Here is a 57671-nt window from a genome sequence, read left to right as displayed (position 1 = left end):
CGTGCGGTCGAGCCCGGAGTTCGCGCGCCACCGGCATGAGATCTGGAGTCTCCTGCACGACGAAGTGGCCCGCGCCCAGCAACTGGAGAAGGAGCGTGTCCCGGCATGAGCAGCGCCACCGGTGCAACCACCGAGATCACGGCCCCCACCGCCCCCGACCCGGCTCCCCGGCCCGCCGACGGGGCACGCACCCCGGACCCCACGGACACCCCGGACCCCACGGACGCTCCCAACGCTCCGGACCTCACGGATACCCCGGACCCCACGGACGCTCCGGACTCCGCGGAAGCTCCGGCACCGGACGGACGCCCGCGAAGGGCGATCCCCCTCACACCCCGGGCCCGCGCTGCCGGTCGCCGACTGCCCGGCCTGCTGCTGCGCGGCCTCACCAAAGTCGCGGCGATCGCCGCACTCCTCGCCGTCTGGGAGGCCGCGCCCCGCGCCGGCCTGGTGGACCGTACGTTCCTGCCGCCCTTCAGCGAGGTGGCCGGCGCCTGGTGGGAGTTGCTGGCGGACGGGCAGCTGGCCGACAACGGCCGCACCAGTCTTGCGCGTTCGTTCACCGGGTTCGGTCTGGCCGTCGTCGTCGGCGTGCCGCTCGGTCTGCTGATCGGCAGATACCGGGTGGTGGCGGACCTGTTGGGGCCGCTGCTCGAGGTCTTCCGCAACACCGCCGCCCTGGCGCTGCTACCGGTGTTCGTCCTGCTGCTGGGGATCGGCGAGACGTCCAAGATCTCCATGGTGTTCTACGCCTGCACCTGGCCGATCCTCCTCAACACCATCAGCGCGGTGCGCCAGGTGGACCCCACACTGCTCAAGCTGGCGAGGTCCGTGGATCTGTCCGCCCCGCGGCTGTTCCAGAAGATCATCCTGCCCGCCTCCGTACCGACGATCTTCACAGGGATACGGCTGGCCGGAGCCTATTCCATCCTGGTGCTGGTGGCCGCGGAGATGGTCGGCGCCAAGGCGGGGCTCGGTTATCTGATCAATACCTCCCAGTACAACTTCGCGATCCCGCAGATGTACGCCGGGATCCTCACCATCTCCGTCATCGGCGTCGCCTTCAACCAACTGCTCGTGGCCGTGGAACGCCGTCTCAGCTCCTGGCGCGTCCCCGAACAGAGCTGATTCCCCGCCCAGTGCCCCCGCCGCCCCTGCCCAGGCGCCACGGTGACTTCCGTGCCTGCTCCCTGTGCGAGGTGAGCTTCCCGGCCGAAGCCCCGCTCGTACGCCTCACCCTCCGACGAACCCACCCTGCACGACGAGGGTCCCCAGCCCCGCACGGGGCAGGTCGGCGGCCGCCACCGCCCCATCGGCCGGGGGAGCGGCCGGAAGCCCGCGTCCCGCCGCTCCCCGCGCCGGGCGCGGAACCACCCTCACCACCCGACACCCCCCTGAGGACACCACCGAAAGGAACAGCCCCCATGACGACCAGCACCGGATTCGACATCCGCAGGATCGGCGGCCGGATCGGAGCCGAAATTCTCGGCGCCGATCTCTCCGAGACCCTCGACCCCGCGATCGTCTCCGATATCAACACCGCGCTCCTGGAGCACAAGGCGCTCGTCTTCCGCGATCAGCACCTGGACGACGCCGCCCAGCTCCGCTTCGCCTCCCTCTTCGGAGAGCTGACCACCGCGCACCCCACGGTGCCGTCCGTCGAGGAACAGCCCAGCATCCTGCCGGTCGACGCCGAGGAGGGCATCCGCGCCAACCACTGGCACACGGACGTCACCTTCGTCCGAACGCCACCGAAGGTGTCCACCCTGCGCGGCATCGTGGTTCCGCCCTACGGCGGCAACACGCTCATCGCCAACTCGGCCGCCGCCTACCGGGACCTGCCCGAGCCGCTGCGCGAGCTGGCCGACAAGCTGTGGGCCGTCCACACCAACGACTACGACTACGCCGCCCCCAAGAACGCCAAGGCGGCCGAGCACCGCAAGCGTTTCGTCTCCCGCAAGTACCGCACCGCCCACCCCGTCGTCCGCGTCCACCCCGAGACCGGCGAACGCGGCCTGTTCATCGGCGGGTTCGCCCAGAGCCTCATCGGCCTCGGCCCGTCCGAGTCCCGCGATCTGCTGCGGATCCTCCAGTCCTCTGTCATCCGCCCGGAGAACATCCTGCGGGTCGCCTGGTCCCCGGGCGACGTGGTGCTCTTCGACAACCGCATCACCCAGCACTACGCCCCCGACGACTACGGCGACCTGCCGCGTCTGCTGCACCGGGTGACGGTCGCGGGCGATGTCCCGGTCGGTGTGGACGGCGAGCGCAGTTACGTCCTCGAGGGGGACGAGGCCGGCCACTACACCCCGGCCGTCGCCTGACGACCTGTCATCCCCCGCCGCCATGAGGGTGCCCGCCCGGTGTGCACGCGCCGCACACCGGGCGGGCCGCCCACATGTGCCGCCTCGGGAGTCCCGTGCCCGCCGGCCGGTCGTCACGGCAGGGCGAGGACCTCGTCGATCGCGGACCGGATCGTTTCGTCCTGCAGGACCGCCCGGTAGTCCCGGTACGTCGACAGCCAGCGGTCGGACGCCCGCACGCGGCGCAGGACGGTCCGCGCCGACGGGGAGACCGTGCCGATCCGGGCGAGGGCCAGCAGCGCGTCGAGGAAGTGGCCGAAGGTGTCGCCACCTTCGGCGATGGGAGGAAAGTACGCCTCCAGGACGGACACACTCGGTTCCGGCTGGCCCGTGACCGACCACAGCGTGACCGCAGCCCGCAGCCGCACCCAGGCACCACCATGGTCCATGACATGCCGCACGCGGTCCGCGCAGTACGCCGCCGCCGGGCCGAAGTCGCCGAGGAGGTGGACGGGACCGTACAGCGGTCCGTCCTCGGTCAGCACCGCTGCGCCGATGGCCCGCAGCGCCGCATCCCGGTCGCCGCCGAGGCGCCAGGCGGCCCACGCCACGTGGTGGTGGTTGCCGGGGTGGTCGAGGACCGTGCAGCCGCGTACGGCGGGTTCGGCGGACGCCGCGGCCGGTCCCATCGCCACCAGTGCGTCGACTGCGTACAGCGAGTACCGGGCGTCATCCAGCAGCGCCACCACCTCTGGCAGCGCGGGGGCCGCGGCCTGTCCCCACGCTGTGAGGATGCGAAGGAAGGGGCAGGTCAGCACCCCGCCCCTGCCCTCGTCACGGAGCAGCTGCCGCACCGCGGGCAGGAGGACCTCCGCATGCGCCCGCAGCGGGGTCAGGACGTCCTCGACCTCCGGCAGGTGCGGGTCGGCCACGGCGTACCCCCGGGAGTACTGGCCCCGGTACGGCGCGTACAGCCGCTCGACCAGCTCCGGCAGGGCACGTTGGTCACCCATGCGAGTCAGCGCCCAGCGGGCGTGGTCGCCGACGGTGCCCTCGAGGAACTCGTCCTCGCCCGGGTCGTCGAGGAGCGCGGCCAACTCATCCGCGTACGGTGCCGCCCGCGAACCCAGCACCGCGAGCAGATGGGCCGCCCGCAGCCGTACGCCGTCGTCCGGGTCCGCCAGCAGAGCGCTCGCGAGCGGCAGCAGCGAGGACACCGCGGACGGCTGGACGACCAGCAGCCGCCACCCCTGATCCAGCGCGGCCCGGCACAACAGGGCGTCCCCGTTCCGGCGAGCCACGCCGAGGAGCCGGACGACGAAGGAGAGCGCCGTCTGCGGCGCGTCCTCGAACAGAAAGGCGGTCCAGGAGATGACGTCCTCACGGGTGAGGGCACCGTCGACATCCGGCGCGTACCAGATCTCCTCGACGTGCTGACGTACCGTCGGATCCGACAGAACCTCCACCAGCAGGTCCAGCTCACGGACCGGAGCCTCGGGATCGAACGCGGCCCAGGCGTGAACCGCCGCGACCCGCATGACAGGACCGTCGCTTCGCAGCACCTCGGCCACCAGCGCCCGCACCCGGTCCACCGCCGCCGCGTCGGTGGAGCATGCCGCGGCGGTCCCCAGCGCGAGCAGCACGGGCAGCCGTACTGCCGGATCCGTCTCGGCACGCCACCGCTCCAGCAGCACGCCGACGTCCTCCACGAGGTCCAGGGCTTCCCTCCGCACGTCGGGCCGGGGGTCCGCAAGCAGCGCCAGGATCCTGGGGCGTCGGCGCCGCCGCGCTTCGTGCCACCCCGCGTCCACGAGGTCCGGTTCGGCTGCGGCCTCCGTCCGGGACAGGCTCACCAGCAGCTGGACGAGCGTGGCCCGGGCGCCCATGGCCGGATCGCAGGCGAGGGTGACGACCAGGGGCAGCGCGGCGGTGGCGACGGAGAGTCCGGGGCCGGTGGCCGGTGCGAGGAGGTCGAACAAGGGGGAACAGTCCTTCTCGGTCGCCGCCTCACCCTTGACTACGAGGCCCCGCAGGGCCCGCCGCAACTCCTTGGCCGGGTGCTGCCCGAGCGCCGACGTCAGCTGCTCCCACGGCATATCGTCCAGCGCCTCGAGCGCAGAATCTGCCACCCATGCCCCCATGTCCTCGGCCGATCGGCTCCCCGTCGGCCATCCTGCCATCGCCCAGCAGCCGTCTTCGCCGCCGCCCGCTGCCGCACCGGAGAGTCCGGAGGTAGCCCGCGACATGCCCCCAAGAGATCATTTGTTGCCTTCGTCGAACGAATGATCTCTATGCTGACGCCATGTTCGACATACCTCTTTCGGCACTGGAAGTCGCGATGGTCCAGACGGGCACCCGCGCCCTGGACACCCTGCGCGACACCGCGCCCTTCGCTCAGGAGCTGGAACGGCTCGGCTATCACCGGATCTGGTACGCCGAGCACCACCACTCGCCCGCGATCGGTGCGTTTCCTCCCGTGGTGCTGGCCGCGCATGCTGCCGCCACGACCTCGGTGATCCGCGTCGGCTCAGGCGGCGTGCTGGCCCCCAATCACGCCCCCATCACACTGGCCGAGCAGTTCGGAACGCTGGCGGCCCTGCACCAGGACCGTATCGACCTGGGGATCGGCCGCGGCCCCGGCACCTTCGACGAGGCCACCGCACGGGCACTTCGCCGCGGAGCGGGACCGGCGACGGACGCGGAGTACCGGGACGACGTGACCGCGATCCTGTCGTTCCTGGTCGACGAGGTCGCGCTCGGCCCGCTCCCCGAGCCGTGGCTGCTGGCTTCCAGCACCGCGGGCGCCGCTCTCGCCGCGGAGTTCGGCCTCCCGGTCGCCGTCGCACATCACATCCGGCCGGAGAACACCCGTGCGGTCCTGGACCGTTACCGGTCGGCGTTCACCCCGTCCCGCTGGTGCGCGCAACCGCGGGTGCTGGTGTGCGTGGAAGTGGTGTGTGCCGAGACGGAGGAAGAGGCCGCGTGGCGCGTCGGACCCATGGACGTCGTCAAAGCCGGGCTCCTCAAAGGACTGAGCGAGACCCCCTTCCCCACGCCCGAGGCCGCGGCCGCCCACCCGTTCACGGAGGGGGAGCGACAGGCGCTGGCAGGCTTTCGTGCGCAGCAGGCCGTCGGGACACCCGAGACCGTCGTCCACCGGCTCTCCCGGCTGGCCGCCGAGACCGGGGCGGACGAGCTGATGCTCACCACCCCCGTCCACGACCTCCGCGACCGCATCCGCTCCTACGAACTCATCAAGGAGTACACCGGGACGACGACAGCACCGTAGGAACAATGGCGAAAGACCACGGTGCGCCCAGGGCCCGGCCGTGGCACTGTCCTTCCATGGTGACCTCGACATGCGGGCGGCGCGGACGGACCGCCGCTGTAGCCGTTGTTCTGAGCACTGCCTCCTTGTTCCTGACAGCCTGTGGCGAACAGAGCGGCACAGAGGCCGTGGCCGGGGCCCCGAGTCCGTCCGCGAGTGCCGGCACCCCGGGCGCTTCCCCCTATGTGGAGCCCGGAGTCGTCGACGGTGCCCCGCACAACGGCGACAACAACGCCTACCGCCGCCCGGGGGCCCTGTCCCCCGCCGGCGCGAAGGCCGCACAGAAGGAAGCCGACCGCATCGAACCCGTACTCGAGCGGCTCTGGAAACGGAGGACATGGGACCCCGGCAGCGTGCGAGCCGCGCTGCTCGGGCTCGGATACGAGGAGGAACGGACGGGTTCGAAGGGGGAGCGGCGCGACGGGACACTCACCGTGCAGGAGATGTACACCCGCTCCGAGGACGGCCACACCGTCACACCCGAAGGCGCCCTGGTCGGCCTGCGCGTCCACGGCGACGCCTGCGTGACGGCGTTCGTGCAGAAGACCAACTATCAGGTCGAGGTCAACGGCCCGTTCATGGAAACCGGCTGCCTCGAACCGCCCTCCGGCCACTGACGCACCCGGCCACGTCCGCCGCATGGGCAGCGGCCGTCGCGAGCCGGCCGGAGTCAGGTGTCGGTGCCGCGGACCGGATTGGCGTCACTGCCCTCGGTGCTCAACAGCACCACCGTGGAGGCCGGGCCGAGGCCCAGAGCGCCGCGTCGCGCATCGGCGCCCTCGCCGCTGAGCGCGGCACGGACGCCGGCCAGCGGAGCGGCGCCGCACGGGCCGGGGGAGAGGCCGAGAGCGGTCAGGTCAGCGGCGGCGCGGTCGCTGTCGGCGTCGGTGACGGCGACCGCGGCATCCAGCCCGTCGCGCAGGTGGGGCCAGGCGAGGCTGGAGGGAGTGCCGCAGTTCAGCCCGGCCATGGTGGTCTCGCCGGTGGTGACACTGACCGGTTCGCCGCGCACCAGGCTGTCGAGGACGCACGAGGCGGCCTTCGGCTCGACCGACATCAGCGCCGGGGCAGGCCCAGCGGGGCGGCTGCGGTAGTGAGTGACGACGGCCTGGGCCAGGGATCCGACCCCCACCGGCACGGCGACCAGACCGGGCAGGCCTGCACCGGCTGCCGCGAGCTGCTCGTCGATCTCGGCGCAGAGCGTGGAGTAGCCCTCGACGATCCAGCCCGGGATCCGCTCGTAGCCCGGCCAGGCAGTGTCCTGCACCAGCACCGCCCCCGGCGCGGCGGCAGCTTCGGCCGCCCGACGCACGGCCATGTCGTAGGACCCGGCGACCAGCGTGACCTCGGCCTGCTCGGCGGCGATCGCCGCCGAGGCCTGAGGATGCACCCCCTCCGCGACGAAGACGTGAGCGCGCAGACCGAGCCGGCGTGCCGTCCGGGCCACGGCCCGCCCGTGGTTGCCGTCGGTCGCGGTCACCAGCGTCACTGGGCCGGGCGCGGCGCCGTCGCCGGCCTTCGACCGCTCGGCGAGAACGCGGTGCACCGCCCACGACGCCCCCAGCGCCTTGAACGCGGGCAGCCCCAGCCGGGAGGACTCGTCCTTGACGAAGGCCCGTTCGACCTGCAACTCGTCAGCGAGTGCGGGCAGTTCGATGAGTGGGGTGGGAGTGTAGTCGGGCAACGAAGCGTGGAAGTCCCGCACCGCGGCAGGGGCGGGCAGACAACTCCAGGTCCGGGCGGCGGGGCGTGCGAACCACGGCACGGTGCGGATGTCGGAAGTCTCTGACGTCATACGGACAGCGTGCGCCCCACCCGTCCCTTCGGGCGAGCACATGTGCCCAAGGACATTGCACATGTGTCGCTCAGCACTTCCCGTCGTGTCGAGCGGGGAGGGGAGGGCAAATCACCGGAAGGCCCGTACGAGCAGGCGGATCAGCGAATCACCGAGCCCTGCTCGTTGTCGCGGAACAGCCGTGAGTCTCCAGATCTCCGGCGAATCCGAGCCGACAGGCCGACCGGGGGAGATCCACTTCCGGTACAGCGTCAGAAACCCCATGAGCGACCATGGACGCCCCGTCGGACAGTCGGAGAAGAGGCGAATGCATGGCAGACGTGACGGAACATATGGGCGATGGCATCGTTCCGGGTGACCCGTGGGCGGGGGTGGATCCGGGGCGGCTCGCGGAAGCAGCGATGCAGCAGGGCGAGCGCCCGGTGCCGGGCGTGCAGGACATGGCCACCTACCTGGCCGCCCAGGTCTCCGACACCGCTCACCGGGAGGTGATGGGCCCCCTCCTGGACGGCGGGGGAGCCTCCGGGCTCATCGTGCGCCGTGGCACGGTGCTGGCCTCCTGGGGAGATCCGGAACGTGCGGAGATGGCCTACAGCGCCACCAAGAGCGTCCTGTCGCTGGTGGCAGGTCTGGCTTTCGACGACGGGCTGCTGCGCATCGACGAGCCGGTCTGCCGGGCGGTGTCCCTGCCCCAGTTCGCCGACGCGCACGGGCAGAAGATCACCTGGCGCCACTTGCTGGACCAGACCAGCCAGTGGGAGGGAGAACTGTGGTCCAAGCCCATTTGGGTCGACGCCCAGAGCACCCGCGAGGGCACGGAGTCGGCCGGCGGCCCGCCCGGAGAGGGATGGGCCTACAACGACGTGCGGGTGAACCTGACCGCCCTTGCTCTCACCGTGCTGCTGCGCCGGCCGCTGCCCGAGGTGCTCGGTGAGCGGATCATGGAACCGATCGGGGCCTCGTCCACCTGGTCCTGGCACGGCTATGCCGACTCCGTCGTCGAACTGGACGGCCGGAAGGTCCCCGTCGTCTCCGGCGGCGCACATTGGGGCGGCGGCCTGTGGATCAGCGCCGGCGACCTGGCCCGGATCGGACAGCTCTGTCTCCAGGGCGGGCAGTGGGGGAAGCACCGGCTGCTCTCCGCCCGCTGGACCGATGCGATGTGGCAGCCCTGCCCGGTCAAGCCCAACTACGGCCTGTCGTGGTGGCTCAACGACCACCGCACCGTCTGGCCCCAGGCCCCCGCGACCGGCCGCTGCGCCCGCGGGAACGGCGGCAACCACCTCTTGTGGGTCGACCCCGCCCGGGACTTGGTCGTGAGCTCACGCTGGGGAGCGGACGTCGAATCACTCCTCACCGAGGTCTCCCACGCCATCGAGCCGACACCGGCGGCCTGAGACCGCCCTGCTCCGGCCTCTGCGGGGGTACCGAGCGGCGCGGGCCGTCGGCCAGGGGCCGGACTCGGCGTCCTCACCGCCGAGCAGGTGGGGCGCTGGACTCCCTCTGCGCGACCGGCCGCAGTGGTCGTCGGGTTCGGGACGTGGTTGGTCGCCTGTTCGCTATGCGTCGTCGGCGGCGATGCCTGGAACGGAGTCGAGGGGCTGGAGCGACCCGAGGGTGATGGTCATCCACGGTGCTGCTTCCTCGCGGAAGGAGTGCCCGACAGGAGCGGTGCCGCTTCGGTCGTCGAGGCTGAAGCCGGTCACCATGATCATGTTCGAGCCATCCGCCATGGAGACCAGATGAGTTCCGCAGCGGGGACAGAAGCCGCGGCGGAGGGTCGGGCCTGTTAACCGAACTAACTGAGCTGTCTTCGCAGGTCAGACCGGGTATCTGCTAGCTTCCCGATGTGCTTGATGAGCAGCGGTCCGGAAGGGACCTGAGGAACTTTGTCCTGCCTGAGTTAGGCCAGTTGCTGAAGACGGGAGATCCCTGGGAGCCGTACAGGGTGCTGGATGGTCTCGGGAGGCCGGTCGAGCCCGCTGCGCTCTACCTCAAGGAGCTGATGGCGAGGGACAGCTCGCCGTTGACGCCACGTTCGTACGGCATGGATCTGCTGCGCTGGTTCCGATTCCTCTGGGCGCTCGGGATCGAGTGGGACCGTGCGACCCGGGAAGACGCCCGGGACTTCATGTTGTGGATGAAGGTGGCGGACAAGCCGAAGCGCATCCATTGGCGCCATCGCGGCAAGGCTCTCTCCGAGGTCTCGCCGCCTCGCAGTGGCAGGCCGGCCCCGGGGACACCGAATCCGGTGACTGGTAAGCCCACGGTCGGGACCAAGTACTCGCCGGCAACCCGGGCTCATTGCGAGACGGTGCTGCGGGAGTTCTACAACTTCCATCTGGATGAAAGCACCGGTTCGTTACTGGTGAACCCCTTCCCGTTGGTCCGTGGGCGGCGCTTGTCCCAGCTCGGGCCACAGCGTGATGGTGGGAAGAAGCACCGCAACCGACGCACGGGCCTCTACCGGCCGACCGTTCCGCAGCGGGTCCCGCGGCGGATTCCCGACGAGATGTACACCAAGGTCTTCGCCGGGCTCCGGTCTCATCGTGACCGCGCCTTGCTGGCCTTCTGGGTCGCCACTGGCGCCCGAGCCGAGGAGCTGCTCACGGTCAAGCAGGACGGTGCGGTTGTCGGCGAGCAGACCATCAGTGTGATCCGCAAGGGCACCCGCGACTACCAGGCCCTGGCCGCCACCCCGGATGCGTTCGTCTGGCTGCGGCTCTACCAAGAGTCCGCCTGGAAGAAAGGCGTCCCCCGGGGCCGCCACCATGCGCTGTGGTGGACGCTACGGCGCCCATGGCGGCCACTGGAATACGACGCGGCGCGCATGATGTTCAACCGCGCCAACGATCTCCTGGGCGCCAACTGGACCCTTCACGATCTGCGGCACACGGCGACGTTCCTCATGCTCGATGACCCGAACATGCCGCCGGTCTACGTGCAAAAGATCCTCGGCCACAAGTACCTGTCGACCCTGGACATCTACAACCGTCCGACCAGGGACGACGTCATCAGAGCCGGCCTTGCCCACCACGCCCGTCAGGAGAAGCGACGCGAGGAGACTCTCGCGCCTGTTGACGAGCCGTCCTACAACCCCGACTCCCTGTCCATCCTCTTCGGCCGGGACGCCTCATGACGAGCACTGCGACGTACGTCGGCTCGAGCTTCGTTCCGCGGGTCACCAGCATGGTGGGCGCCGAAGAGCTCAAGCTGATGAACCGATTCCCGCATCGGGAAAGACCAAGCACGTGGGAAGCGACCGCGGTCACCCGTGAAGAGGTCCTTGAGCGGCTGGCTCGCCCACCGCTACGAGCTGTGGAGCCCAGCGCCCAGGCGAATCGGATGTTCGGGGCGCGTCTCCTGCTCGACTGGCTGATGACCTTTCCGGGAGAAACCTGGCAGCAGCGCTGGCAGAGAAGTCCTGCCCACGGGCAGCACATTGCGTCGCAGGGGTGGCGGGATGCCTTCGCAGCCTGGGCCCGCCCGGAAGGGCGAGTATCTCGCCGTGAAACGCTCCTCGTCGGGGTGCTGGCGCTGCTCTGCGCGGATGCCGTCAGACCCGACCCGGAGTTCCTCATCGGGTCAAGATCGCGGCATCTTCGGCCAGCTCTGGAGACCACACGCGACCCCGAGGGGTTCGCCCGCTTGAGGGCTTCACTGCCGACCAACATCTCGGCTGCGAATATCTCGTCCGGGCTGAAGACCATTGCGGAGATCATGGCCTGTCGAGGCGGCGTCATCGAGGACATCGTCGTCGGCGACCTGCTGCTCTGGCAAAGCAAGAATCCGCGCAACAGCAATGGACGGATCCAGCTCGCCTACACCTGGCTACGCGACTTGGGTCTCTTTCCAGCAGACGCACCGCACACGCTGTTCCGGATCTCGAATCGCACGGGGCAACTCACCCCGGCGGACCTTGTCGACCGCTACGAACTGCAGTGCCGTCCGATCCGCGATCTCTTGGTCGCCTACCTCTCTCATCGGTCCGTAGGACTCGACTTCACGACGCTGCAGGCGCTCACGATCTCGCTGGCGCTTCGGTTCTGGGGCGACCTGGAGCGGCATCATCCGGGCATCGACTCTCTTCGGCTGCCTGCCGAGGTGATGACTGCCTGGAAGGTTCGCCTGGCCACGAAGACCGTCCGTAAGCGTCTGCCCGACGGTTCCTTTCGTGAGTTCACAGAGCCACGCCGAGGTGCAATCGGGATCAAAACCCAGGTCAGAGCCTTCTACCTGGACCTGGCGGAGTGGGCAGTGGAGGACCCCGGCCAGTGGGCCGCCTGGGTGGCACCCTGCCCGATCAGCGAAGCCGAGTGCTCGGGAAGAAAGGCTGAGAAGCAGCTCAAAGCGCGCATGGACCAACGTACTCGCGAGCGCCTGCCGGCGCTGCCCACGCTGGTGAAGACGGCGCACCGCCTGCTGAAAGAGGCCACAATGCGCCTCGATGCACTCAACGCTGCCCCGCTCGGTTCGGACTTCAGCGTGCTTGGTGAGACCTTCAGGGTCCCGCGCTTCAGTAAATGCGCTGACGGGCGTCCGATCCATGCCTGGGATGCGAAGGGCACCCGACGCTCATTCGCGGGTGAGGAGCGCAGCGCATTCTGGGGGTGGGCTGCCATCGAGATCTTGCGGCACACCGGCATCCGCATCGAGGAACTCCTCGAGCTGGGGCATCACAGCATCGTCAGCTACAAGCTCCCCACCACCGGGCAGACCGTTCCGCTCTTGCAGATCGCCCCGTCGAAGACGGACCAAGAGCGACTTGTCCTGGTCACGCCGGAGCTGGCGGACGTGTTGAGCACGGTCGTCTCTCGAGTCCGAGGCTCGGACGGGCGAGTCCCCGTTCTCCGTAGCTATGACCACTACGAACGGGTCTGGAACCCGCCGATGCCGCTCCTGTTCCAGGATCGCTCTGGTGGCTACCTGCGTCCACTGTCACGAGCGACGATCCGTCGAGGACTCGACGTCACCTTGTTGGCCTCAGGTCTGACGGACAGCGCGGGTGACCCCCTCATCTTTCAGCCCCACGACTTCCGCCGGATCTTCATCACGGACTCCATCCTCAACGGCCTGCCCCCTCACATCGCCCAGGTCATCGCTGGCCACGACCACATCGGAACGACGATGGGATATGCCGCGATCTACCCCACTGACGCCATCGAGGCACATCGAGCGTTCATCGCCCGGCGCCGGGCTCTGCGGCCTGCCGATGAATACCGCACCGTCACTCCTGAGGAATGGGGAGAGTTTCTCGGGCACTTTGAGCGCCGCAAGCTCGCCCTGGGCGACTGCGGCCGCGCATACGGGACTGACTGTGCTCACGAACACGCTTGTGTCCGATGCCCCGTCCTGATCGTCCACGCGACAGAGCGTCCCCGGCTTGTCGAAATCCGCGACAACCTCCTCACGCGCATCTTGGAAGCCGAAAGGGAGGGCTGGCTCGGCGAGATCGAGGGGCTGCAGAGCAGCCTGACCCACGCCGAGGAGAAGCTTGCCCAACTCGACGCCCAGATCTCCCGGAAGCAGGAGTCTGTCGACCTGGGAATTCCTACCTTCCGGGAGATCGTTGCTCGCACCACCGCGGCGGCCACCCCGCCGGGGCCTGCGTGACTGAACGGCTGTCACTCCGGCGTGCTCAGCGGACACCGCCACAGAACGCGGCGCTTGGACGAGCTTCATCCACGCGGATGATCTACACCACCCCGGCCACGCGCCACGTTCTACGGGCGGCGGGCCAGCAGGTGAGTGTCGAGGAAGCCCCGCTCGGACGCTGGATCATGGAGCAACCGAGCCACCGGGACGAGTCCGGCCCCGGCCAGCAACTCGGCAAACTGGTCCGCCGGCCAGCTGTAAGCAGGCGCAACCTTGTGGTCGAAGCGGACAGGCTCCGAGCCCTCGGTTCCGAAGAAGGACACCAGGAGCAGGCCCCCCGGCGCCAGGACACGCACCTGCTCCGCGATCAGCGCGGGCAATTCCTCTGGTGGGGTATGGATCATCGAGTAGTGGGCCAGCACTCCGCCGAGCGCGCCGTCCTCGACCGGCAGGGCCTCCATGCGCGCTTCGTCGAACCGCAGCGCCTGATGAGCCCGCCGGGCGTGGGCGACCATAGCCGGGGAGAGGTCGAGCCCGAAGGCGTCCAACCCCAAGTCGTGCAGCATGGCCGTCAAATGACCAGGCCCGCACCCGACGTCGGCTGCCCGTAGGTTCCCCGTGCCACGCACGAGCTCGGCGAAGGTGCCGATCATGTTCCGCGCGAACGGCTGCGTCTCCAACCGATTAGCGAACATCGATGCATACAGTTCGACGACCCCGTCATAGGCCGCCCTGGTCTCGTCCTGGTGTTTCAACACGGGAAGGAAGCTAACACCCGTGCCGTTCACAGCAGTTCTCCGGACCCATACCGGCCCCTTCCTCGCAGGACTGATCGTCCTCTCACCTGGCCACGGGACGCCCCGCTAGTTCGGAGAAGCCAGGTCGCGTACCAGGTGGGTTCGCCCCCGGGTCCGGTCCAGGCAAGCGTGCTCTTCGGGAAGCCGACCCACAGCACCGCGGGTGCCCCGGAGATGCGCGTCTCGTGGCGGCACGAGCACAGTTCCCTGTCAAGTCCACGTGTTCAGCTCTTGCGCTCCTCTGTGTGGTGGCGTGCGGTGGTAGCCGTCGAAGGTGTGGGACGGTCACCCAAGGTTCGGGCGAGCAGCTCGTGTCAGGTCGGCTGCGCCTCGTTCACCGGCCCTATGTAGGCCACTTTGATGCAATTGATGAGCCTGTGTGAGTTCTCGTCGCCGAGCATGTTCCGATGCAGATGAGCTTTGGGCGGCGGCTCATTCTTCGCTGCCGATCCGGCAAGAATTTAACAATGACGGGTGCGTAACCCTTCACGCCTCAAAGCGTTCTACCAAGCAAACGTCATTGATGTGGTGTCGTGAAGGCTGGCCAGCGACTGTCACCCCAACCTCAGGAACTTCGACGAGCACCGCTTGGTGGGGGTGACGGAGGGGCCTGAAGATAGGGGGAGGGCGGCGTGCGCGTCATCGGCACTAAGCTGGTCACCAACCGTCGGCTCCAAGATCAGGGACAGTGCGCACGGCCGCCCCGTCTTTCAGGCGCCCTCTCGGTCGTCGGCGCTCTCCTGTTGCTCTCCTGTTCGGGGCAGAGCCCGGATGCAGGCTCGGGCCCTCCGCCGACGTCATCTTTGAAGAAGGTCGGCGCGGCGGTCGAGCAGGCCAAGGTCCTGCACTGGTCAGGGTCGTGGCAATACGATGACTGGTTCCCGGAAGGGTCAGCTGCCCTCACGTCAACGCACGTCACTGCCGACCTGCGTGCTATGGGCAATGGTGATGTGTTCGGCACCGTGACCGCCGATGATCACAAGGCGCAGGTTGTGTCGGTCGCGGGCGCGGCAATGTTCGTCAAGGCCGATCGCGTGATGCTGCAGATGATGGGCGTCGAGGAGCCCAAAGCGCACGTCGGCCGTTGGACCGAGATCCGCCGCTCGGCTGGTACTCGCCAGGTGCTCGGGCTGAATTTGGACTGGTTGGCCCCTTCTCCGCTCGCCTCGTCCCTGGCGTCCGCAGCTAAGGCCACCGGTGGAGCCAAGGGGGGCACCTCGTCGGTCCCCTCCTCCGCTGCGGAGCGATTCCCGCGGCCGGACAGGGTGCCCGCCAGCGCGGCCCCTGTCGCCGTAGTCGGCAATGAGAGCACCAAGTCAGGCATGTACTGGGTCACGGCGTCTGAACCACACCAGCTGCTTGGCTACTCGGGGCTCGACGCCCTGCACGACAGCGACGGTCAACCTGACGAATCCGGATTCGACCCTGTGGCGAAGCTGTCAGTACGCACGGAGAACGCAGCCACCGCCCGCGGCACGTATGAGGCGATGCATACGGCCATCCGCTCCCTGCCGTCCGTCGTGCCGATCAGCGCCGAACCCGCCCCGAAAGAGGTCTCGGAGACGGTCGACGAAGAGTGCGGGGTGCTGTGCCAGACCGTCACCGTGACCGTCAGCCTGACGAACCGTATGCCGTACGAGTCCGTCGCCGCCCGGTACGCACTCGCACTCGAGGCCCTCCTGCACAAGGACGAGGACGGTTACCGCTTGGGCAATCCCCGCTCAGTGGACATCGGTTCCTGCACCGTGCGGCTGCCCACCGCCAAGCCCGGCACCACCGTACGGGCCGCCTGCACGATGGGCGGTCCCGCACTGCGGAAGGCGGTCCAGGTAGCCAGTGACCAGCACGGATTCGTGCAGATGACCCTACAGACCGACGCGACCCGTGAGGTCACCGGCATCACCGGGCCCAGCAACTCAACCGACCTGTTGCAGAAGCTCGACTCTCACGCTGACCACGTCCTGGGCACGAGCTGATCCGGCTGACTCGACTGCACGAAGCCGTACGCCTCAAGCCGAGAGCTGCGTACCGGCTCCAGCTCCTGATGCGGCCGGGGAAACCGCCCGCATGCCGCGCCATCCGAGGGAGGAACCGTGGCATCCGCTGCGCACGAAGATGACCCGGCCGGACCGGGCGACAAGGGCCGGACAACGGCGAAGGTTCACGTGAACCTGTTAGAGGACGAGAGCAAGCACAAGGAAGGGGACGTGGTGGAGTCGCGTGTCGGTGAGCCGCGTCCGCAGACATGGTTCCTGGTGGTTGGCGCGGTGATCGGTGTGATCGCCCTGGGGACGTCCCTGGCCGTGCAGTTCTCGGGGTCCATCGACCCTGAGATGCCGAAGATCCCGGGGCTTCCCTCCCTCTCCCCGGGGCCCGAGGGCATTCCGACGGGGCTTCCCACCACGCCGGGCGATCCGACCTCGCTGCCCACCGAGTTGCCCTCCTTCTCCTGGCCCGCCGATCCGCCCACGGGCGGAGTGCCCACGGATTTCGAGTTGCCCACGGACCTTGAGCTGCCCACGGATCTCCCCGGCCTGCCGGGTGATGTCTCGTGACGGAGCGACCCACCATCGGCACCCCCACACCCCCCTCCGACCTCCCCCCTCCCTCCCCTCCAGCGCCCACGTCCACGCCCGCGTTCACCGTCGCGGCCGGCCGACGATTCCTGCGGGACGACGAGGTCACTCGGGGACGCGCCCTGCTCGTGGTCCGGCTGGTCATCGGGGTGTACCTGCTAGAGCTGTTGCTCAATCTGACCCGGCCGCATGTGCTGCCCGACGAGCCCTCCCTCACCATCTTCTGGCGGTTTCCGGGGATGCCGGAGGAGGGTGCGCTGGACTCGTTCGGCTCCCTCTTCGCGATCCCCCGGACCGCCTTCTGGGGTGTGCTCGCGGGCATCGTGGTGGGTATCGCGCTCCAGGCGGTCATCGTCCGGATGCCGTCCAAGGACCGCCGGGCCACCGTCCTGACCTGGGCGGCGCTAGCGGTTCTCCTGGGCTCCTTCGCGCTGTTCTCCCTGTTCGTCCTCGCGAAGTCCCCCCTGCTCGTCCTCGCCTGCGTCCCCACCAGCGCGTTCGCCCTATGGCTCATCCACCGGGCGCAGCGGTTCGGCTGGCTGCCACTGCCGATGCTGCTCACGGCGTTCGGCTGGGGCGCGCTGATCCAGTGGGGTGTAGGCCGCGCATTCACCAACCTGGCGTACGGCACCATCAACGGCTACATGTACGAGGGCACGGACCTCACCGGGTCCACGACCGATGGACCCGGCAACCAGGTCGACTTCACCTTCACCTTCGACCTCGGCTACCGGACGATCGACGTCACGCTGCTTCACCTGAGCACGGTCAACCAACTGGCCGCAGCCGCCGGCGTCGTCCTGCTGATCCTGATGTTCCGGCACCGTGTCACCGATGTCGTGACGGGCCTCGTGCTCGGCGCGGCCGCCGGGCTCGGATACAACTTCACGGAAAGCGTCATCGTCATCGAGCTGTGGTCGATCCTGAGCAGCCTCAACGGCGCGACCGGCGGCTTCGAGTACTGGATCCGCCAGTCGGTGTCCCTGTTCGGCAGCCAGGTCGTCTTCGGCGCACTCGTCGGTGCCGGGATCGGGCTCGCGGCCCAGACGCGGCGACGCGCACAGCGTGTCGGCCTGGTCACCGCGGGGCTGGTGGCGGCGATCGGCGGGGCCGTGGCCAACGAGGTCCTGTCGGCGTGGCTGTCCGGGCTGGTCCGCGACCATGTCGGCATCGGCGGGACGCTCGACACCCTGGTGATCTCCCCGGCCATCTGGCTGGCGCCGCAGGTGCCGTTCCTCACGGTGTGCCTCCTGCTGCTGCGCTCCGGGAGCCGGGCCCGCGTCGCCGCCGCGCGTGTGGCGGCGACGGCCGAGGCCGCCGAGGCGGGCGTCGGTGGCGCCATCACCGGACGCGAGGTGCCGTTCCTCATGGACCCAGCCCTGCGGTTCTGGGCCCTGGTGAGCACGTGGCGACGGCACGGACCGGCCGCGGCACGGGCGTTGCGACGCTTCCAGCGCGCCCAGTTGGAGGTGGCCGGCTGGCGCTGGCAACAGGAACGCGCCGCGGAGGCGAAGGCCCTCGGTGCACGGGAACAGCCGCAGGCACAGGAAGAACGAGAAACGCAGGACGCTCAAGAAACACAAGAAACTCAGGAAGTACAGCAAGCTCAGGAAGCGCCGGAAGCGCCGGAAGCGCCGGAAGCGCGGGAAGCCCGGGAAGAGGGAGAGGCGTTGCAGGCAAGGGCGATGCGGTTGCGTACGGACGTCGGTCGGCTGGTGGGGTCATGACGTCACGCACCGCTGTCACGGCGACCCGACGCACGGCCAGTGCGCTGTGCCTGCTGCTCGCGGCGCTGCTTGCGCCTCTTTCGGCCGCGCCCACCGCGTCCGCCTGTGACGTCAGCTACCGGTATGCGCCCTCGATCAAGTTCGACGGGTCCGGTTTCGGCGTCACACCGTGCTCCAACGCCACCTCCCTGGCGGGCACTTCACTCCTCGCCCTCGTCACGGCAGCGGCCCTGATCGCCATCGGTGCCGCCCTCTTCCGCAAGGGCGAGGCCACCGCGAGGACCCTCGGAGACGAAACCGGACCGGCGCGGGTCCTGGAGGACTACCTGCGTGCCCCCCACGCCACCGGGGACGCGCCCACGGCCGGGAGAGGCCACGCTCCCCAGGCCCAGGAAGGCCGCGTTCCGCACCCCCAGGATGGCCACGACCCGCGGGCCGAGGGAGACCGTGATGCGGATCCCCTCGCCTAGGCGGGCGGCGCACCGACGCCTGTGGCCGCGCCTCGTCACCCTGGTCGTCGCATCGGTCGCGAGTGTGTCGCTGGTGGCACCGGGCGCCCTGGCAAAGCCCTCGGCGCCCGGCTCCGATTCCGACGACGTCGGTCTGATCGTCCCTCAGGGCAAGAGCCTGAACTCCCACCAGGAGAAGCAGGAAGCCGCCGAGAGGCTGCTCGCGACCCCGATGGGACGCGACTTGGCGCGGGCGCGGAAGAAGTTCGGAAAGAGATCCATCCCCGGGAACGTGTCGGTGGAGTACTTCGACCTGGCCTGGTTGAAGGATGATCCCCAGTTCTCCTGGCTCAACGTCGAGCAGTTCTACAACCGTCTGACGAGAGGACTCAATTCCCACTGGTCCCACTTCCGCATCGAGGGAAAGTACGAGATCGACGCGTTTGCGGTCCCGTATCGGGAGGAGAACGAGGACCTTTACGAGGAACTCGGGCTCGGCAGCCAGAGTCGCCTGATCAGAGCCAGGTCCTACAACGTGTACCAAGGGGCCCACTCCGAAGAGATCCCCATCCTGCGCTTCCAGTCCATTGCCGAGGCGGCGATCCGTCTGGAGCGCAAGAACCTCAGCGCCCAGCACGCGAAGGATCTGGCCCTCAAGATGGTGCACGGTTCCGGGGCGGGACTCATCAGCGAGAACAGTCCCTGCATGAAGAGCTGCGACAAGAAGACCGATTTCTTCCCGGTCAGGAAGGCGATCTCCTACTACGGTTACGGGAAACCCACGTCGGATCTGTCCGTGGCCACCGCACGGGAGGTCATGAGCAAGGCCACGCCCGCGATCCAGAAGAGGGACGAGGCCCGCGGGAAGCAGGCGGAGCCGCAGATGCAGCAGACGATGAACCTCTCGCAGGGTGACTGCTCCACCGTCAGCGCCCCCCTCACGCCCGGCCGGGCCGACGGCGAGGGGCACCGGGACGGCCTCGTCCTGGCTGCGGCACAACTGGCCGCGCCCTGTGATCCGGAGGCGTCGTCCAGTGGTCTCGGCAAGGCGCTCACGTCCGCCGACTACGGCGGTGTCGACTTCTCCACGATGGAACTGCGCTACCTCTCCGACCGCCCCGACACCGAAGGAGTGCGGTACGCGTTCTCGGCACAGTCGAATTCCGCAGGACAGCAAAGCCACCGGGCCCCCGAATCCGGTTACAGCGCACTGACCACCACGGCGGAGGATCTGCGGACCTGGCTGGTCCTCGATCCGCAGGATTTCTGGGTCAACCTCAATCCCACGGAACCGGACCGCATCATCGATCCGACCCTGGGGCGCACCAACGCGGGCCGCGCCATGCTGGAGGCCGATCTGCAGATGAAGCGCACGGAGGCGCAGATCCTGCACCCCGACTCGAAAACGGGGGCACGATTCTGGCGGGAGTTCCGGTCCGCGGCGGACGGCTCGTCCTGCTTCTCCGGCCGTATGTGGATCGTCCCCGGAAAGGTCGAGGTCCGAGAGGACGGCGACGAGTTGTACGTCCTCGACGCACAACTCGACGTGAAGAGCGAGTCGGAGAACATCGACGACCCCCACACACCGCCCTGCACAGCCGACGCGGCGACGGACGCCCACAACGAGGACCTGGAGCGGACACTCGTCCTGCCCGAAATCGTCAAGGCGGTCAACACCGCACCTGAATACGCGCCCCTGCGCCGGGCCTTCCTGGCGCGCGTCGTCGCGCAGTGGGTGCGCGAGAGGCACCAGCAGGGGCACCGCACCTCGTTCGACGATCTCATCGACTCGAAAGACCTCGGCCCGGCCGCGAAGAGCGGCGCCTGGCGGCCCCGACAGGTCTTCGACGACTACGTCGACTCCTACCGGAACAAGGAGTTCGACCTCACCCGCGAGACCCGCGACGGCGACACCACCCGCATCAACCGCTACGTCTACGGCGGCGCCGACTTCACGAACCTGGACCTGACGACCGTGGGGAAGGCGGAGGCGGAGCGACGCTTTCCGCAGCTGGCCCGGTCGGCGCGGACCTCGGTCGGCAGCCCGGTCACCGCGGTCGACGGTTCGCTGTGGCTGGGCGGCGCGGCAGACCTGCCGGACAAGGGCTTCTGGAAAGGCCTCTCGGACAAGGTCACCGGGCTGACCGGGGGGAACGGCATGACACTGGTGCTGATCCTCCTCGCCGGCGGCGCCGTCACCTTCGGCTTCCGCACCCGCGGCCGGCAGCGGCCCGCCGCATGAAAACCCTGCACCCAAGGACATGGCAGGGAGCCACGTGCGTCTTTGCGACAAGCTCACCGTGATCACAGGCGCCGCGCTGGCGTCGGCCAAGGCTCAGGGAGGCGATCAACACCGCTCCCGAGTACGCCGCCCTGCGCCGCGTCTACCTCGCCCGGGTGGCCGCCGAGTGGTACCGCGAACTGAGCATGAGGAAGGGCACCACGTACGGCGAGCTCATGAACTCGGGCGACATCACCTGAATGGCGCCTGACGGACGGCTGGAAGCCGCGGGACACCTTCGACGCGTTCGGCGACTCGTACAGGAAGGGAGAGTACAAGGTCACCGACCGGACAACTAGCGGCGGCACAACCTACGTAAGGAGGTACGTGTACGGCGGAGTGGACTTCACCAGAGTGCCCGTCCGCAAGCCCTCGGAGGAAGGGTTCGGGACGGAGTTCCCCACGCTCCCCGCGAGCGTGGACCGGTCCCTCCGCGTTCCGTCCGTCACCGGCCGCGACGACAGGTGATGGTTCCAGGCCTGCCCGGAACACCCGCACGGAGGCGTGGCACCCACCGGCGTGGCGTGGTCACATCGTCCGGTCCGGTCAACCGCGGCTGGACGTAGGCTGCTTCGGGATGCTCCGCAGCCGCGGTGACCAGGCGGGCCAGGACATCGGGGCGCGGCAGGCAGGCGTCGTTGTCGAGGAAGAGAACGTACTGTGCTGGGTTGCCCGCCTCGCGCAGCGCCTCGACACCTGCGTTGCGCCCGCCGGGGATGCCGATGTTCTCCGGCAGGGCGACAGCGATCGCCCCGGGCGGCACGACCTGCGGGGTGCAGCCGTTACCGACCACACACACCCGCACCTCGACCCCGGTCTGGGCCAGCAGCGTCTTCTGCGCGAGAGCTTCCTCCTCGGGACGCTCATTCATGGTCAAAACGATCGCATCGACGCGTGTCGTCACGTTGCCTCCTTGACGGGTGAGACGCCGGCCTGCGCGGGGCGGATGACCTGGGGAAGCGTCAGCAGCAGTGGCGGCGGACACGGCGTAGTGGCGCCGGCCGAGGCTCTCGGCCGCGGCCTTGTCTGTCCTGTCTGTGCGACAACTCCCAGTGACCAGGTCATCGGCGTCAGACACGTTGCTCGACCGCCGAGTGGAGGCCCTGAGCTGTGGAGGGGGTACGGCCCGGCCACTGGAAGACGAGCCGGGCGGAGGGCTTGTCGAGCACGTCGCCGGGCGGCAACTGGTCATCGGGGGTACCGGCCGGGTGGACGGTCATGGGCGGATAACCGGTCTCACGCACGTGCCGGTCCCAGCTGCGCACGCACTCGCTGAACTGTTCGGCCAGGTCAGCGGCGGCCGGGCCGTAGGCGTGAACGGAGAACTCGTAGCAGCGGTCGGCGGGCGCCGGTCCGTCCTTGATCTGGATGCGGGTCAGATAGGCGAGGGAGCCGTCTGCCACCATCGCGGTCGCGTCCTGCTGAGCCACGAGCTTGGATCCTTCCGGTGCGGCCAGGCGGCAGAACCCGGGCAGCGCGGTCGCGGCGTAGACCTGCAGCGTCTCGAAATTGAACCTGCCGGGGACGACGAGCCCGGTGGCCAGCTCCTGCCGGGGCCCGCGCAATGCCTCCTCCAGCCCGGAGGTGTCACCGGGGACCCCGTCGTCCCACCGCACCGTGACCCCCTCGTCGGCCAGGCGGACAGACGGGGCGGCGCGGGCGGCAGCGCCGCGGTCCCGCACGAAACCGCAGTACGTCCAGTGCTCCGCGTGCAGGAGGTTTCCGCGCCGGACCAGGGTGAGGGAGCGGGTGTAGCCGCCCATTTCCAGCGGTACGACCAGCCGGGCCCCCTCGGCGAGCTGCTGCCGCCAGGCCGGGGCGATGTCCGTCGCGTTATGGGTGATGATCACACCGCCGAACCCCCCAGCCGGCACATGGTCGGGTGCGCCGTGGGCGCCGTCGCCGAGGACTGCCGTGACCCGGCCGCTCCCGGCTTCCGCGCACAGCCGCTTCGTGCGGTGCACCACGCAGGGGTCGAGATCCACGGTGACCACGCGGCCGCGCGACCCCAGGACGTGCGCGAGTAACTCCGCGTTGTACCCGCCCGACCCGACCTCCAGGACCGTCATCCCGGGCTCCAGCCGGAGTTGCTCAGCCATGTCGGCCTGCAACCAGGCCGCCGAGACGGAGCTGAGCGCGGTCTCGGGAGATTCCCGGACCGTCACCACGGCCAGGTCATCGTGGTAGGCCGTCTCCAGCGGGACCTCGGGGACGAACCGGTGCCGGGGAACCTCGCGCAGCGCGGCCTGCACCCGCGAGGAGGGAGCCCAGCCCTTCCCGATCACGATGTCCGCCATCCCCACCCGCAGCCCCGTGGCCTCGGCCGGCTCGCCGGGCACCGGCGGGACACCGACGGCGCTCGGGTAGGAGTGGACGGGTGGAAGCCCGGGAAGCACCCCAGGCCACACCGCGTTCAACGCCTGGGCGGATGGCGCGAAGACTCTCCCCAGCGTGGCCAAGGAGTGCAGGTCGTGCCATTCCCAGCGGGAGAAACGGTGCGGCTCGGGCAGGCCGAGTTCACCGTCCCAACCGGTAACGCGGACGACGGCGGTGACGCGCCGCACATCCAGCCGGTCGTCGTGCAGGATCGTGAGGACGTGGGCGTCCTCCTCGAGCGCCCTCAGCCCGGTCTCCTCCGCCAGCTCCCGCACCGCTGCGGCCGCTGCACACTCTCCTGTCTCGATCCGGCCGCCGGGCAGCTCCCACATGCCGCGGGTGGAGCGGCCCAGCAGGACCCGCCCGGAGGAATCGGTGACGACCACCGCGGCCCCGAACACGGCCTGCGGCTCGGGCCGCCGCTTCTCCTCGGCACTGAACGCCCCGGCCGGGCCGCGCAGGACCAGCAGCGCCAGGCCCTCCGCCTCGAACCGCTCGCTCTTGTTGAACCCGTCGGTGAGCGTCGTGAGTTCGTCCTCGTCCAGAGCGATGTGGCGGCGCTCCTCGGGCGTGTGCTCCGCGACGGGGGTGATGATGACGAGCACCCCGCCCTCGCGCAGCCGCGCGGCCAGACGGCGCAGGACCCGGGCCCGGTCGTGCATGAAGGCGACGGACAGCCGGATGGTCACCAGGTCATAGCCGTCATCGGCGAGGTCGGCCATGTCGTCATGCTCAACGTCCAGGCACAGCCAACGCACCCCCTCCACCTCGGCGTGCTCCGCACGGGCCCGGGTCAGGGCGCCCTCCGCGAAATCGACAGCATCGACGGTGTACCCGGAGGAGGCCAGGAAGGCGGCCAGCTCGCCGGTGCCGCAGCCCACATCGAGGGCCCGGCCGCCCGCGCACGCCGGGGCATGCTCGATGAGCAAACCCCTTTCCCCGTTGCCGAGCCGTCGGAAGCCACGGCCTCCGCCGTAGTGCTCGGACCAGTCGGCCCGGGTGTATCCCATGAGTCGCTCCTTGCTACGTCAACGGAGGGTGGTGCTGCGCTGCTGGGGAAGTTAGACGGGCCCGTACAGGGCGGCACGCTGCTGGGTCTGCATGGCCCAGTACCGGTCGCCGAAGCTCCAGTGCCAGAACTCGCTCGGGTCATTGATCAGCCCAGCCGCGGATAGCGCGTTGCCGAGGGTGGCCCGGTTCGTCCGGGACTGGGCGCTGAGACCGGGGGCGTCGGTGTAGCAGGCGCCCGCGGATTCCTCCGGGTCATCGACGTTCAGGCCGTGCGCGCGGACGTCGGCGAGGTCCTCGCCGCATTCCTGGAGGGGGATTGCGGCCACCCGCCGGTCGGACATCAACACGATGCTGCTGCTCACTTGGTCCCCCAGTCCCAGGCGCACCGCGGCGTCCGGCAAAACGGGCCCGTAGCGGGCGTAGGACGCGGCCGCGAACAGGGCCTCCTGCTCCGGCGGCAGGCCCGGGAACAGCACGTCGGCACTGGTCACAAGGCCGCTCCCTCATCGAACAGGCGGGCGGCGGGGAGCTGCCAGGACAAGCGGCCGCACTCGGAGGCGGCCCGCTGCTCGCCGTCCAGGTCGAAGAAGAGGCGGTAGCGGTCGGGGGACCCTGCCGCCCGCCACCGGTCGGCGAGATCCTGGAGCTCCTTCCAGATGTCGCGCGGCCCGTTGGTCGTGACGCTCCAACGCCGGTGGCCCACCGGCTCCACGCGCATCCACGACCCGCAGCCGGGCGCGCCGATCACCAGGTGCTCGGCGCCGAAGTCTCGTACCAGCCCGCCGCCGAGGAGATGATCGGCCGACAGCCAGAAGCCACGGTCCTCATCCGCGGGCGGGGCCATCTTGCTCCGCTGTGTCCACGTGCCTGGCTCGGTGGCCATGCGCTGCCTGAATTCCTCGCCGAGCCAGATCCGCTGCATGCCGTGCCCGGCGCGGTGGGCGAGCTCCACCGCCCGAAGCTCCGCCTCGACGCATCCGTCGGCGGTGCGGTCGACGACGGCGAGGGCCGGCCACGACGGAGAGGCGGTGGTGATATGCGCAAGAAGCCGGCCTCCGGGGGCGAGCTGCTCGACGAGGGCAGCCGGCACGCGCTCCACCGTGTACGACACGAAGATCCGGTCGAACGGCGCCTGCTCCGGGCAGCCCTCACCCCCCGGCCCGAAGACCACCTCCGGCCGAAAGCCGAGGTCGGCCAGCCGCACCGCGGCCGCCTCGGTGAGGTGCCGGTCCCGGTCGAGGGTGGCCACCCCCTGATCGCCGCAGATCTGGCAGGCCACCGCGGCGGTCACCCCCGCCCCGGTGCCGACGTCCAGCACCCGCTGGCCCGGGCGGAGATCCAGCTCCTCCAGCAGCGAGGCGGTCAGGCTCATCAGCGTGGACGCCGACGTGATCGACGCCGCCGACCGCGACCCGCGCGCCCGGGCGAGGAGCGGCTCCCCGTCGTGCTGGACGAGCACACTGCCCCCTCCGTACAGCACCCCGAGCAGCTCAGGTCGGTCCTGCGCCGCCGTCCAGTCCAACAGGTCCCACCGCAGCGGTCCTTCCTCCTGGGAGTTGCGCCGTACGTAGGCCTGTGGCATCAGCACCTCGCGGGGCAGCATCAGCAAGGCGTCGCGGACAGGGCCCGGGCCCAGCGCCCCTTCCTCTTCCAGCCGGGCGACCATTGCCGCCCGCGCGGCAACCGGTGCCGTCGGCCCCGGCGGCACGGCGCAGTCACCCGGCCTGGCCGCCTGCCCCGTCGCCCGATCGGCCTGGGCAGCGCTTGTGTCCAGGGTGCTCACTGCTCGCACCAGCCCCGCTGCGAGTACAGGTGCCCGGCAAGGATCCCGTCGATCGCCTGGCGGGTGTAGGGCACGACCTTGGATGGCAAATCCTTCGGGTTCCACCACCGCCACTCCACGCAGCGGTCGGGCTCCAGGACGACCGGGGTGCCGGACCACGTGCGGGCCCGGAAGACGAGGCCGATGCGCGGGCGAGCGACTGGTGAGTCCACGAGGTGGACGAGGTGCGCGAGCTCGACGTCGCCGGGCCCGATGATCAGCCCGGCTTCCTCCTTGGCCTCTCTGATCATGCAGCTGATCGCCTCCTCCCTCTCACAGTGCCCGGCGAGGAAGTGCCACGTGTCGCCCGCGTACGCCGAGTCGGGGTGGCGCAGGCCGAGCAGGATCCGGCCGTGCTCGTCCTGGAGGTAGAGGTGGACACCGACGATGTGGAGCTCGGTGCCCTCCGGTGCCTCGTCGCGCAGCAGAGGGCTGTTGTCCGGCGGCGGGCTGTCGGCCGGGGGATGCTCGGCCGCATGCCGACGGATCAGGTCACCGAGACCGGGGCTCAGGCACAGCCGGTCGAGCATGTCGATGGTGAACCACCGCAGTAGGACGCCCTCTTGCAGGTCCACCGTGTCGGGATCTCCCTGCCAGCGGCCCGAGTACACCTTGATAGGCACCGCCAGGCCCTCGACACTCGTCGCCTCCTCCACGGCGTACGGCTCCAGGCCTGCGGGCTCCAGACCGGGGGCCTCTTCAGCGAGTTCCCTGCGCAGGGTCGCCTCCAGGCAGGGATCGTCCATCGTGCGGCCGCCGCCGAGGAGGGCGAACACCCCCGCCGCCCAGATGCCCTCACGCTGATCCCGCAGGTGAAGCAGATAGCGTCCGTGACCGTCGTGGACCAGGACGCTGGCGTTGACGGGCTCCGGCCGCCCGTCGAGGCCCTTCGCCTCGGCGGCCAGGAGCTTGGCCCGCAGCGTCGGGGACCTGACGTCGGCGAACGGGAGCCATTGGGCACCGGAGACCTCTTCGTCCTGGAGCGCGAGGGGCGGCGGCTGTTCGGCCGTGAGGTAGAACGCGAAGCGGAAGTCGAAGTGCTGGTGCGCGGGTTCGCCCTTGGCCGGGTTGGCGTCGATGTCATGGACGTCGATGTCGATCGGCGCACCGAGGAACTGCGGGGTCAGGCACAGGTCCCCGGGGCGGATCCCGGCTTCCTCGCACACTTCCCGCAGGGCCGCCCCCAGGAGGGTCCGATCGTCCTCGACGTGGCCGCCCGGAGCGAGCAGCAGTTTCGTGACGTTGTGGCCGATGTGCAGCACGCGTCGATCACGGTCGATGACGACCGCACTGCAGGTGACGTGGCCGGGCAGCGTCACACGGCTTGTCGGCTCATCAACGCCGTCCAGGACGGACAGCAGCCCGGCCAGGGTCTCCCCCTCCTCCGGGTGCCGGCCCAGGTACGCCTCGCTGGTTGCACGGATGTGGGAGTGGGTGGGTGGCACGTCATCACCTCGGGAGAGCGTGGAGTGGGCAAAGAAGTCCAGGGCAGCGGGCGCACCCACGTCGGCTGGAGCATCCGAGGCGGCGCTGGGGCGGCTCATGTGTGGGTCCCGTGCTTCTCGCCATCCGGCTCGGAGGTGACCTGGTAGGACAGCAACTGCTGGAATAGTCCTGGCTGTTGGGCAAGCTGTGGGTAGGTCCCTTCCTGGACGATCTCGCCTTCGTCGAGGACAACGATCCGGTCGGCCACGGCGACGTTGGTGATCCGGTGGGTCACCAGCAGCACCACCCGGTCCCGGGCCAGGCCCCGCAGGCGCTGGAAAATCCGGTACTCGGCGCGGGGATCGAGGTTCGCGGTCGGCTCGTCAAGGACCAGCAGCCCAGCCTCACGGAAGAACGCTCTGGCGAGGGCGACCCGCTGCCACTGGCCGCCACTGAGCTCCTCCCCGTTGAGCCACTCACGGGCCAGCAGCGTGTCCAGTCCGGCCCCCAGCTTGTCGACCACCTCGTCGGCGCCGGCGGCCTCGCACGCCTTCCGCACAGCCGCGTCGCCGCGCGCCGTGGGCTGCCCCAGGGTCACGTTCTCGCGCACCGTCAGCGGCCAGTGCGCGTAGTCCTGCGGCACCAGGGCGACCTGTTGCCACAGCGCCTGCGGGTCGGCGTCACCGATATCGGTGCCGTCCCACAGCACCTGCCCGTCCGTGGGCAGGTAGAGGCCGCTGACCAGCTTCGACAGGGTCGACTTCCCCGAGCCGTTGAAGCCGACCAGGGCCGTGACCTCACCCCGGCGCAAGGTCAGCGACACGTCGGTCAGCGCGTTCCGGTCCTTGCCCGCGTAGCGGTGGGTGACCGACTTGATCTCGATCGTCTTCGGCGGCTCGGGACGACGCGCCCCCCGACGCATGCGGAACCCGCCCGCCCTGTCCAGGAATCCGCTCCAGTCGTCCATGTAGAGCCCCGTGCGCACGGCCCGCGCTCCGACCGCAACCAGCCCCCGGACCGACTGCCCCACCGTCTGCAGAGCGAAGACAGCCGTCCCCGCGTGACCGACGCTGATGCGACCGCCCGCCAGCAGCCACACGACCGCCGCCCACACCACCGCTGAACCCAGACCTCCGGACAGAGCGCCGACGAAGGACATGCGGGCGCCCTTGTCGGCGGCGGCCCGGTCCTCACGGTTGATCCGGGCGACCGTCTGCCGGTACCGGTCGGAGAGGAAGGCGGCCATGGTGCCGGCACGGATCTGGTCGGCAGCCTCCTTCGTATAAATGTGCCAGCGCAGCACGGACAACATCCGCTGGTCGCCGTTGCTGCGCAGGTTCGCCAGGTAACGCACCCGGGCCGCGCTGACCTGGGCCAGAGCCTGCGGCAGGCTGGCGGCCACCAAGAGAGGCAGGAGCACCCAGTGCACGCCGGCCAGCACGACCGCCCCGGCGAGGAAGCTGGCGCTCGAGGCGATCAGATCCTGACCTTCGTCGATCAGGTCCCCGGTGACCTGGGCACCGCGGTCGGCGGCCTCGCGGTCCCGGTTGAAGTCGGGTTCGTCGTAGGCGCACAGCTCCACCTCAGCGCAGCCGGTGAGCAGCATCTGCTCGGCCTCGCGCGACATCAGCGGGCCCAGCCGGGAGGACAGCCAGCTGACCGTGATGCCCAGGAGCGCGCGCACACCGGCGGCCCCGGCGAGCAGGGCCACGGACGGCCATGCCTCAAGGAGCCGGTCGTAGACGTCCCCACCGGTCAGCAGAGCGGTCAGGGTCCCGCTGATGGCGACCAGGCCCAGGGCCTGCATCACGCCGGCGGCGGCCTGGCACAGCAGGAGGCCGATGGTCGCCCGCCGGTCGACCCGCCAGGCGAGAGTCAGGGACCGGCGCACCAACTGAGGGAGGCGCCGGGCCATGTCGCGCATCCGGATCGAGCGGCCGGCCGCCTCACGGCTGCCGGTCAGGTCCACATACTGCATCTGTGACTCGGTGGCGGGCCTCTCCGAGGCGGCGCCCGGCTCGGCTTCAAGCGGGGCGGTCTCCGGCACATTCCGGGGCGCGGCAGGCGGCGTCACGGATGGGGGCGCCAGGGGGGTGGTGCGCGGCCCCGGGACATTGTCGGGGGATGCATCGGTGGGCTCGCTCATGCTGCCCACCCCGTATCCGGCAGCGCTGAGCGGCGAGCCACAGCGTCAACCTTCTGCGTGTCAAGGGCGGGAAGGGCCGCAGCGGGCCGCAGCTGTTCGAATCCAAGAGGCCGATGCGCGCGAGGGCGTACGGGATTCATGGCGTCCTCCAACTAGGCACGTGAGGGGTACTGGTGCTCTAATAACGCCTCCCGCAAGCGGTCCGTAACGGGCTCTCGAGGGCAGATCGTGGATGGATGTTCCCTTCGCTGATGGGGCCCGCCCCACCTGCGGCCTCATACGGGAGGTCGGCACTCGAACGCGTCATGTCACCCGTTCGTGGTCTTGTCTCGCGCCGTGGCCTGCATGGCTCTGTCGGGTCACGGTGCGGCGCCCACGCCAGGGCTTCGTTCCAGGCGTCGATCCCCTCCAGGGCGAGGAGCCGGGCTACGGCGCTATTGAGGTACTCGTGCTCGATGAGGTACGGGCCAGCGGTACCCGCGTGGCTGGGGAAGAGCTCGTTCAGGCGGCGGGCGACGGCTTCTGTCTGGGGCATGGAACCGCTCCTGGACGGCCCCTCACCCGTGGCCCGTGGATCGGTTGTGAGAGATTCGACGGTAGCGGCAAGGTGAGGATGGCATCGGTGATTCGGCCGGCCGCGCTCGAAGGGGCGTCGCTGGTGTCCACCGCGAGCACCCGGATGCCCATAGCGGTCAGATGATCGGTGGCTTCTCTGCCGCCACCTGCCTGGATTCGTTTGTCCGCTGTGAGTGGTTCGTCGGTGGCGAGGCCGAAGTGCATCTGCTGCGGTGCCCCGACGGGCCACCGCGGCGGCACATGCCCGGAAGCCTGCTGCACGGCAAGGACCGGCGGGCCGTCGACGACCCGGACCGGTGCCGTCGGCTCTACCCTGAGCCCGCCGGCCGCTGACCCCGCACGCGACGCCGGTGACGCCCCCGCTGCGGAGGGGGCTGTCCGGCCCGGCGGGCCGCACGGGCACCGAAGTCCCCGTGCCACCGCGCGGGACGGACGGGCCCACCCGACGGCCACTCGATGACCGGGGGCATCCATGCCCACTTCACCGGCCCCGGCGTCGCGCCGGAGGTCACGCTCGGAAGACGGCACGAACTCCCGATACACGCGGCGCACACCACCGGCCTCACCCGGCTCTTCCGGAACGGCCCTGGCACTATCGGCGCCAGCATGCGACGGGACCGGGCTTGCCCGCCCGCTGTGGGAGCCGGCGGCCGGGCAAGCCTGAGCGGCTGGGGCTCGCGAGGGAGGCACCCGGTGGAGACCTTCGAGGGGGGGGAGAGAGACAGTGGTGCGGCGCGACGTGCACCGCTCCGGGCAGGTGTGGAGCGAGCAGGCGTTACGTGTGATCACCGATACCGGCGATGCGTTGGTGACCGCCTGCCCGCCCGGCTCTCAGGCGCTGTGGCCGGCCCTGTACGCCAAGGCCCGCGTCGACGGCGACCGGTCGGTGCGCACCGAGGCGTTCGACGCGATGGCGACGGGGCAGTGGGAGCTCGCCCCCGGCGTGTGGCCCGTTCGACTCGACGTGCGACGTGGAACCTTAAAGAACAAGCCGAGCTCGTCATTTCACGCCGTCCTCGGCTGAGGCCCGTCTTCTTCTAGAGTGCTGCCCATGGACATGGGAGCGGCACTGATCGCGATAGTTGGGGTTGCAGGAACCCTTGGGGGCGCGTTGCTCACACAGCGCGGTGCCGACCGGACCAAGCAGCGCGAGCTGGAACTGAGCCGCGCTATCCAGGAGGCGCGCGAGGATCGCGAGCTGCGCCGCAGAAGCTATACCGACCTGCACCGAGATGCTCGGCAGTTCGCTTCAGCCCTCAGTCGGCACCTCTACGTCATGCGGGATCGTGCGGTCGCAGTCGACGACGTGCGGACGCTGGAGGAAGCCAAGGACGCTCAGCGAAATGGCTGGTCCGAGGCCATCATGATTGCCCCTGGCACAGTGCTCGCGGCGGCCCAGGAGGTAAATGGGGCATTGACCCGTGTCTATGGGCAGGTGAAGCGTCAGGAGCAGGGGAACCCGCGGCTGGGCGAGACTCTGCAGACGGCCGCGGAAGCTCAGCAGGCACTCTGGCCGCTGATCCACACCATGGGAGACGCCATGCGTCACGACCTCGGGGTGCCCGGCGAGATCAGAGCTACGTTGCGAGTCTCAGAGACACGTCAAGGGGTGTTGCAAGACGACATGCCCAGTGCCGTCGAGACAGGCATCGGCCGAAGGCCTCAGGCGTAGCTGTTCGGGATCGCCCAAGACCGAACACTTGGCCGTGATGCCGCTCGCCTCGGTCTCGCTGGGGATCATCCCGTTCACCGCGCAGCGCACCGTGTGGCCCCTGGAAGCGTTCTACCTCCACGACGACACCCAGGCCGTGGTAGAGACGCTGACAGCGGAGATCAAAGCGACCCAGCCGCGCGAACTGGCTGACTATGCCCGCGCGTTCAACGGTCTGGCATCCATGGCCGTCCACGGCGATGCCGCCCGCGCCCTCATCCATGCCGCGCTCGACGCCCTGGAGTGAAGACCCCGCAATTTTGTTGAAGCCCGAGCCGCTGCCTTCGTAGCGTCAGGGAACCGACGCCGCTTCGATCCAGATACCCGAGCGCGAGAGGACACCCCTCATGGATATCGAAACCGCCCGCACCCGCATAGCCGACATCCGGGCCACAGGTGGCGAGGCCTCCGCCCGTGAGTTGGATCAGCTCTGGGCCGCGCTGGAGACAGTGCGTCCCGAAGAGATCCTCGGCCCGTGGAAGGGCAGCAGCTTCGTCACGGGGCATCCGGTGGAAGGGATGCTGTCGCAGGCGGACTGGTACGGCAAGACCTTCCACTCGCCGGCCCATGCCGAGCCTCTGATCTGCCGCGACGCCGACGGAGCGCTGTTCTCCAACGTCGAACGGGGGAAGGGCGAGGCCAGCCTGTGGATGGTCGAATTCCGCGGGGAGCTGACCGCCACCATGATCTACGACGGCCAGCCCATCCTGGACCACTTCAAGCGCATCGACACCTCCACGCTCCTGGGCGTCATGAACGGCAAGAACGTACTCGACCAGGACGGGCACCACTTCTACTTCCTCCTTGAACGGCCCTGACCGACACCCCAGTTGACCACCGGAGGGGCCAGCCCTGGCCCCTCACCAACCGCCGCGAGCCGCGGCCAAGGAAGCACATGCGCATACAGGCATCAATGGTCGAGCACCCTGGCGGCCCCTTCACCATCCACGAACTCGACCTCGATACACCCCGCCGGGACGAGATTCTGGTGAAGGTCACCGCCGCGGGCGTGTGCCACACCGACCTGAGCATGAGGCAGGTCTGGCCAGAGCCGCGCCTGCCCATGGTCTTCGGGCACGAGGCGGCTGGAGTCGTCGAAGCAGTGGGCGAGTCGGTGACCACGGTGACCCCCGGCGACACGGTCTGCCTCACCTTCCGCAGCTGCGGACACTGCAGCCATTGCACACAGGGCGTCCCGGCCTACTGCGAGGACAGCAGCGTTCTCAACGGCGCGGGCACCCGGCCCGATGGCAGCACACCGCTCCGAAACCGCAGTGGGAAGCCGGTCTACGGCAGCTTCTTCGGACAGTCCTCCTTCGCATCCCACTGCATCGCCTATGAGAGCAACACCGTCAAGATCCCCGCCGACCTGCCGCCTGCCGTAGCCGCCCCCCTCGGGTGCAGCGTGCAGACCGGCGTCGGCACCGTCGTTAACGTCCTACGGCCCGCGAAGGGCGAAACCCTGGTCGTCTTCGGGGCCGGCAGCGTGGGCCTGAGCGCCGTGATGGGCGCCGTCGCCACAGGCTGCACCGTGGTCGCCGTCGACCCCATCGCCTCACGGCGGGCTTTGGCCCTGGAGTTGGGTGCAGCAACCGCCATCGACCCTGCCCGAGGCGACGTGGCGGCGGCCGCGCGCGATGCCACCGGCAGCGCCCCGGGGTACGCCATCGACACCACCGGCCAGTCGTCCGTGATCTCCCAGGCCATCAGCACCCTGCGCCGACGGGGCGAACTGATCCTGGTAGGCATCGGCACCGCCGAGTTCCCCACCACGTCAGTGATGGTCCAGGGGCTCCGCATACGCGGTGTGATCGAGGGGGACGCCGCTCCCCACCAGACCATCCCGTATCTGATCGATCTCTACCGTCAGGGCCGACTCCCGCTGGAGAAGCTGATCACCGAATATGCCTTCACCGAAATCGAGTCCGCCACCCAGGACGCCGCATCGGGACGAGCCATTAAGCCCGTTCTCATCGTCGGATAGGGGCAACGGCGCCGCTGATGGTGCGGCGCAGTCGTTGGTGTGCAGATTGGTACACGAACGACTGTGCCCTGGCCGGACGGCCGGGGCACAGCGCTACGGTGACCGTCATGCCTCAGGTGCGGCGCGGCTATCGGACGCCACGACTCTCACCTCCGAGAGCGGGGGCTGCGTCGCCGGGGCTGAACTGTACGTATGCCTCCACGGGACGGGGCTTTGGCGCCAACTGACCCTTCTTTAAGCCGAAAGAACTCGGCCCGAGCCGAACAGCGGGCCGGGTTCGGCCTTCTGGGTCTCAGCGCGGCCGGGACACGGGCGGCCTGGGCGGGCTGCGGGCGAAGCCGGGGCGCAGTGTTGCGCCCAGGCTGGGGGAGGGGCACCGTGCGGTGGGCAGTTCCCGCGGAGCCGGTGCTGACCGGTTCTGGGCCCTGTCGAACAACAAAATCGATGCCTATTGGCTGCCTAATCTGCCGCCAATATACGCCTAGCGTGGCGTAGGTTGGGGGTATGGGTGATGAGCAAATCGACTCGATAGATGAGGGCCTCCGTACGTCGGCCCGGCCCGTCGGGTCGACGCGCCCGCAGTTTCTGGCCGGTGGCAGTCTTGCCCGCTCTTCCCGACGAGCGAAAAGATCGACGCGATTCGTCGACGTGGTCAGCGAGGTCACCGAGGAACTCGGCGACAAGACCACTTCTGGGCCCGTGGAAGCCGTACGCAAGGAGTTGCCGCCCGTGCTCTCCGAGGTGCCAGAGCAGGCTAGCGACGATTGCGCGTGCCATCCGCCGCACGCTCGGCCATGGCGGAAGCGATGACGGCCACGCAACGTTCGAAGAAGATTCGAACGCTTGCGTGCGAATTCGCACGCCGCGGCGGCCGGTCAGGGTCCGGTGAGGATGTCGTGGGTGCCGATGGCGCGCCAGATGACGTGTGGGGTGCCGGGACAGCGTTCGGGTCCGTTGGCGTTATGGGACAGCCCGTAGCCCGCCCGTTGCTCGGCCTCCCGACGACGGCAGGTCGGGTACCGCCCCGAGAGGCGCGAATTTCAAATCCGGCTAGCCTGGAAGCGAGGCCCAACAGCAGTACGTCCTTCAACTTTTGGACAAGGTCGTTCCCCTTGCGAAGCTGAGCGGAGCGAGCCCGACTGTTGGCGAATGCACAACTGCCCTGGCGGGACCGGTCTTGGGTAGACCGTGAGTCAGGGGGAACCTCCGGGGCGAATCCGTACGTGCATCATGGGCCAGATCGTCAGGAGGGCCGAAACAATGGCAACAGTAATGACAACAATTGACCCGCACGCGTTCGTCGACTGGACGTCCCGTGAAAGCGACAGAATGGCCATCGGGACGCTGCTCGGCCGAACGGTGAAGGTCACGGGGAAGTCCGCAAACAGCGTTGGTGAAGTGAACATCAATGGGGAGCACACCGACTTCCGCTGGCCGGTCTTTACTCCCTCGTTGTCCACATCAGACTCGGTAGGGCTCATTAGCAAGACCGCCGATACCGAGTTCACGATCGAACTCGGTGCCGAGGTGCGGGAAGTCGTCCTTCATCTGGGATCCTTCGCCTCAATCCTGACGTTTTTTGAGCCGGGTACGACTGTCACCGAGGTCAGCGGCGACGAGCACTTCGAGGTTCTCTCGCCCAACGTGGTTCAGGGTCGGGAGAACACCGCGGGCCGGCCCACTGACTCCAACGGCACCGTACGCGTCACCAAGTCCGATTCCTTCAGCGCGCTAAAGTTCAAACTGAGGAAGAACTACGCCGCCGACGGGCCGGACGACGGCATATACCTCCAGATCGGCAGGATAGTAAAGTTCGCCGACTGGACGTCCCGTGAAAGCAACAAAAAGGCCATCGGGACGCTGCTCGGCCGAACGGTGAAGGTCACGGGGAAGTCCGCAAACAGCGTTGGTGAAGTGAACATCAATGGGGAGCACACCGACTTCCGCTGGCCGGTCTTTACTCCCTCGTTGTCCACATCAGACTCGGTAGGGCTCATTAGCAAGACCGCCGATACCGAGTTCACGATCGAACTCGGTGCCGAGGTACGGGAGGTCTTCCTTCATTTGGGATCCTTCGCCTCAATCCTGACGTTTTTTGAGCCGGGTACGACTGTCACTGAGGTCAGCGGCGACGAGCACTTTGAGGTCCGCCAGCTCAACGTGGTTCAGGGTCGGGAGAACACCGAGGGTCGGCCCACTGACTCCAACGGCACCGTACGCGTCACCAAGTCCGATTCCTTCAGCGCGCTAAAGTTCAAACTGAGGAAGAACTACGCCGCCGAGCTTCCGGACGACGGCGTATACCTCCAGATCGGCCGTTAGTACTCCAGCGCACCCCCACCCGGGCCAACCTCGCGCGCCTGGACGCCGCCTACTGGGACCTGCGCCGCAACGTCGTCGCCGATCTCAAGCGCCGGCTGAACAACCGCGGCCGCGGGACCCGCATCGAGATCGACCCGGTCGACCAGTCCCAGGTCGACCGCCGCCACCAACGCGACCTTCAGACCCGCAACATCAACGTCCGCGGCGTGTGGGATCGCGCCGTCGACGCCTGGATCGCCGGCGACCGCGAGGAGCTGGACGCGATCTGGGACGAGATCATCCAGGCCCTCGGCACCGACTGGGACGGCTACACCCACGTCTCCTCCATCGGCTGGGCCGCCTGACACCCCACCCGCACAGGCGCAGGGTCCGGAGCCACTCCAATCGACTCCGGACCCCTCGCCATCACCGGAACGGCCGCGGACCTGTGCTCCGCCGCTGGGAGCCACAGCACCGCACCGTCCCCGGCGACGACGCCGCCCTGGCGCCCACCGGCTGAACCCGAGGGGCCAGCCCTCTCGTCGGCGTCGGCATCCCGCGCAGCGGGCGAGGCTGCCGACCCGGTCCGGGGTGCTGTGGGTCGCTCAGCTCTGCTCGTCCACCGCCCGGGACAGCGGTTCGGGGTCCTCGGGAAGGGCCAGTTCGTGGCGGCAGGCGAAGCGCACGGTCCGGTCCAGCGGGCGCAGGACCGCCTCACCGGAACTGCCGCACCTGGGGCAGGCCATGGTGTTGCCGTGCAGGTAGGCATGGTGGAAGTCGCTCCACTCGGCCTGGGTCAGCGTGTTGCCGTGGCCATCTCTTCCTCCTCTTACGCCGGTACTTCGGCGTGCAGGATGTTGGCGAATTTCACCATGCCGACTGATTTGGAGGCTTTCACCAGGACGCGAGCCGAACCACCGACCCCGGTACCCCGCAGACCTGGCCTACCTCATCGGCCGGAGCCACACCAAGAAAGCCGAGCAATCAATCATCGGCTTCCTGCCGGGGCGCCCTCTACCCACTTGCGCTCGATTCTGACAAGCTTGGGAGTCATGGGGAACAGCGACGGAGAATCAACAACTCGGCGCCATAATCTAGATGATCTATGTGCGCGAATCACGATCATCCCTGGCACGCGTGACACCCGGACTGGCGACGTTGAGACGATTATACCGCCCTGCCATTAACCCCACCCTGATTGATGCATCACGCCGAATCTTCTCTCCGAAATGCCGCGAGGGAAATCATGCCTCCAAAATTCACACGGAGTTTCATTCGGGAGGTCTTAGGTGCATGTCGATCACCAAAAAATAAATCACCCGAACCTAACGAGGAGAATTCTTCCTCATTAACTCCTTCTCGCAGGCGCGTGATCAATGCGCTGGAGTCACGGGAACGGGCTCGGAGCTGGCGGCAGGAACGGTAGCGATCCTGGACCCAAGGGGCCCTGCGGCAGCATCGGCGCTCGTTCGCCAGCGTGCCTGATGTCGCGCAGCTTAGGTGAGGATGTGACTACCCGTATAGCCCTCCTGGCCTACGGCGGTTCACACGGAGCCCACAAGAGACGGCCCCTCTCCCTGGCTGGCGCTACCCGACACGGACTCGTGTGACCCACCGAGAGTAACCGGAGGCCTGAGTGAGCCTGACCTTCCACTGGTTCCTGCCTACCTACGGTGACAGTCGCCATATCGTCGGCGGCGGTCATGACCTGCCCGCCGGGGCCACGGCTGAGGAGCAGCGGCCTGCGACCATCGGCTACCTCACCCAAGTTGCCAGTGCAGCTGAGCAGTTGGGCTTCGAGGGGGCGCTTACTCCGACCGGCGCCTGGTGTGAGGACGCGTGGCTGACCACTGCCATGCTCGCGCGTGAAACGGAACGTCTCAAGTTTCTGGTCGCATTCCGGCCGGGATTCATCTCCCCGACGCTTGCCGCGCAGATGGCCGCTACTTTTCAGCGTCATTCCGGGGGGCGGCTGCTCCTCAATGTGGTCACCGGTGGTGAGAGTCACGAGCAGCGCTCTTATGGCGATTTCCTTGACAAGGACGCCCGCTATGTCAGGAACAGTGAGTTCCTGGGGATCGTCAGGCGGCTCTGGAAGGGCGAGACCGTCGACTTCACGGGGTCGCACCTGCGAGTCGAGGGTGCCAGGCTCGGGCGGCTGCCCGAGCCGGCTCCGACCGTCTACTTCGGAGGGTCCTCGCCGGCGGCTATCCAGGTTGCCGCGCGTCACAGCGACGTCTACCTGACCTTTGGGGAACCTCCTGCCCAAGTGGCCGAGAAGCTGTCCCGCGTCCGTGCCCTAGCCCGAGGGAATCGTAACCCTGTGCGTTTTGGCATCCGACTCCACGTGATTACCCGGGACACCACCGAGCAGGCGTGGGCCGAGGCCCGGCGACTGCTCGACGGTTTCACCCCAGAGGGGATCCGCTCGGTTCAGGAGGGTCTGGCCCTCAGTGAATCGGAAGGCCAGCGCCGCATGCTCGCGCTGCATGGCGGCCGCGCGGATGCCCTGGAGGTCGCGCCCAATCTGTGGGCCGGTGTCGGCCTGGTCCGAGGCGGCGCGGGCACCGCCCTGGTAGGGGACCATCAGGAGGTGGCCGCCCGGATCGTGGAGTACCACCGCCTTGGCATCGACGAGTTCGTGCTCTCGGGCCACCCTCATCTCGAGGAGGCGTACTGGTTCGGCGAAGGCGTCCTCCCGCTGCTCGCCAACATGGGTCTGTGGATCCACCCGTCTCGTGTCACGCCTGAGCACACGACCAGCATTGCACTCGACTCCGGCTACTGACGCTTGCGCCGCGGCACCACCGCCCTGGCCGAGGCCTGTGTTCAGCTGCTGGCGGAGCGCTGGTGGGGCCTTCTCAGGAATCACTCCCCCTGAGAAGGCCTCAACGGTGTACCTGAGATCGCTCCACCGATTGTGGGGACGCCCTCGTCCGGCCGACGGTGGGGCTGTTCGCAAGCACGGTGGTGCTCGAAACTCTGGGACCTACTCGTGCGCCCCGATGCGTCGGTTCGGTCCGGAATCATGGGCCGCGAGGAGATCCAGGACGCTGTTGGCACCGGCGCAATGCCGCACAAGCCGTTCGAGGCCGAGGCCGAACCCGGCTGTCTGGATTCCGGAACGCTCCTTCCAGGCGGCGTACACCGGGTTGGGGTCGCCACCCAGCAGCCGGGACTGTTCGGTGATCTCCTTCTCGTCCCGCGGCCGCAGTCCCCCAGTGGCGAGTTCGCCGTATCCTGCGGGCAGCATGAGGTCGTAGGTCTCCTGGAGCCCGTCCTCGCCTCTCTGGTAGAGCGAGTCACGCACACCGAGCGGGTAGCGGTGGATCCAGAACGGTGAGGTGAAGTGGTCGGTGAGAATCCGCTCTTCGTCGCGGGTCAGATCCGTGTTCTGCGGCTCGTCCGGTTTGCGGCCAGCAAGGGTGAGCGCGTCCGCGAAGGAAACCCGGGGATAGGGCCCGCTTCGCAGTCCCTTCAGCCGAGTGGAGGCCGTGCCCGCCTCGTCCGGGAGAATCGGCTCCAGATGGCGGGCGAAGCTGCCGAGGATGCTCTCGGTGACGGTGAGGACCTCGTCCGCGTCTGCGGCCCGCCACTCGACGACCAGCTGGAAGAAAGTGTAGAGGTGCTTTCCCGACGTCTCCTCGCCGTCCATGAGGAGTCGCAGGCACGGGGTCAGGCAGTAGACCCGGTCGGCGTGCTCGAGAGCCATCTGCTTTTCCACTGAGTGGCTCACGGGTAAGTGGTACGCCCATTTCCCGTCCACCGAGACCCGGCCGTCCTCCACCGTCACTTTCGGCCTTGCCCTGTCCCCCAGGACCGCCACTGAGTGTCGCGCACCTGGCTCATCCTCGGAGGAAAGTATGGCCGGAAGTATTTCAAGAAAGTCATGTTCAAGAAGGCTGCGGCGCAACGACTGGAGTACCCGACCGGTCCACTGATATGACTGCGCGGATGACAGACTCACTACGCTCCTATGGGGTGAGGAAATCGCTGCACCGAAGCCTGTCTTCACGTCAGCAGGCGAAGATGTTGCTTCGAATCTGACCTGCCTGCGATTTTCTCCGAAGAACTCCATTCGCAGTCGATTCTCATTCGTCAGCAGCTTCGGGCATGCGATTGCAGCATGAAATACTTCGTGATCCTAGCCCATTTTCACCATCAATAAACGCCGTCCGATGCGCTAGTGCGAGTGGACCGGAAAGTGGCTCAAATCGTCCCCTTGAACAGTCGTCAAGGATCGACGGTAAACTGATCCAGCCAAGCCTGCTCCGGCTTCGTGGAGTTCTTGCCATCATGAGACGGGCAAATGCCCGGTACGCAACTCTTGCCCACCTTCAAGGCGTACCTGATTCAGCCAGATGCCGAAATTCTGTCTCACTCCAGCCCTGTGGGTCGCCAGCCTGGCCCATGGGCCGTCATCACATTGATACGGTGACCTATTCAGCTGAGGACCCACGTGGCTAAGGCAAGGGTGTGCTCATGGCCGAAATACGAACGGACGGGTTGGGATTCTTCGATCTCGCCGGCAAGGTGGCCGTGGTCACCGGTGGAAGCAGCGGCATCGGGGCCGCCTGCGCGCGGCGCCTCGCCGAAGCCGGGGCCAGAGTAGTCGTCGGCTACAACGCGGGCAGCAGCCGAGCACAAGAACTCATCTCCACCCTGCCCGGTACAGGACACAGCTCAGCACACATTCCCCTCGATGACTCCGCAGCCATCCGCAGCGCCGCCGAGGAAACCGCCCGCCGCCATCGTTCGGTGGACGTGCTCGTCAACTCGGCCGGCGTCACCGAGAAGGTCGCACACTCCGACCTCGAAGCGCTCACGGACGAGGCCTTCGACCGGATACTGACGCTGAACGTGCGCGGCACCTTCTCAGTGATCCGCGCGTTCACGCCGCTGCTTCGCGCGTCCGGCGACGCTGCCATCGCCAACATCTCCTCGATATCGGCCTTCACCGGGCTGGGTAGCAGCATCGCGTACTGCGCCGCCAAGGCCGGCCTGGAGGTCATGACCGCATCCCTGGCCCGCGTGCTCGGCCCGCACATACGCATCTTCAGCCTCTCCCCGGCGGCCGTCGACACGAACTTCGTCCCCGGCCGAGATCCAGCCACCGTCCGGGCACAGGCCCAGTCCGCGCCGCTCCCGGTGGTCGCCAGCCCAGACGACGTTGCCTGCTCATTGATCGGTGCCGTCACATCCCTGCGGCTCATCACCGGCAGCACCATCATCGTTGACGGCGGTCAACACCTGTGATACCGCATTGCTACGATCCGAGTGGATCGTCTGTCAACGACCTCGTAGTGGTGCTCCACGTCAGGGGCATGCAGCCAGGCTGCAGGCGTCGAGGAAGCTCTTCGCGTCAGCCGGAAATGCAGCACGCGGTCCAGAGACGTTCTGCGCGCCGGGGCCGGCGCCACGCCTTCCTCCGTGCAACGGCGCCTTCGCATTCAGCGCATGGTGCGCGGGAGCTCCCATGATCACTGGTCCGTTCAGCTGGCCAACCTGCTCGCCGGTGCTGCGGGAAGCGTGGCCAAGAGCGGCACCGGCAACCCCATGAGCGCCGTCAGAATGGCGACGGTGAGCAGGCTCCTGGTCTTTGTCGGGCAGTCGGTCATCGCATGACAACAGGTTCATGGACCTTCGTGATCACGACTGTCGTAAACAGGAGAGCAGCGAAACGGGTATGCCGGACTATTTGCCTGCAAGGGTGAGCCCGTACACCGAGGCGATCCCTTGGCGCGACACCGCACGCGTGCTGCGCCCGCGCCGACGAGAAGAGAACTGGTCCGACCCTGGAAAATGCGACTGTCCGACGGCGGCGGAGCCGGTGTCGGGCAGTACGGCCTCCGTGACGAGGCCGCCTCTCAGGAGCGGGGGCGCCAGTGCGCACGGGCGTCCCGAACAGGTCGGTCAGCCGGCGCGGCCTGACAGAACTTCGTCCACATCGCTTCCGACCCATCGAAGGATCCAGAGGACACTCGTGAGCATCCGTACGACGCATCGCGCTCTGCTGAGCCGTCTGCTGCCCGACGACAAACTGGACGACCTGGCCGTACGTCAGGGGCAATTCCACATCGTGGTCATTGGCTCAGACCGCGTCGTGTGCCTGCCTCGCACCCGGGCAGCGGCCGCCCGGTTGCCCCAGCGTGCGGCCGCACTACACGCACTCGCTGGCCTCGACCTCGGCTTCCGCACACCTGAGCCGCTGCTCCAGGGCGGCGCCCACGGCACCGACGAGGCGCCGTTCCTGGTACTCAGCCGTATTCCCGGGGAACCGCTGGAGACCGACGCCCTCAACAATGCCCAAGTGGTCGACACCGTGGCGGCGCAGTACGCCACGCTGCTGTCCGGTCTGGCCCATGCCGGCACCGAAGAGACGGTACGAGCAGTTCTACCTCAGGCCCCAGAAGGCCAGTGGGGACGGTTCGCGGAGAACGTGCGCGCAGAGCTGTTCCAGCTCATGTCCGACAGCGGACGCCTACGGGCCGAGCGGGAACTCACAGCACTCGACAGCCTTCCCCACCTCACCCGAGCAGTGGTGCATGGTGACCTCGGTGCCGAAAACGTCCTATGGGAGTGGACGCATGGCCTGCCACACCTCTCCGGAGTACTCGACTGGGACGACGTCACACTCAGCGACCCGGCCGAGGACCTCGCAGCCATCGGAGCCAGCTACTGCCCTGAGTTCCTGGAGCGAGTGCTCGCCCTGGGCAGCTGGTCAAACCACGGACTCCTTACCCGCCTCGCCACGATCCGCGGCACATTCGCACTGCAACAAGCCCTCTACGCAATCCGAGACGGCGACGAAGACGAACTCGCAGACGGCCTGGCCGACTACCGCTGAGGCACACCGGCACATCCGCTGCATCGAGCTTCACAGCAACAGCAACCCGGCGAACCTATGCGGTCACAGCACTAGACATGCCCGACCTGCCCTCGCCCGAAGAGGTCGAAGCCGCCCGCACGCCCGCCGGCGGCGCCCGCGTTCGCCGAGCTGCAGTCCGCGCGGGATGCCGAGGGCAGGGCTGTTCGGGGTGAGCCGGGGCCGTGTGTCCGCTGCGGCGGTGTGCCCCGTTCAAGGCCACCGACGGCCGTTCCCTGCACGTCGGTGCGATGTGCGAGCCCCCCGGCCCCGCTGCTGAGGCCCCGGCGCCCGGCACCGGCGCACTCCCTGCGGCGGCCGCCCCGGCCCTTGCTGGCCCGGCCTCGGTCACCCAGACCTCGGCTCCCACCCCGGCCTCGCCTACCCCGGCTCTGGTGCCGTCGCGTCCGCAGCGTCGTGCGAAGTCGGCGACTCGTGCCCAGGCGGAGACCACTGCCCCCTGCGGGGCCCGGGGCGCCCAGGCCCCGTCAAGTACGCCCGACTGAGAGGAGAACGGGGCGACCACCCGCCACAGCAGAACCCCAGCCCACCTCGCCGGAGGTGCTGCGCTGCGCCGGGCTGGCACCACCAGCCGGCGCGACGGTACGGCGACCGGCGTGGGCTGATGCAGGGGCCGGGAGAGCCACCCAACTGCTGGGCGAGGGGCGTGGCGCCGGGCTCCGGCTTCCCACAGGCTCATCGGCTGGTAGGGGGAGGACGGACGAGCCGCCGGTGGGTGGACGAGGCTCTTCAAGGCAGCGCCCCTCCGGCGCAGCGAGGCGAGGACGAGCCCGGCTCCAAGTAGGCCTGGTGCGCCTGCCCGTACGGGACGGGGGGCTGCCTGTGGGCGGCTGGTCGCGTCGCTGCCAGCGCCACCGGCGGGGGATGTTTCGCGGGTCGGGCGCCGCTCGGTGCAGCCGCAAGCGCCGCACCGAGCGGCCTGACCTCCTGGGACTGAATGAGATTGCGATCAGCGTCAATAGCGACTCAGGGGCCCGCGGTGGACTCCATCTCACTCTCACTTCGCCCTTGGGCGACGTGAGTTCCGCTGCCATCGGCACGCAGGGCGGTGAGCATCCCCAGAGCGGAGAGGAGAGCGAAACCGAGGAGAAGCCAGCGCGCGGACGAGACCGATGACGGTCCGCCCACGTTGACCAGGAGACCGGCAAGCGCTGCACCGAACGCGGTAGACGTCGTCAATACCGTCGCGATCGCCGCAGCGGCCTTCTCCCCTTCCTGCTTGTCTGTCGTGCTGGCCATCGCAGCGACAGACAGATGGGGCATGGCCAGGCCGATTCCTGCCCCCGCGATCAGGAGTACGGGCAGCCAGACGATGACCACGAGCAGCGATGCGCCGCGGTACTGCAACAAGGCGAGGACGGCGAGCCCGGCGGCGAGCAGCCCGGGGCCGGCTACCTGCTGCCATCGGACGGTTTGTTCCCGGCGTGCTGAGGAGCTGACGACCTGGGTTACCGACCAGCCCAGTGACAAGGCGGCGCCGAAGAACCCGGCGGCGACCGGCGGAAGGCCCCCCAGCCTCTGGCTGAACAGCGGGAGGAAGGTTTCCACGGCAACGCCGGAGGCGAGAAGGGCGATGGTCAGGTAGACCCACCGCAAAGCAGAGCCGGCTCGGTAGGTCAGGCTGGGTAAGACGCGCACACTCATGCGCTTCTCCACCCTTACGAAGGCCCAGATCAGTACCAGCGCCAGCGCCAGGAGAATCGCCATTGCCAGCGTGTTCGAGAGGATCCCGGCGATGCTCACCACGCCTACAGCCCCGATGACAAGCAGCAGCGAGCGCATCGCCACCGGAGCCGTTTCCCTCTCGGTGCGGCTGCGGCTGCGGCTGCGGCTCGGGAGAGCCTTTGGTGCCAGCGCCGCCAGCATTACCGAGGCAAGGGCCAACACCACGAACGCCAGCCGCCAGGATCCGAACTGCGCGAAGATTCCGCCCAGAGCCGGGCCGACGAAGTTTCCCAGACCGAACATGGCGGAGATCAACGCACTGCCGCGTACCCACAGATGGCGCGGCAGTGCCGAATGAATCAGAGCGAATCCCAGACCGGTCAGCAAGCCTGCCCCCAGTCCCTGGACGCCGCGGCCGACCAGTAGCACTGGCATCGCTGGACTCGCCGCGCAGAGCACCGACCCCGCAGCGAAGACGCCGAAGCCCAGCAGGTAAGAGCCAATGCTGCCGATCCGGGCGAGGGTCCGGCTCACGAGCATGGTCGCGACCACCTGGGCGATCAAGAACACGGTCATGTTCCATGCGTAGAGGCGTCCACCGCCGATATCCGCGACCGCTGTCGGCAGCAGGCTCGCGGCCAGATAGACGTTGACGGCGCCTACGAGTACGCCACCAGCCAGCACCACAGCGGTACCGAAATGGCTGCCGAGTTCCCGCCACGACCCGACGCTCTGACTGCTGTCCACTTGCCATCCTCACTCCCGGAGTTGCTTACGCGCATCATGGCGGGGCACGAGGACCCGGTAATCCGACAAAACAGACGTGGGCTGCATCACACTCCCCGCAGGGCCGCCGGCCCTGAGGGGATGCTGGATGCTTTCGGCTCAAGGCCGGGGCCTCGTCTCGTGGTGAAGACGCCGCCTGACACGGCATGGCGGCGTCCGTCATCCAGCAGTCCGGCCGACGGCGGCCGGGTGGGCCATGGCTGCCTCGGGCAGGGGCCGACGCCAGACTGAGGGCATGAGTGACCCGAGCGAACCGGAGCCGATCCAAGACTCGATCGTGCGTCCTGACTGGTGCGCCCGTGCATCCGGGACCGGATGACAACGCCGAGGACGGCATCATGCACCTCTCGGACCCCGTCCTGTGGAACATGCCCGCCACCCAGCCTTTTCCCCAGCTTCAGTTCGACCTGTGGCCCTCGATACCCCGCAGGGCCGTAGGGGGCCGATGCTGGAGTTCAGCGCGCTGGAGGAGGACCGTATGGCCACTGCGGAGGCTGCGAAGGCGGGGTACTGGTCATCAGGCAACCCTCCGAGACGAGCGTGGCAGAGCCGTCTGCCACGTCGGTCCATAGGGTCACGCTACGCCTACGGCCCAACGTGCGAGAGATCTACGCGAGCGGGACGCAGTACGGCCAGGGCCGACATCCTCCGCCACGATCACCGCCGGCAGCAGGCCGCCCGACTCGTCCTGGTCCACCATCCACCGCTCGTCAGGGGACTGATCGGCCTCGTCGGCACGGCGTCACAGCAGCGCCGCCGCCTCCCGCAAGATCCCGGGCCCGAAGCCGGAGGGTCAGAAGTCGAGGTCGGGGAAGTCCGGTTCCGTCTCCGCATCGGGAACCGGCCGGCAGGGACCGGTGCTGGCGCGCAGAGTGATCAGCGGCTTCAGCAGGACGTGCCGGGGTGGCGAGGCGGGCGAGGTGAGCCGCTCCACCATCAGCTCGACGGCGATCCGGCTCATCTCCCTGGCCGGTATCCCGGCCGCGGTGAGCGGCGGGCTCACCTGCTCCGCCCAGCGGCTGGCCCCCAGGCCGACGACCGAGAAGTCGCGCGGCACGCTGCGGCCGTGACGGGTCAGCCCGCGGTAGATGCCCTCCAGGGCCGCTTCGTTCATGACGACCAGGGACGTGGTGGCCGGGTCGTCCTGCAGGATCCGTTGCACGACGTCCTCCCCAGCGGCGACATCGTCGCCGCTGGGGTACGCCCGCGGGGTCAGTTCCAGCTCCGTCATCGCCTCGGTGTAGCCCTCGCTCCCGAGCCGCGCGTACCCGTACTCGCTGGTGAAGATCTGCTTCGACTTGTTGACGAAGGCGATCCTGCGGTGCCCCAGTTCGGTCAGGTGCCGAACGCATCCGCCGGCCAGGCCGGCGAAGTCGAGATCGACCCAGCTCACCTCGTTGGTTGCGCTGTTCCGGCCGATGGCGACGAAGGGGAAGACCGTTTCGGCGAGATGCTGGATGCGGTCGTCCTCCCGGCGGACCTCCATCACGATCACGCCGTCCACGCGCCGTTCGCTGACCATCCGCCGGAACGAGGGGTCCTTCCCGGACTTGCAGGGCGTGAGCAACAGGTCGTAGCCGTGCGTGGTGGCGGTTTCGGCGACTCCTCCGATGAAGGCGAGCTGCACCGCCGGGTAGTCCCGGTCGGCGCCGGACGGCGGGAAGAGCAGGGCGATCGTATGCGTCAGTTCGCGGGCCGCAGCACCACTGGGGGCCTGGGCGCCGCGTCCTGTTGCCGGATTCACTGGGCGCTCCGTCATGGTCCGTCATGGTCAGTCGGCTGGGAGACGTTGTTCGGTCGCCGACGACCAGGGCGACGTGGGTGTCCGGCGCAGCACCACGGCGGCGTCGGCCGGATCGGGCGAGGGTTCCTTCCCCCAGGGCACGGAGTCGAGCAGGTCCACACTGACGGAGTCGGCGAACCGCGGGACGGCCAGGGAGGCGAGTCCCTGAACCGTGCGCGTCACATTCAGGGAGGTTCCTATCCGGGCACCCGACTGGTTGAGCAGGGCCAGGATGACCATGGGGATATCGATCGACCACCCGGAGTGACGAGTTTCCGTGGGAGAAGTGGCCATTCTTGCTCAATTCCTTCGAGCAACGTTACGCACAGTCCCATGATGTATGCAGGAAGGGAATCGAACAAGTTGCACCAGCACTCAAACAAGCCGGGGGACGCCGGGATATGGGGCACGCCGCCGCGGCCGCCGGCGACACCGCCGAGCTGGACGCGGTCTGGGACGAGATCATCCAGGCCCTCGGCACCGACTGGGACGGCTACACCTACGTCTCCTCCGTCGGCTGGGCCGTCTGACCCACCCCCCCCCCCGCTCAGCCGAGGGGTCCGGAGTCACTCCGATTGACTCCGGACCCTTCGCCATCACCGTAACCACCGCTACCGCGGACCTCGTGCCCGGCCACCGGAGCCACAGCACCACACCGGCCTCCGACGAAGCGCCCCGGCCCCCTACGGGGCCCGGGGCGTCCAACACCCGCCGGATACGCCCGGCCCCGCATCCCGGGCAAAGCTACGTCGAGCTGGTCGGCGGCCCGCTGGACGCGCTGCTCCGGACAAGCTACGAGCGCGTGATGGCGGAGTACGTGCGCGGCAGCCGCGCGGCAGCGCTGAGCGCGGCGAAGACCCTGATCCCCATGTCCCACCTCGGCGTGTGGGGACTAGCCCACGGCGCCTGCCTGATCTCCGCCCTGCCCGCAGGCCCCAGCCGCGCCCTCGTTCGCCTCACTACCAAGAGCGTACGCCTCTACAGCTCCGTGACCGTCGACGACTACCTGCAGTCGACCACTGCATTAGGAGGTCCGGGTGGTCTCGCAGGCGAGCCCGGAGGCGGCCTCTGACCGGGGCTGCTCTGCGGGAGTGACAGGTGAGCGATCGACCGGTGAAGCTGTCGGAGATGCGCCATGCCGAAGCAGACCACCCTCGCCCAGGCCGCCGGCGAGGATGCACGCGCGGGCATGAAGTGCACCGAGGCACTACGAGCCCGGAAGACCGGCTTGACCGTCACAGCCGCACCCGCGGCCCCGTGTCCGTCGTCGAGGACGCAGACCCGAATGAGCACGGCCGCGTCGCCATCGCGTACCGTCCGCCGGCTGCGGACCTCGTGCTCGGCCACCGGAGCCACAGCACAGCACCGCCCCGCCCCCGCGCCGCCGGCCGCGCCCTGAGGCCCGGGGCGCGGCGCAACCGGCAGGGGCTGCTCCTGCCGCGGAATACGGCTGATCCTCAGCCGGCCCTTGGTTCACCTACTGTGTGCGGCACGGGCCCCGACCGACGTTGCGGGATCGGGGCCGTCCGTTTGTGGAAGGAGCCGGCGCATTGCCTGCGGGTGACCTCAGGCTCAGTCGTCAGCCAGCGCACAGGCTTTGCCGGCGTGCGCTCTCTTCACACCTATGCCGACGAGACGTGCGAAGCAGAGGGTTTCATTCAGGCCGCCGTACGAGCCCGTCTTGCAATGGGCCTTGACCTTCGGGCCGACGACATAGCCCTTCTGCTTGAGGTACCTCTGGCATTGTGAGGTGCTGGCCTCGGCGGGGGAGGCCATGACCAGAGAACCGGCGGCCAGGGAGAGCCCCGCAACGGCAACAGCGATCTTGCGCTTCACGAAATGATCACCTTCCTCGGCAGTGCATCCGCCCCCGGGCAACGAGGCTTCGGGTGTGTCCCTCGCCTGTATGTCCGAGGATCCGTCACCGACCAGCCTGCCGGGGCCCTTGACGAAGGTCGTTAGCAGCGGATCCACACCTCTGCGCAATCCGTCCACACTCCGCCGGATACACGGCGGTGAGCCAGCCACCCGAGAGACGCCTCGGGATGGTTCGGCCTGCTCAGTTTCGAGTCCGAGGGCGGCGAGTGCGGTCAGGCCCGGCCCCGGGCGACTTCACACAGGAGACGCTCGACTTCGGCTGACCCGACGACAGCGGCGCCAGACAGGATCACCCTGCCCGGCCCCGCTGACTGTTCCCGGCTGCTCACCGGCTGAGGCGGATGCGCGGTCCCCATACGAACTCGAGGTCGCCGTGTCCTCGATGACCGCGCAGGCGGTGTCGATGTCGTCGGCCTGCAACGCCCTGATGTAGGCGAAGGCGCTGGCGACGTCTTCCGGCGCCATCGGAGCGAGCGGCGCGGTGACGGTGTTCTCGGGCATGACAGCTCCTCACGTACGGGCCGCCCCGCTGATCGTGGCGGCCTCGGAACTGATGCTCGGTGCGCGGGCCTGTGGATAGTGTCCGCGCACCGACGGTGAGCGCACCCGCCGGGCCGGCGTTCGCGTTGCCCCTCGTCCAGGTCCGCCACCTGCGACATTCCGCCCATTAGGCATGGAGATGTCTCCGTCCCGGCACGCTGCGCGACGCCCCGGGGGAAAGCCGCTGCCGCCCGGGGCATGCCGCTGAGACTGCGGGGATGACCACACAGCGGCTGCCGTTCCCGGGCCCGGGCGAACGCGCCCACAACTTCGTCTGGTGGCCGAGGTGCTGCGAAGCTACGCCGACATGCACGACCTCGTTGAGGACCTGGTCGTGCCCGCCGGGCTCCCGAGGCCGCTGCGACCGTCCTGCGCACAGCCCGCGAGCTGCTGCGCCAGTCGTACTACTGCTACGAGTTTTCCACCGTGGCGGTCATGCACTCCCTGATCGCGGTGGAGATCGTTTTGCGTGACCAGATCCCGGACGCGGGCACCAAGCCGCTGTTCCAGCTCATCAAGCAGGGCGCCGACGCGTGCATCCTGACGGCCCGGCAGGCGGAGTACCTCGACTACGGCCGGAAGATCCGCAACGGCATGGTGCACGGCCAGACCATGCACGCGGCGATGCCGCCGGCCATGGCGGTGCCGATGGTGACGACCTCGTTCGCGATCGTCTCCGAGCTCTGTGCTGACCTGTCGCAGCGAAGGTTGAGCATTCTCACCGAAGGGTGAGCGCCCGGGATGCTGGCTGTGTCAGTGTCTGCGGGAGACGTTTCGCGATATCCGTTGTGATCACCGGACGGCTCGGCCGGCACAGCAGCAGGGGACGTTCGTGGACGACATGTTTGATGACGTGGGTGGAGCTCAGACGCTGGGCACCGGCAGGGTGGCCGGCCGCTCGCGGGGTCCTTCGACCACGTGGCGGCCATAGCGGCGCGTTGACGCGTATGACCGACCGAGACGGGCGGGGCTTCATGGCCCGGGTCGGCCAGGGCGCGGGCGGCGTAGGGTGATGGAACTGCCGCGCGGTTGATCACTGTGCGCGGGCGCGGCGGCCGCGTGGACGCCGTCCCTCTGCCGTAGATGGTGCGGATCCCGGTCACCGCGGCTTGGATTATGCGTTGGAGGCGAATGTGCTGATCACTGTCGCGGACGTGGAAGCCGAGGCCGAGCGGATCGCCGGGCATGTCATACGGACCCCGACGGTGCCGAGCCCCGGGCTGTCCGCACTCCTGGGCGCGCATGTCACCGCGAAACTGGAACTACTGCAGCGCACCGGCTCCTTCAAGGCACGCGGCGCGACGGCGAAGCTGCTCACGCTCAGCGAGGCTGAACGGGCCGCCGGGGTCGTAGCGGTGAGCGGCGGCAACCACGGCATCGGGATCGCGGTCATGGCCGGCGCGCTGGACATCAAAGCGACCGTCGTCATGCCACGGTCCGCCCCCGGCCGCGCCGTGGACATCGCCGAGGCCTCCGGGGCGAGCGTCATCCTCGCTGACACCATGGACGGCGCGTTCGCCCTCGTGGGTGAACTCCGGAGCAAGGGGCTCACCCTGGTCCATCCCTTCGACGACCCTGTCGTCATCGCTGCCCAGGGCACGGTCGGCCTGGAGTTCGCGGAGGATGCCGGGGAGCTCACCGACGTACTCGTCAGCATCGGCGGCGGGGCGCTGATCTCCGGGGTCGCCACCGCGCTGCACGCACGCCGTCCCGGTGTACGGATCTGGGGCGTGGAGACCGAAGGCGCGCGAGCCATGTCGGAGGCCCTGGCCTCCGGAGGGCCGGTGCCGGTCGAACTGTCCTCGATCGTCTCGACATTGAGCGCCCCCAGCGCCTCACAGCTCACCTACGAGCATGCCTCGGCGCTGGTCACCGATGTCCTCACGGTGACCGACGCCGAGGCCGTGCAGGGCACCCTCGACCTGGCCGACCACGCGAAGGTCTGGGCCGAACCCGCCGCCGGATGCCTGCTGCCCGCAGCACGCCGGGTGCTGGAGCACGTCGGTGAGGGTGCCAAGCTCGGCCTGGTGGTCTGCGGCGGCAATGCGACGACCGCCGATGTGACCGCCTGGGCCGAGCGCTTCGGGCTGCGATGACCGCGCAAGCTGCAGCAGCCACTCAACCTTCGGTGAGAAGACCTGGCGGTCACCAACATTCGGTGACAGTGCTCAACCTTCGCTGCGACAGGTCATGTGCGGCGCCCGCTCGATGATCACGGCTCGGTAACGGCGCTCGGGGGGACCGGCGGGGAGCGTCATTCCAAGTACGCGATATTCGGAGTCCGTGGGACGCGGTTCTCCGATCAGGCGTTCTCGCCCTGGGCCGAGGATGGGAGGTCAAATCCGAACAGGGAAGCCGCGTTGGCCCATGAGAATTGTTCACGTTCCGCATCTGTGGAGAAGTGGTTCAGGAAGAGATCGATCTCCTCCTTGGCCGGCCGCTGGAAGGGGTAGTCGGTCGAGAAGATCAGCCGGTCGGCGGAGGTGACGGACAGGGCATGCTGCAGCAGGGCCGGGTTGAGCATGCCGGATGCGGTGATGTGGAAGTTCGACCGGACGTAGTCCGACACCGGTCGCTGCAATCCGGCGATACGGGAGAGACTGTCGGCTCGGTCCAGCCAGAACAGCAGCATCTCTCCCCAGTGGCCGAGCACGATCTGAAGGTCCGGGTGACGGTCGAATGTGCCTCGCAGGATGAGGCGCAGGGCCGCCGTCGCGGCGTCCAGGTGCCAGCCCCACCCGAAGGTGGCGAGCGCGAGATCCGTCATGGCGTCGAAGCCTCGATACGAGGAGTCACGGACAGCGTTCGACGGCAGCTGAGGGTGGATGAACACCGGCTGGCCGAGTTCCGACGCGGCCGAGAAGAAGCCGTCGTAGGCGGGATCGTCGAGGAACAGGTCTCCTGCCCGGCCATAGACCATGGTGCCTACGTGCCCAATGCCGGCCGCCCTTTCAAGCTCGCCGGCGACGTCCTTCGGCGAGGACATGGGCAGGGTGGACAGTGACCGAAAACGGGTCGGGTTGCGGGAGACGGCTTCGGCGGCCACATCGTTCGCGGCGCGGCTCAGCCTCAGGGCCTTCTCGGGCGACAGCGGATGGGTTCCCGGTGGGGTGAGGGCGAGGACGGACAGGTCGACGCCTTGAGCGTCCATGGCCGCGGTGCGGCCGGCCGCCAGGTCTTCCAGGCGTTGCTGGTTGTCGCCCATCTCGTTGAAGGCGAGACTTTCGTCGCTGAGCGGCGCAGCGCGCAGCGCGGACGTCACGTCCGGCATGATCCAGTGTTCTTCGATCGCGATGAGCGGCATGGCCTCTTCGTTTCTGTGTTCTGCGGGGGCGGCCACATCAGGTGGCATCGGGTGACGCCTGGACGGACCCGGCGTGCAGCGCCGACTGAGGCGTTCTCGTCAGACCGCCCGGCGTGGTGATCGGTTGGTTCACCAGGGCACGGTCTGACCTGATCGGTCCAGATATGCCAGACCGGGTATGCCCAGCTTGGACAGCAGGACATCCACGAGCAGGGGGGCGCTTTCCTCGACGGTGAACGGTGCGTCCGGCCCACCCAGGGCGGTGCGAATCCAGCCTGGTGCCAGGAGGGCGAAGGTGCGCTGTGTCTCGGACTGCCGGGTCGCGAAGCTGCGCATGAACATGTTCAGGGCCGCTTTGCTTCCGCGGTAGACCTCGCGGCCGGCGGTCGTGTTGTTCGTGATGCTGCCCTGCCCGGACGACATCGCGCCGATCAGTCCGGTGGGGGATACGAGGTCTTCGAGCGCTTCGATCACGCGCATGGGACTGAGGGCGTTGGTGATCATCACCTGGACGAAGTCCGATGTCGGAACCGCCCCGATCGGGGTCTGCTCGTTGTTCGTGGTGCCGGCGTTGACAAAGAGCAGGTCGAGTTGGCGGTGGGCGAGGCGTTCATGCAGGGGCGCCAGGTGGTCGGGCTCGTTGATGTCGAGGTGCTCGATACTCACGCGCCCGCCAGACCGGTCCGCGAGATCATGCAGAGGCGTTCGGGTGGTGGTGTCGCGGACCGTACCGATGACACTCCATCCCCGGTCGAGGAGTTCGGCCGCCATCGCGTGACCGAGGCCACGCGAGGCCCCGACGATGAGTGCTGTCGGCGTGTGTCGATCTGCGCCAGTCGATGGCATACAGGGGCATCTCCGTTCTTACGCGGCGAGCTCACTTCGTGCACCGGGATGCCGTCTCAGCGGGTTGTTGCGGCTGTCCGGCAGCGCTTCGCAAGTCTGCTCGCCGCGCTGTTATCGGAGCGAATCAAGGGGCCTTTTTCATAGGATTCTCTTCATGGAAGGTATACGAATGTGTGAATCCGGCGTTGTGCAGCCCGATGATGTGCGAATCATTCGTGCTCTTCAGGTCGCTCCGCGGGCTTCGTTCGCCTCGATCGCGAACGCGCTCGGCCTCACGGAAGGCTCCGTCAAGCGCCGCTACCGGCGCCTGTGCGCCGACGGCGTCATCCGCGTCGCAGGAATGGTGAATCCAGGCACGCTGGGGCAGAGCAGGTGGCTGGTGCGACTGCGCTGCCGCCCCGGCAGCGTCTCGGCGATCGCCGACGCACTCGCCAAGCGTGACGATGTCAACTGGGTCGCCTTGAGCGCGGCCGGCTGCGAAATCACCTGCGCGACTCAGTCACGGACCCGTGAGCAGCGCGAAGACCTGCTCGGAAAGCGGCTTCCGCGTACCGCGGCCGTACTCGACGTCAACGCCTTCGCGATGCTCCGTCAGTTCATGGGAGGCCGCGGCCACTACTGGGCCGCGCTGCACGGCGTCCTGTCTCCGGAGCAGGAAGCCATGCTGGGCAGTGACGGTCCGCCTTTCACTGAAGCCCCGGTCGTCGCCCGCGATCCCGTGCGCCTCACCGCAGAGGACGAGAAAATCCTCGGCTCTCTCGCCGCAGACGGTCGCGCCAGTCTCGTCGACCTCGCCGCGGCGGCGGACTCCACTCCAGGTCGGGTATCACGTCGCCTTCACGCTCTGCTGGAGCGTCGCGTCGTGCACCTCGACGTCGAGATCGCCTCAGCCGCACTGGGCTATCACACGCGGGCGAACCTGTGGCTGCGCGTACATCCGTCGGCCGTTAAGAGCGTCGGACGCACACTTGCGCAGGAACCTGAGATCGCCTTTGCTGCGGCCGTGTCCGGCACCTACAACATCCACGCCGTCGCGCACTGCCGCGACCTTGACGAACTGTTCGAGTTCACCACGGACCGCATCGGGTCCCTGACCGGCCTGCAGAGCATGGAAGTCTCACCTGTGCTGCGACACGTCAAGCAGGCAGGCACGCTCCTGTATGGCGATCGCCTCGTCGAGGCACAACGTCGAGCCTGAACAACTGGCGGGGAGCGTCATTCGGCGCGTGCGCTCTTCGCCTGGCGCCGGGCGGCCAGATAGGCGCCCCAGTCGGGTGCCGCCCGTCGGTGCCATTGCTCCGCCGTAATCACGTGCATGCCGGTGACAGAGGCCAGGACGGCCGGCGGCAGGTCCTGGGCGAGGTTCAGGCAGGCGGTGACTCGGGATGGTTTGGCTCTGGTGCCATGGGAGTTGAGCCGTCTCTGGAGAGTGCTCACGGGCATGGGCCGGCCCGGGTAGCTGCCTCGGAAAAGCCATGTCGGTGTCGGCCTGGGGTCGGTCTTCTTGTCGTGCTCGGTGGCGAGCTGCTCGACATGGATGTCGAGCGGTGGGGGCAGAGGAACGGGCTGGCGGTCGAGGATGAGTCGGTTGCCTTCGGGATGCTGCCCGAACTCCTCCAGGCAGGCCGCCGACCAGCCGTAGCGGCTGTCCGTGATGAAGGCGCAGAACAGCTCCAGGTCGTTCTGCTGACCGCGGACCGTCGAGTGGGCGGCGGCGGGTCCTTGGTGAACTGAGCGGCGAAGTACGCCTCCACGTCCTCCGGCGTCCACTGCCACGGGTACGTGTTGGTTTCTGGCAGCGCCACCGCTACACCCGCTCGAAGACCTTCCCGCGGCTGCACGTCGTCCTGGCCGGCAAGGAGGAGCACCTGCTCGACAACCGCCGCCAGGCGCTCACCGCCCATGTCCGGGGCATCACTGTCGCGGTGTGTGTGAACACCCTGCCCCGGCTGAAGCGCGGCGAGCCCTGGTACGAGATCGGCGTCGACGACCCGGACCGGCGCCGCCGGCGCTACCCCGAGCCCGCCGGCCGCTGACGCCGCAGCGCGACGCCGGGCACGCCCCCGCTGCGGAGGGGGCTTCTTCACCGCGGCCGGGCTGAGGAACTGGTACGTCAACTTCGAGCGCCCACCAGCCGCACCGAGACCGGGTTCGACACCCTCGACCTGGCTTTGTTCACGAGTTTCGGTTCTGGCTCACATTCCGTGGAGCGGATACGGAGAGTCAGATCTTCGGAGCCATGCGATGGCGGTTCGGAATGGGCACGAAGTCGAGGCGAGGTGAGTTCCAGGGCCCGGTTGTCGCGCCCGGCGCTCATGCGGTTGAGCCAGCGTTCGTACCAGTCGAGGAAGTCGGTGGCGGAGGAGACGTTGGGGCCCCAGTACCCGTCGCTGTTACCAACGAGGACGCGGCCGGTGAGTGGACCGGTCACCCCGAGGACGCATACATCGGTGCAGCCCATTTCGATGATGTGGAGGAAGAGGTCGCGTTCATGTGGCCCGGGGCCCACGCAGCCGAAGCCTCGGGGTGCCCCTGGTTCTCCGGGCGGACCCATAACCAGCAGGGAACACCGCTCCAGCGGCATGAGGCCGTAGAACGGTGCCGCGCCTGAGCCGCCGATGTGCGTGAGGAACTGCCGATAGGCGTGAGGAAGAACGATGTCGTGCTCGGCCTCAAACGCAGCGACGCGTGCTTCCGCCAGCTTCGGACCGGGGAAGAACTTGTGTTGTTCTTCCCCGAAGGAGTGGCTGCGCAGTGGCTGGAACGGGATCGCGGCCAGCTTGCGACGCAGGCGGGGTATGCGGGGATCCATGGTGCATCTTCTCTCGTCCCCGTCACGCTATGGGTGGCTGTAGTCAGCTGGCCAGAAGCACCCTCTTCCGCAGTAGAGCGGAGCCGGCCCGGCCGAACATCTGGCGCTTGAGCATCTTGATCCGGTTGACGTGGCCTTCGACGACGCCGGAGCTCCAGGGCAGTGTGAGGCCGGCAATGACCGCGTCGCGGTCACGGTCGATGCCGACCGCACCGCCTATGGCCCCCTGCTGGAGGGGCTGGGGATCTCCCGCCCCCGGTGGAACGCCCGCACCGCCTCTCGCACGCCCGCTGTCACCGGGCGTGGAACACCCAACCTCTCCCATGCCGCCGCCGCCCCAGTGGTGTCCTCGTGGATACCCGTCGCGGCATTCCGCGCTGTTCTCCCGCTACAGCAGCGCCGACCTGGAGACCGAGGCGGGCGCCAGGGCCGCGCTCGCCGCGTTCGAGTTCGGGGGCTTCCGCTTCGACACCACCGGGTGGGAGTTCACCGAGTACGACTACTGGTTCATCTACACCTGCCAGATCATCGCCTGGACCGTGGCCCAGTACGACGCGCGCGTCCCGGTCGCCGCCTGATCGCGCCCGGCCCGCGAGGCGGACGGGAGAAGCCCCCGGCGGCGCTTGGTGCAGCCGCCGGGGGCTTCGTGCGTCGCCCGGGCCCACGGGGGAGGGCGCCGGGAGACGGCTCAGGGGGCCGCGGCCGTCGACTCGTCGGCGGGCACGGCAGCTTCAAGGCGGTCCAGCCGCTCATACAGCGCGCGGAGCAGCCGGGCCCGGTTGTGCACCCGGTGCAGGCTCGTGCACGGCAGTGACAGGCGGCCCTCGGCCTCTTGCAGGATCAGTTCGGCGAACAGTCGGCGGCCGTCGTCCGGGGGGGTGCCTCTATGTCTTTCGTCAAGCGAGCCGTGGGGTTCTGGGTTGGTAGAAGGTGCCGTCGCGGAGCATGGCGAAGAGGACGCTGATGCG

General features: G+C 68.5%; 46 protein-coding genes and 5 pseudogenes (1 of these 51 running past the window's edge). 29 read left to right on the top strand and 22 right to left on the bottom strand.

Going from position 1 to position 57671, the window contains the following annotated elements; all coding sequences use genetic code 11:
- From ACFYYR_RS25210 to ACFYYR_RS25200, 3 genes are all read left to right on the top strand, one after another.
- Nucleotides 1-109 carry the 3' portion of an ABC transporter ATP-binding protein gene (locus tag ACFYYR_RS25210; protein WP_388857771.1) on the top strand. The gene continues 716 nt to the left of window position 1, outside the view, so only the last 109 of its 825 coding nucleotides appear in the window; the start codon falls outside the window, past its left edge; it ends in the stop codon at nucleotides 107-109.
- A complete protein-coding gene (locus ACFYYR_RS25205) occupies nucleotides 106-1128 on the top strand; it encodes an ABC transporter permease (protein ID WP_388857768.1) in 1023 nt (340 codons plus the stop codon). The genes ACFYYR_RS25210 and ACFYYR_RS25205 overlap by 4 nt, the downstream gene beginning before the upstream one ends.
- 296 nt (nucleotides 1129-1424) lie before the next feature.
- Nucleotides 1425-2324 (top strand): TauD/TfdA dioxygenase family protein, encoded by a 900-nt coding sequence (locus ACFYYR_RS25200; RefSeq protein ID WP_388857765.1) that lies wholly within the window; start codon nucleotides 1425-1427, stop codon nucleotides 2322-2324.
- 113 nt (nucleotides 2325-2437) lie between these two features.
- Here the strand turns inward: ACFYYR_RS25200 and ACFYYR_RS25195 are convergent, their stop codons facing one another.
- On the bottom strand, nucleotides 2438-4432 hold the full coding sequence (locus tag ACFYYR_RS25195; protein WP_388857762.1) for a hypothetical protein: 1995 nt from the start codon (nucleotides 4430-4432) through the stop codon (nucleotides 2438-2440).
- A 173-nt stretch (nucleotides 4433-4605) separates the two neighbouring features.
- On the opposite strand from ACFYYR_RS25195, the gene ACFYYR_RS25190 reads away from it, so the two are divergent.
- Nucleotides 4606-5592 carry an LLM class flavin-dependent oxidoreductase gene (locus tag ACFYYR_RS25190; protein ID WP_388857759.1) on the top strand — a complete coding sequence of 329 codons (987 nt, stop codon included), beginning with the start codon at nucleotides 4606-4608 and terminating at the stop codon, nucleotides 5590-5592.
- Between the two features lie 167 nt (nucleotides 5593-5759).
- On the top strand, nucleotides 5760-6248 hold the full coding sequence (locus tag ACFYYR_RS25185; RefSeq protein ID WP_388857756.1) for a hypothetical protein: 489 nt from the start codon (nucleotides 5760-5762) through the stop codon (nucleotides 6246-6248).
- Nucleotides 6249-6301: 53 nt separating this feature from the next.
- Here ACFYYR_RS25185 and ACFYYR_RS25180 read toward each other — a convergent pair whose 3' ends face one another.
- Complete coding sequence (locus tag ACFYYR_RS25180) at nucleotides 6302-7426, bottom strand: diaminopropionate ammonia-lyase (RefSeq protein WP_388857753.1); 1125 nt, start codon at nucleotides 7424-7426, stop codon at nucleotides 6302-6304.
- A gap of 332 nt (nucleotides 7427-7758) precedes the next feature.
- Here ACFYYR_RS25180 and ACFYYR_RS25175 point away from each other — a divergent pair, with 332 nt between their 5' ends.
- A complete protein-coding gene (locus ACFYYR_RS25175; RefSeq protein ID WP_388857750.1) occupies nucleotides 7759-8823 on the top strand; it encodes a serine hydrolase domain-containing protein in 1065 nt (354 codons plus the stop codon).
- 162 nt (nucleotides 8824-8985) lie between these two features.
- On the opposite strand, the pseudogene ACFYYR_RS25170 reads toward ACFYYR_RS25175, so the two are convergent.
- A pseudogene (locus tag ACFYYR_RS25170) lies at nucleotides 8986-9204 on the bottom strand (hypothetical protein); the annotation flags it as partial.
- A 71-nt stretch (nucleotides 9205-9275) separates the two neighbouring features.
- Between ACFYYR_RS25170 and ACFYYR_RS25165 the strand changes: the two are divergent.
- Both ACFYYR_RS25165 and ACFYYR_RS25160 read left to right on the top strand, forming a co-directional pair.
- Nucleotides 9276-10565, top strand: coding sequence for a tyrosine-type recombinase/integrase (locus ACFYYR_RS25165; protein ID WP_388857747.1), 1290 nt, complete (start codon nucleotides 9276-9278; stop codon nucleotides 10563-10565).
- Entirely contained in the window at nucleotides 10562-13039 is a 2478-nt protein-coding gene (locus ACFYYR_RS25160; RefSeq protein ID WP_388857744.1) for a tyrosine-type recombinase/integrase, read from the top strand. Before ACFYYR_RS25165 ends, ACFYYR_RS25160 begins: the two co-directional genes overlap by 4 nt.
- Nucleotides 13040-13149: 110 nt before the next feature.
- Here ACFYYR_RS25160 and ACFYYR_RS25155 read toward each other — a convergent pair whose 3' ends face one another.
- Nucleotides 13150-13779: a class I SAM-dependent methyltransferase gene (locus ACFYYR_RS25155; protein ID WP_388857740.1), complete on the bottom strand. Its 630-nt coding sequence runs from the start codon at nucleotides 13777-13779 to the stop codon at nucleotides 13150-13152.
- An 842-nt stretch (nucleotides 13780-14621) separates the two neighbouring features.
- Between ACFYYR_RS25155 and ACFYYR_RS25150 the strand changes: the two genes are divergently transcribed.
- From ACFYYR_RS25150 to ACFYYR_RS25130, 5 genes are all read left to right on the top strand, one after another.
- A complete protein-coding gene (locus ACFYYR_RS25150) occupies nucleotides 14622-15794 on the top strand; it encodes a hypothetical protein (RefSeq protein ID WP_388857737.1) in 1173 nt (390 codons plus the stop codon).
- 117 nt (nucleotides 15795-15911) lie between these two features.
- Entirely contained in the window at nucleotides 15912-16373 is a 462-nt protein-coding gene (locus ACFYYR_RS25145) for a hypothetical protein (protein ID WP_388857734.1), read from the top strand.
- Nucleotides 16370-18121, top strand: a complete 1752-nt coding sequence (locus ACFYYR_RS25140; protein WP_388857731.1) for a PrsW family glutamic-type intramembrane protease — start codon at nucleotides 16370-16372, stop codon at nucleotides 18119-18121. Before ACFYYR_RS25145 ends, ACFYYR_RS25140 begins: the two co-directional genes overlap by 4 nt.
- Nucleotides 18118-18591, top strand: a complete 474-nt coding sequence (locus tag ACFYYR_RS25135; RefSeq protein WP_388857728.1) for a hypothetical protein — start codon at nucleotides 18118-18120, stop codon at nucleotides 18589-18591. The genes ACFYYR_RS25140 and ACFYYR_RS25135 overlap by 4 nt, the downstream gene beginning before the upstream one ends.
- Nucleotides 18572-20812 carry a hypothetical protein gene (locus ACFYYR_RS25130; protein WP_388857725.1) on the top strand — a complete coding sequence of 747 codons (2241 nt, stop codon included), beginning with the start codon at nucleotides 18572-18574 and terminating at the stop codon, nucleotides 20810-20812. Before ACFYYR_RS25135 ends, ACFYYR_RS25130 begins: the two co-directional genes overlap by 20 nt.
- A gap of 484 nt (nucleotides 20813-21296) precedes the next feature.
- Here the strand turns inward: ACFYYR_RS25130 and ACFYYR_RS25125 are convergent, their stop codons facing one another.
- The 6 genes from ACFYYR_RS25125 to ACFYYR_RS25100 form a co-directional block, all read right to left on the bottom strand.
- Nucleotides 21297-21722 carry a glycosyltransferase family 2 protein gene (locus tag ACFYYR_RS25125; RefSeq protein WP_388857722.1) on the bottom strand — a complete coding sequence of 142 codons (426 nt, stop codon included), beginning with the start codon at nucleotides 21720-21722 and terminating at the stop codon, nucleotides 21297-21299.
- A gap of 199 nt (nucleotides 21723-21921) precedes the next feature.
- Nucleotides 21922-24237: a methyltransferase, FxLD system gene (gene fxlM / locus ACFYYR_RS25120; RefSeq protein ID WP_388857719.1), complete on the bottom strand. Its 2316-nt coding sequence runs from the start codon at nucleotides 24235-24237 to the stop codon at nucleotides 21922-21924.
- Between the two features lie 51 nt (nucleotides 24238-24288).
- On the bottom strand, nucleotides 24289-24729 hold the full coding sequence (locus tag ACFYYR_RS25115; RefSeq protein WP_388857716.1) for a hypothetical protein: 441 nt from the start codon (nucleotides 24727-24729) through the stop codon (nucleotides 24289-24291).
- On the bottom strand, nucleotides 24726-25904 hold the full coding sequence (locus tag ACFYYR_RS25110; RefSeq protein ID WP_388857713.1) for a protein-L-isoaspartate O-methyltransferase: 1179 nt from the start codon (nucleotides 25902-25904) through the stop codon (nucleotides 24726-24728). The genes ACFYYR_RS25115 and ACFYYR_RS25110 overlap by 4 nt, the downstream gene beginning before the upstream one ends.
- Nucleotides 25905-26017: 113 nt before the next feature.
- Nucleotides 26018-27505, bottom strand: coding sequence for an NUDIX domain-containing protein (locus ACFYYR_RS25105; protein WP_388857710.1), 1488 nt, complete (start codon nucleotides 27503-27505; stop codon nucleotides 26018-26020).
- Nucleotides 27506-27600: 95 nt separating this feature from the next.
- Complete coding sequence (locus ACFYYR_RS25100) at nucleotides 27601-29463, bottom strand: ABC transporter ATP-binding protein (protein WP_388857707.1); 1863 nt, start codon at nucleotides 29461-29463, stop codon at nucleotides 27601-27603.
- Between the two features lie 1468 nt (nucleotides 29464-30931).
- Here ACFYYR_RS25100 and ACFYYR_RS25095 point away from each other — a divergent pair.
- The 7 genes and pseudogenes from ACFYYR_RS25095 to ACFYYR_RS25065 all read left to right on the top strand — a co-directional run.
- Nucleotides 30932-31231 (top strand): hypothetical protein, encoded by a 300-nt coding sequence (locus ACFYYR_RS25095; RefSeq protein ID WP_388857705.1) that lies wholly within the window; start codon nucleotides 30932-30934, stop codon nucleotides 31229-31231.
- A 27-nt stretch (nucleotides 31232-31258) separates the two neighbouring features.
- Nucleotides 31259-31879 (top strand): hypothetical protein, encoded by a 621-nt coding sequence (locus ACFYYR_RS25090; protein ID WP_388857702.1) that lies wholly within the window; start codon nucleotides 31259-31261, stop codon nucleotides 31877-31879.
- A gap of 28 nt (nucleotides 31880-31907) precedes the next feature.
- A pseudogene (locus ACFYYR_RS25085) lies at nucleotides 31908-32165 on the top strand (Scr1 family TA system antitoxin-like transcriptional regulator); the annotation flags it as partial.
- Nucleotides 32166-32265: 100 nt separating this feature from the next.
- On the top strand, nucleotides 32266-32736 hold the full coding sequence (locus tag ACFYYR_RS25080; protein WP_388857699.1) for a DUF4334 domain-containing protein: 471 nt from the start codon (nucleotides 32266-32268) through the stop codon (nucleotides 32734-32736).
- A 95-nt stretch (nucleotides 32737-32831) separates the two neighbouring features.
- Nucleotides 32832-33902, top strand: a complete 1071-nt coding sequence (locus tag ACFYYR_RS25075) for an NAD(P)-dependent alcohol dehydrogenase (protein ID WP_388857696.1) — start codon at nucleotides 32832-32834, stop codon at nucleotides 33900-33902.
- A gap of 1230 nt (nucleotides 33903-35132) precedes the next feature.
- Nucleotides 35133-36224, top strand: a complete 1092-nt coding sequence (locus ACFYYR_RS25070; protein WP_388857693.1) for a hypothetical protein — start codon at nucleotides 35133-35135, stop codon at nucleotides 36222-36224.
- A gap of 5 nt (nucleotides 36225-36229) precedes the next feature.
- Nucleotides 36230-36568, top strand: a pseudogene (locus tag ACFYYR_RS25065) (transcriptional regulator); the annotation flags it as partial.
- Between the two features lie 240 nt (nucleotides 36569-36808).
- Here ACFYYR_RS25065 and ACFYYR_RS25060 read toward each other — a convergent pair.
- Nucleotides 36809-36949, bottom strand: coding sequence for a hypothetical protein (locus ACFYYR_RS25060; RefSeq protein WP_388857690.1), 141 nt, complete (start codon nucleotides 36947-36949; stop codon nucleotides 36809-36811).
- An 890-nt stretch (nucleotides 36950-37839) separates the two neighbouring features.
- Here ACFYYR_RS25060 and ACFYYR_RS25055 point away from each other — a divergent pair.
- A complete protein-coding gene (locus tag ACFYYR_RS25055) occupies nucleotides 37840-38991 on the top strand; it encodes an LLM class flavin-dependent oxidoreductase (RefSeq protein ID WP_388857687.1) in 1152 nt (383 codons plus the stop codon).
- A gap of 201 nt (nucleotides 38992-39192) precedes the next feature.
- Here ACFYYR_RS25055 and ACFYYR_RS25050 read toward each other — a convergent pair whose 3' ends face one another.
- Nucleotides 39193-40281 (bottom strand): amino acid--tRNA ligase-related protein, encoded by a 1089-nt coding sequence (locus ACFYYR_RS25050; protein ID WP_388857684.1) that lies wholly within the window; start codon nucleotides 40279-40281, stop codon nucleotides 39193-39195.
- Between the two features lie 404 nt (nucleotides 40282-40685).
- Here ACFYYR_RS25050 and ACFYYR_RS25045 point away from each other — a divergent pair, with 404 nt between their 5' ends.
- The 3 genes from ACFYYR_RS25045 (at nucleotide 40686) to vph (ending at nucleotide 43050) form a co-directional block, all read left to right on the top strand.
- Nucleotides 40686-41459 (top strand): SDR family NAD(P)-dependent oxidoreductase, encoded by a 774-nt coding sequence (locus ACFYYR_RS25045; protein WP_388857681.1) that lies wholly within the window; start codon nucleotides 40686-40688, stop codon nucleotides 41457-41459.
- Between the two features lie 201 nt (nucleotides 41460-41660).
- Nucleotides 41661-41828: a hypothetical protein gene (locus tag ACFYYR_RS25040; RefSeq protein ID WP_388857678.1), complete on the top strand. Its 168-nt coding sequence runs from the start codon at nucleotides 41661-41663 to the stop codon at nucleotides 41826-41828.
- 358 nt (nucleotides 41829-42186) lie between these two features.
- Nucleotides 42187-43050 (top strand): viomycin phosphotransferase, encoded by an 864-nt coding sequence (gene vph, locus ACFYYR_RS25035; RefSeq protein ID WP_388857675.1) that lies wholly within the window; start codon nucleotides 42187-42189, stop codon nucleotides 43048-43050.
- Between the two features lie 1005 nt (nucleotides 43051-44055).
- Here vph and ACFYYR_RS25030 read toward each other — a convergent pair.
- From ACFYYR_RS25030 to ACFYYR_RS25020, 3 genes are all read right to left on the bottom strand, one after another.
- Nucleotides 44056-45501, bottom strand: a complete 1446-nt coding sequence (locus tag ACFYYR_RS25030) for an MFS transporter (RefSeq protein WP_388857672.1) — start codon at nucleotides 45499-45501, stop codon at nucleotides 44056-44058.
- A gap of 832 nt (nucleotides 45502-46333) precedes the next feature.
- Nucleotides 46334-47299, bottom strand: a complete 966-nt coding sequence (locus ACFYYR_RS25025) for a LacI family DNA-binding transcriptional regulator (RefSeq protein WP_388857669.1) — start codon at nucleotides 47297-47299, stop codon at nucleotides 46334-46336.
- 12 nt (nucleotides 47300-47311) lie between these two features.
- Nucleotides 47312-47617: a hypothetical protein gene (locus tag ACFYYR_RS25020; RefSeq protein ID WP_388857666.1), complete on the bottom strand. Its 306-nt coding sequence runs from the start codon at nucleotides 47615-47617 to the stop codon at nucleotides 47312-47314.
- Nucleotides 47618-47724: 107 nt separating this feature from the next.
- On the opposite strand from ACFYYR_RS25020, the gene ACFYYR_RS25015 reads away from it, so the two are divergent.
- Nucleotides 47725-47853 (top strand): hypothetical protein, encoded by a 129-nt coding sequence (locus tag ACFYYR_RS25015; RefSeq protein WP_388857663.1) that lies wholly within the window; start codon nucleotides 47725-47727, stop codon nucleotides 47851-47853.
- 1042 nt (nucleotides 47854-48895) lie between these two features.
- On the opposite strand, the gene ACFYYR_RS25010 is transcribed toward ACFYYR_RS25015, so the two are convergent.
- Together ACFYYR_RS25010 and ACFYYR_RS25005 are read right to left on the bottom strand one after the other, a co-directional pair.
- Complete coding sequence (locus ACFYYR_RS25010; protein WP_388857661.1) at nucleotides 48896-49159, bottom strand: hypothetical protein; 264 nt, start codon at nucleotides 49157-49159, stop codon at nucleotides 48896-48898.
- Nucleotides 49160-49435: 276 nt separating this feature from the next.
- Nucleotides 49436-49702, bottom strand: coding sequence for a hypothetical protein (locus ACFYYR_RS25005; RefSeq protein ID WP_388857658.1), 267 nt, complete (start codon nucleotides 49700-49702; stop codon nucleotides 49436-49438).
- A gap of 474 nt (nucleotides 49703-50176) precedes the next feature.
- Between ACFYYR_RS25005 and ACFYYR_RS25000 the strand changes: the two genes are divergently transcribed.
- Both ACFYYR_RS25000 and ACFYYR_RS24995 read left to right on the top strand, forming a co-directional pair.
- Nucleotides 50177-50473 carry a hypothetical protein gene (locus ACFYYR_RS25000; RefSeq protein ID WP_388857655.1) on the top strand — a complete coding sequence of 99 codons (297 nt, stop codon included), beginning with the start codon at nucleotides 50177-50179 and terminating at the stop codon, nucleotides 50471-50473.
- Nucleotides 50474-50862: 389 nt separating this feature from the next.
- The gene (locus tag ACFYYR_RS24995; protein WP_388857652.1) at nucleotides 50863-51837 is read left to right on the top strand and encodes a threonine/serine dehydratase; all 975 of its coding nucleotides are present in this window, start codon (nucleotides 50863-50865) and stop codon (nucleotides 51835-51837) included.
- A gap of 206 nt (nucleotides 51838-52043) precedes the next feature.
- On the opposite strand, the gene ACFYYR_RS24990 is transcribed toward ACFYYR_RS24995, so the two are convergent.
- Both ACFYYR_RS24990 and ACFYYR_RS24985 read right to left on the bottom strand, forming a co-directional pair.
- The gene (locus tag ACFYYR_RS24990) at nucleotides 52044-53045 is read right to left on the bottom strand and encodes an amidohydrolase family protein (RefSeq protein WP_388857649.1); all 1002 of its coding nucleotides are present in this window, start codon (nucleotides 53043-53045) and stop codon (nucleotides 52044-52046) included.
- 129 nt (nucleotides 53046-53174) lie between these two features.
- Nucleotides 53175-53891 (bottom strand): SDR family NAD(P)-dependent oxidoreductase, encoded by a 717-nt coding sequence (locus tag ACFYYR_RS24985; protein WP_388857646.1) that lies wholly within the window; start codon nucleotides 53889-53891, stop codon nucleotides 53175-53177.
- Between the two features lie 154 nt (nucleotides 53892-54045).
- Between ACFYYR_RS24985 and ACFYYR_RS24980 the strand changes: the two genes are divergently transcribed.
- Nucleotides 54046-55089, top strand: coding sequence for an Lrp/AsnC family transcriptional regulator (locus tag ACFYYR_RS24980; protein ID WP_388857643.1), 1044 nt, complete (start codon nucleotides 54046-54048; stop codon nucleotides 55087-55089).
- 17 nt (nucleotides 55090-55106) lie between these two features.
- Here the strand turns inward: ACFYYR_RS24980 and ACFYYR_RS24975 are convergent, their stop codons facing one another.
- Entirely contained in the window at nucleotides 55107-55667 is a 561-nt protein-coding gene (locus tag ACFYYR_RS24975; RefSeq protein ID WP_388857639.1) for a hypothetical protein, read from the bottom strand.
- 447 nt (nucleotides 55668-56114) lie between these two features.
- Nucleotides 56115-56703 (bottom strand): annotated as a pseudogene (locus tag ACFYYR_RS24970) (SMI1/KNR4 family protein).
- A gap of 323 nt (nucleotides 56704-57026) precedes the next feature.
- Between ACFYYR_RS24970 and ACFYYR_RS24965 the strand changes: the two are divergent.
- Nucleotides 57027-57281, top strand: coding sequence for a hypothetical protein (locus tag ACFYYR_RS24965; RefSeq protein ID WP_388857636.1), 255 nt, complete (start codon nucleotides 57027-57029; stop codon nucleotides 57279-57281).
- A 110-nt stretch (nucleotides 57282-57391) separates the two neighbouring features.
- On the opposite strand, the pseudogene ACFYYR_RS24960 reads toward ACFYYR_RS24965, so the two are convergent.
- Nucleotides 57392-57671: pseudogene (locus tag ACFYYR_RS24960) on the bottom strand (hypothetical protein); the annotation flags it as partial.

This window comes from Streptomyces sp. NPDC001922, from assembly GCF_042891165.1.
GTDB lineage: Bacteria > Actinomycetota > Actinomycetes > Streptomycetales > Streptomycetaceae > Streptomyces.
This window is presented reverse-complemented; position numbering and strand designations above follow the sequence as displayed.

Bases quoted from the DNA above. Each gene is read 5' to 3' on its own strand.
- ACFYYR_RS25040 (WP_388857678.1), top strand. From the start codon at position 41,661: ATGGTGCGCGGGAGCTCCCATGATCACTGGTCCGTTCAGCTGGCCAAC.
- ACFYYR_RS25190 (WP_388857759.1), top strand. From the start codon at position 4,606: ATGTTCGACATACCTCTTTCGGCACTGGAAGTCGCGATGGTCCAGACG.
- ACFYYR_RS25110 (WP_388857713.1), bottom strand. From the start codon at position 25,904: ATGGTCGCCCGGCTGGAAGAGGAAGGGGCGCTGGGCCCGGGCCCTGTC.
- ACFYYR_RS25200 (WP_388857765.1), top strand. From the start codon at position 1,425: ATGACGACCAGCACCGGATTCGACATCCGCAGGATCGGCGGCCGGATC.
- fxlM (WP_388857719.1), bottom strand. From the start codon at position 24,237: ATGGGATACACCCGGGCCGACTGGTCCGAGCACTACGGCGGAGGCCGT.
- ACFYYR_RS25070 (WP_388857693.1), top strand. From the start codon at position 35,133: ATGGGCCAGATCGTCAGGAGGGCCGAAACAATGGCAACAGTAATGACA.
- ACFYYR_RS25130 (WP_388857725.1), top strand. From the start codon at position 18,572: ATGCGGATCCCCTCGCCTAGGCGGGCGGCGCACCGACGCCTGTGGCCG.
- ACFYYR_RS25000 (WP_388857655.1), top strand. From the start codon at position 50,177: ATGCACTCCCTGATCGCGGTGGAGATCGTTTTGCGTGACCAGATCCCG.
- ACFYYR_RS25175 (WP_388857750.1), top strand. From the start codon at position 7,759: ATGGGCGATGGCATCGTTCCGGGTGACCCGTGGGCGGGGGTGGATCCG.
- ACFYYR_RS25050 (WP_388857684.1), bottom strand. From the start codon at position 40,281: ATGGAGTTCTTCGGAGAAAATCGCAGGCAGGTCAGATTCGAAGCAACA.
- ACFYYR_RS25160 (WP_388857744.1), top strand. From the start codon at position 10,562: ATGACGAGCACTGCGACGTACGTCGGCTCGAGCTTCGTTCCGCGGGTC.
- ACFYYR_RS24965 (WP_388857636.1), top strand. From the start codon at position 57,027: ATGCCGCCGCCGCCCCAGTGGTGTCCTCGTGGATACCCGTCGCGGCAT.
- ACFYYR_RS24990 (WP_388857649.1), bottom strand. From the start codon at position 53,045: ATGCCGCTCATCGCGATCGAAGAACACTGGATCATGCCGGACGTGACG.
- ACFYYR_RS25090 (WP_388857702.1), top strand. From the start codon at position 31,259: ATGGACATGGGAGCGGCACTGATCGCGATAGTTGGGGTTGCAGGAACC.
- ACFYYR_RS25020 (WP_388857666.1), bottom strand. From the start codon at position 47,617: ATGGCCACTTCTCCCACGGAAACTCGTCACTCCGGGTGGTCGATCGAT.
- ACFYYR_RS25125 (WP_388857722.1), bottom strand. From the start codon at position 21,722: ATGAATGAGCGTCCCGAGGAGGAAGCTCTCGCGCAGAAGACGCTGCTG.
- ACFYYR_RS25025 (WP_388857669.1), bottom strand. From the start codon at position 47,299: ATGACGGAGCGCCCAGTGAATCCGGCAACAGGACGCGGCGCCCAGGCC.
- ACFYYR_RS24985 (WP_388857646.1), bottom strand. From the start codon at position 53,891: ATGCCATCGACTGGCGCAGATCGACACACGCCGACAGCACTCATCGTC.
- ACFYYR_RS25015 (WP_388857663.1), top strand. From the start codon at position 47,725: ATGGGGCACGCCGCCGCGGCCGCCGGCGACACCGCCGAGCTGGACGCG.
- ACFYYR_RS24980 (WP_388857643.1), top strand. From the start codon at position 54,046: ATGGAAGGTATACGAATGTGTGAATCCGGCGTTGTGCAGCCCGATGAT.
- ACFYYR_RS25075 (WP_388857696.1), top strand. From the start codon at position 32,832: ATGGTCGAGCACCCTGGCGGCCCCTTCACCATCCACGAACTCGACCTC.
- ACFYYR_RS25205 (WP_388857768.1), top strand. From the start codon at position 106: ATGAGCAGCGCCACCGGTGCAACCACCGAGATCACGGCCCCCACCGCC.
- ACFYYR_RS25100 (WP_388857707.1), bottom strand. From the start codon at position 29,463: ATGCAGTATGTGGACCTGACCGGCAGCCGTGAGGCGGCCGGCCGCTCG.
- ACFYYR_RS25135 (WP_388857728.1), top strand. From the start codon at position 18,118: ATGACGTCACGCACCGCTGTCACGGCGACCCGACGCACGGCCAGTGCG.
- ACFYYR_RS25060 (WP_388857690.1), bottom strand. From the start codon at position 36,949: ATGGCCTGCCCCAGGTGCGGCAGTTCCGGTGAGGCGGTCCTGCGCCCG.
- ACFYYR_RS25045 (WP_388857681.1), top strand. From the start codon at position 40,686: ATGGCCGAAATACGAACGGACGGGTTGGGATTCTTCGATCTCGCCGGC.
- ACFYYR_RS25005 (WP_388857658.1), bottom strand. From the start codon at position 49,702: ATGCCCGAGAACACCGTCACCGCGCCGCTCGCTCCGATGGCGCCGGAA.
- ACFYYR_RS25080 (WP_388857699.1), top strand. From the start codon at position 32,266: ATGGATATCGAAACCGCCCGCACCCGCATAGCCGACATCCGGGCCACA.
- ACFYYR_RS25180 (WP_388857753.1), bottom strand. From the start codon at position 7,426: ATGACGTCAGAGACTTCCGACATCCGCACCGTGCCGTGGTTCGCACGC.